This is a genomic window from Chitinophaga sp. CF118 (assembly GCF_900112615.1).
Taxonomy (GTDB): domain Bacteria; phylum Bacteroidota; class Bacteroidia; order Chitinophagales; family Chitinophagaceae; genus Chitinophaga.
The window spans coordinates 115,344-173,014 of the sequence record NZ_FOMK01000005.1 but is presented as its reverse complement, the minus strand read 5'-3'; the positions used below and the strand labels follow the sequence as shown (position 1 = coordinate 173,014).

The following is a 57,671-nucleotide window of genomic DNA, read 5'->3' as shown; positions in this document are numbered from 1 at the left end:
TCGTAGCTTACATTACCGGTAATGTTCTGCTTTTCCAAACCACCAATACGGTGTTCCAGTCCTGGGGTACCAGGTACAGCCCACGGACGGACCAGGTTCTCATCACGGTGATATGGCAGGAACTGTTCTTCTCCTTCTTCGAGCCCTTTCTTGAACTTCACGGCGATTTCAGGAAGATCAGCGCTCTGTGGGAAACGCCATGGTTCTGAACCATTGGCAATATACCCGTCACTCAGGAAAATTACCGGGGTCATGTGCTGTACTGAAATGCGGAACGCTTCAAATACAGCATCGAAACAATCTGAAGGAGTGGAAGCAGATACGATCGGCATGGGACATTCCCCGTTACGGCCGTAGTAAGCCTGCAGCAAATCAGACTGCTCAGTTTTGGTAGGCAGACCGGTAGAAGGTCCACCGCGCTGAATATTTATGATCAGCAAAGGTATTTCCAGCATTACTGCCAGTCCCATTGCTTCACCTTTTAATGCCATTCCCGGACCGGAAGTAGTGGTAATACCCATATGTCCGCCATAGGAAGCCCCGATGGCTGAGGTAATACCGGCTATTTCATCTTCTGCCTGGAAAGTGCGGATATTAAAGTTTTTGTAACGGCTCAGTTCATGCAGGATATCGGAAGCCGGTGTAATTGGGTAAGTACCCAGGAAAAGCGGCAACTTTGATTTCTGACCGGCAGCCACCAATCCGTACGACAGGGCAACATTCCCAGTAATACTACGGTAAGTACCTGGCTCCATGCGGGCTTTTTCCACATGATAGCGGGTTGTGAATGCTTCAACGGTATCTCCGAAGTTATATCCGGCTTGCAATACTTTCAGGTTACTATCCAGGATATCCTGTTTTTTGCCAAATTTTTCATTGAGGAAGGCTTCTGTGCTTTCCAGTGTACGATCGTACATCCAGTACAGGAAACCCAATACGAACATATTCTTCGCACGGTCCTTCTCCTTCATCCCCATAGGGCTATCTTTCAGCGCCTCACGTGTCAGTTTTGTCACGTCGATAGTGTGCAGCTGGTAGTTGGCCAGGGAGCCATCTTCCAGGGGATTAACACCTTCAGGGTAGTTAGCCAGTCGAAGGTTTTTGGCATCAAAACCATCTGTATTGGCTATGATGATCCCACCTTTTTTAAGCGCTTTCAGGTTTGCCTTCAGGGCAGCAGCATTCATAGCCACCAGCACATCACAGGCATCGCCGGGAGTAAATATACGATTAGACGAAAAGTGCAACTGAAAACCGCTCACACCAGGTAGTGTACCTATCGGGGCACGTATTTCTGCCGGGAAGTCAGGAAATGTACTCAGGTCATTCCCTATCAGGGCAGTATTATTGGAGAACTGGGTACCCGTCAACTGCATCCCATCACCACTATCCCCAGCAAACTTTATGACTACATCCTCTATTTTTTGAATCGAACTATTTGACATTTATTATCTTATTTAACTGACCGTTATTTTTCAGGCTGTAAATTTAACAATTCGGAAGGTAGTATCCATCGTATAATTAAATGCTTTTCAAAGCGGTCATTATTACAAAAGTACACAAAGTGAATAGACTTTCTCCTAAGGTGGTGTCATAGTTTAAAGTTATGCTACATAACTTTAAGTAATCAGTAACAGAAGAACTGTATCTGTTATCGATTCATAATCGTAATTTTACCATATAAATTTTTAATACCATGGCATTATTTGAATCAAATAACCCTGTCCTAAAGGAAAAAACTTTCCGGGAAGCTGCTGCTGACCACTCTAATGGTGTAATGACTATTAATGGTACAGTTACTAAAATGGGATTTCTGCTGTTGATGGTGATGGCTGCTGCTGTTTACGCCTGGGGAGCACCCGCCAGAGGACAAAATATTATGCCATTCCTGTTAGTAGGAGGCATAGGTGGTTTTATACTTGCGATCATTATTGTTATTAAAAAAGAGTGGGCTCCATACCTGGCTCCGGCTTATGCGCTGGCAGAAGGGTTATTTCTGGGCGTTATTTCCGTAATGTATTCCGGTCTTTATGATGGAATAGTATTACAGGCTGTAGGTCTTACTTTTGGGACTTTCCTTGGGATGCTGATTCTTTACAGAGCTCGCATTATCCGCGCAACTGAAAGATTCAGGGCTATTATATTTACGGCAACTGCCGGGATTGCTATTTTTTACCTGCTGGCCCTGGTACTCCGGATGTTTAATATCAATATACCTTTCCTGCATGAAGGAAGCACTATTGGTATTATTTTCTCACTGGTGGTGGTAGCCGTTGCTGCGTTGAACCTGATCCTGGATTTTGATATGATTGAGACTGGTGCGGCACAGGGAGCTCCCAAATATTTTGAATGGTATGCTTCTTTCGGATTGCTGGTAACATTAGTATGGTTATACCTGGAAATTCTCCGCTTACTATCTAAACTGAACAAAAGATAATCTCAACTATAAGCTATAAAAAGCCCTCTTCCGCTACTGGCAGAAGAGGGCTTTTTGTTGCCCAAATGGGTCAGATTGTGGCAGTGCTCCCCACTTGAAAATACATGAAATGTAAACCATTGTTAAAACCTAAACCCTTTACTGTTAAAGGTTTCGTAAAGTATTGTTAAATACTGTATTAAAAACATATTACTCTGCTGTGGCATGGTAATTGGAAATATATTTATATGAAAAAGATATCAGTTAGCATATTATTACTTGCAACGATAGCAGTCGGAACCTTTGCATTTAAAAATGCAGGTAGTGGTTCAATCTCTGGTAAAGTAACGCCAGCAGATGCTGCATCGCAGGTATGGGCTTTCCAGGGAACAGATACCCTGAAAGCACCTGTTACTGATGGAGTTTTCAATGTACAGGGTGCCACAGCTGGTACATACACCGTAATAGTGGGAGCTAAACATCCTTTTAAAGATGTTACGTTCACCAATGTGAAAGTGGAAGATGACAAAACAACAGATCTCGGAGAGATCAAACTACAGGAATAAAACGCATAGCAATAGTTGGTTTTCATAGGGGTTAATCAAAAAGCCGGTTCCATACTTCAGTATGGCCGGCTCCATTTTTTATAGCATTTCCGCGCTTCTTCTAGGGGTATTACATCTTCTCCCCGTTATAACTGTATAGCATAAATCCCGAACATTATGTATACAGTAAAAAAACAGACCATAATAGTATATAGCAGCCTTGGTATAGGCTGGTTGCTGCTGATGCTCTTCATCTTCAGCTTTATATTATCAGGCTGTTCCAAAGAGGTCCTTGCCGGATCAGGGATGGTGATCACTGAACAACGCCCAACAGGCAATTTTACAGATGTGACAGTGGATGGTCCTTTCTATGTACACCTTCAACAGGCTGCCGATACACGCGTAGAAATCATTGCAGAAAATAACCTGATGCGTGTAATAGAGACAGAGGTACGTGATTCCATCCTCCACATACGATTAAAAAAAGGAGTAAGGTTGAATTTCTTTAAAGATATTCACATAAACCTGAAAAATACAACTTACCATTCCGTTGACTTTTCCGGCTCCGGCAATATTGATAATACAGATACATTACATACAGCTCATTTTGCTTATGCCATTAATGGTAGTGGAAATGCCCGTTTTACGTTAGAGACTATAAAACTGGAAACAACCATAAATGGTAGTGGCAGTGTTAATCTGTGCGGTAGTACCAGTTCTTACAACAGCGATATTAATGGCAGCGGAGATATAAACGGGTTAGATCTGCTATGTTCCGACGCCAGCATCAGCGTAAAAGGCTCCGGCGGACATACACTCAGTGTTTCACACGCACTTGATGTAAGTATCCATGGTAGCGGAAATGTTAAGTATAAAGGAAGTCCAACCGTCAATTCAGATATACAGGGATCTGGGAGAGTTATAAAATTATAATGTACGAAAGCGTCACACACATGCAAGCTATGCCTACAGTAGCATTTTCCTGTCAGGTCGATAACAATAACAACAGGAATAAGGACAAAAGTTATTTTTGCACCATGCCGGAAAATGCCCGATTACAAAAGTTACTACAGGAAGACGAACAGCTGTTCATGGAAACGCTGTTTAAAGCCTGGTTCTCATTTGTATCTAAAACTATATACCGTATTGTACAGGATACTGCTACTGCAGAAGATCTGGCACAGGATGTATTTATAAAGATCTGGAACCGGCGGGCTTCCCTGAAAGATGTATATTTTAAAGCATATCTGCACAGAGCAGCTATTAATATGGCATTGGATCACCTGGATAAGAACAAACGCCGTGGCACCCATCTTCCTTTGGAGGATCATCTGGAACCAATGGCTGCACCCGTGAGTGTAGGTTTACAGCAAACAACCACGCATATTCAGCAGGCTATAAACCGCCTGCCGGAGAAATGCCGTGAGATCTTTATACTTAGCCGTTATGAAGAACTATCATACCGGGAAATTGCCACCACACTGAATATTTCCATCAAAACAGTGGAAAATCAGATGATGACAGCATTGAAAAAATTACGGGTATCTCTGCAGGACTACCTGCAAGTGATCATCCTCTTTATAGCAGGAGCCTCTTTATATCCTTTACTTTTACAATTTTAATGGTATGCCTAACACCTTTGAAGATATAGAAACGTTGATTGCCCGTGAGCTGGAGAATACTCTCAGCGCAGAGGAACAGGCTACTCTCCAGGCATGGCTGGAAGCAGATGTAACCAACCGGCGTTATTATGACGAGCTCCGGAAAACCTGGGAACTGACGGCTACCACCAATATGGATTACATACCGGATACAAACCGTAACTGGGAAAAGTTCCGTCAACAGATCCAGAGCCAGCCTGATATAACAGAAATGCCTGTCAGGACTATCTCCCCTTACCGTAATGTATTACGCATAGCTGCCACACTTTTATTGCTTGCAGGTGCTGCTACCATGTATTTTATCCTTCGTGAGCCGCAGGAAATTATCATCACCACTGCTGCGCTGGAGAAAAAAGAGGTTAAGCTACCTGATGGCAGTAAAGTATTTATGAACCAGCATAGCCGCCTGCGCTATACCAGCAACCTTACAGGCACTGAGCGTGCGGTCTATCTTGAAGGAGAGGCATTCTTTGATGTAGCACATGAACAGGCACGCCCGTTTGTGGTATATACTAATAGCACACAAACACAGGTATTGGGTACTTCTTTCGATATTAAGGCATATGATGCACAACCTGTTGAAGTTGCTGTGTTAAGTGGAAAAGTAGCGGTGTCCCGTAAAACGGAAGATAAGTCTGCCACCAGACTGGTACTGACCAAAGGAAGAAAGGCCATCTTCAAAACAGATAAGCAAATGGAGGAGATAGCCATTGCTGATCCCAACTTCATGGCCTGGAAAGAAAATGTGCTCCGGTTCAGCAATGTTCCGCTGAGAGATGTGATCAGTACGCTTTCATCATACTATAATGTGCAGATAATTATTGAAGATAGTGCAGTAGCCAACTATGATTATAAAGGTGATTTCTTTGATGCACCAAAACTGGAAGACGTATTGGATGTGATTGCCACTGCCGCTGATCTTTCCTGGGTTAAAGAACAGGGACAATATAAGTTAAGGAGAAAAATACAATAGAATCAATATTGCTAAGGTTGATAAAGAAAGGAGCCGGGGAAACCCGGCTTTTCCTATTTAAAAAGGTAATAGAAACATTACTTACGATTTCCTGAAAAGTAATTAATATATTACCTTTAACGATAGAATATCAAACTAACCTCAAAATGAAATGCTCTGAAATGAAGAGAAAACTATTACGGGCCGGATGGGTAATACTCAGACAAGGAAAGGGAAGTCATATGATTATGACTCACCCTGACAAACCAGAGCAGGAAATCATTTTTCCCGATCACGGCAATGCCGAACTGGGCAAGGGGTTAGAGTTGAAAATTCTAAAACAAGCGGGGCTAAGATAAGCCTATGTGTTTATTAACTCAATTAATCAGTATGAAAAAGTATTTATTTAAAGTAGAGAAAACCGGTACTGGTTTTTCTGCCTATGCAGAGGATGATAAGATTCCTGTAGGCACGACAGGTAAAGACATGGCAGAATTGAAGCAAAATATTCTTGATGCCATGAACTTATACCGGGATTACAAAGGATTAAAAAACCTGTCTGAAACGGACATTTCAATTCGCCTGGATGTAAAACAATTCTTTGAATATTACAATGTAATTAATGCTAAAGCCCTGGGAGATCGCATTGGGATGAGTCAATCGTTGCTTTCCCAGTATGCAAACGGCATTAAGGTTCCATCAGAGAAACAAACACAGAAAATATTACTTGGTATTAAGGATCTGGGAAAGGAATTGACTCAACTGGAATTCAAATAGGATTATTTCTAACCTTAGGAGTATCCTCCCTCGCAAATCTTTAGTGCATCAGGGTGTTAATGGTAGCTGTGTATGATTTCTAAGTTGTTCCGCAAAAAATTTGATCATCCCCTAAAAAATAAGAGGGAGCCTGTATAACAGACTCCCTCTTTATTTTTCTTGTGATCCTTTTATCAGGCTCCACCCAGTTTGCATTTCTGCAACACTTCCCAGGATTTACCATTATGACGAAGGAAATACAGGTTATTAACTTTAAAGGTAGCCTTGTACTCTTTGTTTTCGTAATCAGGCCATGCTTTATCGAACTGAGCATCTTCAAGATCTTTGAAAGCTACTGTTACGTGCGGTGTAAAACCGGTACGTGCCAGCATGGTACTGAAGCCAAACTCCTTGCGAAGGAAGTTGATCAGCTGCCTGTGAAGGGCGCCCATTGTTTCACTTTTCTCAACATTGATAAACAGTACGCGGTTCTGCTTGTTCGGGAAAGTACCAAAACCGTTCAGGGAAACCTCGAAAGGTGCCTGTGTTTTAGCAAATTCGGCCAGTTCATCGCAGAAGGATTTTTCCAATGCAGGGTCTGCAGTGAAAGGAACCTGGAGGGTGATATGCGGCAGAACTTTCAGCGCGTATACCGGACCAAAGTTTTCAGCGAAGTCCTGTTTTATTTTGATGATCTCCTTACCTACTTCGGCAGTAGGGAGTAAGGCGATAAAGTAGATCTTGTTATCAGGTTTAGGCGTGAAAGGACGTCTGTTGCCGCCGAAGCTCGGACGACTACCTCCTCCACCGCCGCGATTGTAGCCGCCACCACCGCCACCGCGGTTGTAACCACCACCGCCGCCGCCACGATCATAACCGCCGCCACCGCCGCGATTATAACCACCGCCGCCACCGCCACGGTCATAGCCGCCGCCACCACCGCCTTCACGGTTGTAGCCGCCGCCACCGCCACGGTTGTAGCCACCGCCACCACCGCCGCGATCATAACCACCGCCGCCGCCGCCATAGCCGCCGCCGCCTTCACGTGGACGATATCCACCGCCGCCGCCACCATCACGGTCGCCGCCACGGTTATATCCACCACCGCCGCCGTCACGGTCGCCACCACGGTTGTAGCCGCCACCACCGCCATCGCGATTGTAACCACCGCCACCACCATAGCCGCCGTTGTCGCGAGGACGATATCCACCGCCGCCACCGCCATCACGGTCGCCGCCACGATTATATCCACCACCGCCTTCACCACGGTCTCTGTTGTAATTTGGTCTGTCATTATTGTCCCGGTTGTAACCACCGGGTCTGCCCTCCCTTTCATTATTAAAATCGGGTTTGTAGTAACCGCCTGGTCTCTCCTTATTGGGATCTTGGTCTTTATCTGCACCAGGAGGAGAGTAGGGCCTGCGGGGGCGTTCGTTTCTCTCAAAAGTCATCTTACCTTAATTAAGCGTTTGAATCAATATTTGCTATTATTTCATAAAAATGAAATACATCTCCAAAAGAGTTATACAAGGGCGCCGGTGATATCCGTATTACTCCGGGTTCGCGCCAGTCGACAATTATACCAGCATCCGTCATTTTTTGTTGGATATCTTTACCTCTGTTATGGAACAACAAAGATAACTGAGCGCCACGTTCCTTACAATTTTTAGGCGTAATTATTTCAAAGTTTATGTTTTCTATCTGTTTTAACAGGAATTCAAGATAATTGGTGAGTTTAATGCTCTTATCTCTTAAAGCGGCCATACCAGCGGACTCAAACAGTTCCAATGAGGCTTTTAATGCTACCATGTTAAATACTTGTGCCGTGCTCAATTGCCATCCTTCTGCACGGCCTTTGGGTTCAAAGCCCTTTTCCATTTTAAAACGGGTGGCTTCTTCGTTGCCCCACCAGCCGCCTAATCTTGGCTGGTTCCGGTTTCGGGCATGTTTTTCATGTACAAATGCTCCACCTACAGCTCCGGGGCCTCCATTTAAATACTTATATGAGCACCACACGGCAAAATCTACTTTCCAATCGTGTAACTTCACAGGTACGTTTCCTACTACGTGCGCCAGGTCGAACCCGACTAAGGCTCCTGCTTTATGAGCCATGTCCGTAATGGACTCCATATTAAATAATTGGCCGGTATAATAGTTTATTCCCCCCAATAATATAAGTGCTAAGCTACTACTTTCTTCATCAATTATCCTAAAAATATCTTCTTCCCGGATCAAATGTTCTCCTATTCGCGGTGATACCTCGATGATTGCCTCATTAGGATCAAAGCCATGCAATTTAACCTGTGTTTCAACAGCATATTGGTCACTTGGAAAAGCACCCGCCTCCATCAGCACCTTAAAACGCTGTTTAGTAGGCCTGTAGAAGCTCATCATCATTAAATGCAGGTTAACTGTAAGTGTATTCATCACTGACAACTCCCCCTGATCTGCTCCTAAAATCCCCGTAAGTGGCCGGCTGCAGTATTGCTGATAGTATAACCAGGGATTCTTTGCCCCCCAGTAGCCTTCTACTGCACATTGTTGCCAATCGTATAATTCCTGATCTATAGCTGCCTTGACATTCTTAGGCTGTAAACCCAATGAGTTACCGCAAAAATATACTGCATTCTTACCATTTCGCTGAGGGAAATAAAACTGTTCCCTAAAAGGTCTTATTATATCTTTCGAATCCTGTTCCTCAGCAAATTTCTTTGATACCTCAAACATAAATTCAGCTTCCATGTTCTCTATTCTGGTTCTTCAAACCCCGGTTTTCTCTTCCAATCACATACGGGTTAAACAACTAATGGCCGGTTTGTTCATCAAAAATAAGAAATTGGGACAGCAGTTAATTGTTAAAGTTTGTTAAGGGCAAAAAAAAACCGTTCCGAAGAATCGGAACGGTATCTGTTAAACCTACAACTGTTACACTGTATGTGTATCGACTAAAACTCTTGTTATAACATTTAATGTTTCTTTTGATATTCTTTTACCTCACCATGTCCATTATAAGACTTTTCATCAACCACTATTACGTCTTCTTCATGATTCTCAAAAAATCTATATGCCCGGTCAGAGGCATAAGCAGGATCATGCAGTTTCCTCACATCTTCTCTCCTCATACACCACTTCAGAATCAATACCAGGAATGGTACATATTTCAACTTGCGGGATAAGTTATAATGATCCAGCACATCTATGGAACGCTTATTCATGGCGTACATCACCGGCACCAGGATCAATGTAAGGAAGGTGGCAAAAAGCAATCCGTATACCATTGTCCATGCCAGCGGTCCCCAGAAGGCAACGCTATCTCCACCAAAGAAAATATGCGGTTCAAATGAAGAAAATAATCCCGCAAAGTCAATATTAAAGCCCACTGCCAGCGGTATTAAACCAAGGATCGCAGCGATTGCAGTCAATAATACCGGTGTCATACGTGTTCTTCCGCCTTCCACAACAGCCTCATATACAGGTGTTCCCTGCATCACCAACAGGTCTATAAATTCTACAAGCACAATACCATTACGCACCACAATACCCGCCAGTGCCATGATTCCTACCCCGGTCATTACGATTGAGATATCCATTTTGAAAATGGAGAAACCAAGGAATACACCGATGATACTGAACAGGATTTCCATGAAAATGATCAATGGTCTACCTATAGAGTTGAATTGTATAACCATGATCATCAGGATTAACCCGAAAGCTCCAAGTGCCGCCATCAGCAAGAAGTTCATTGTTTCTTGCTGGTCTTCCTGCTCACCTGTCATCTTGATAGTAGTGCCAGGCGGTTTTGGAAAATCTTTCAACGCTGTCTGGATCTGCTGCACTATTTCATTGGTGTTATATCCTGTAAGTACATTGGAATAAAGCGTAATAACGCGTTTCTGATCTATACGCTTGATACTTGCATAAGTATTGGAGTACTTAATATCTGCTACAGCAGATAATGGTACCTGACGGATAGCTCCTCCCATATTCATATCACGGTACACAATATTCATATTCATCAGCGTGTTAATATTATTACGCTGAGTTTCTTTGAAACGTACCATTATTTTATAATCATCTTCCGGATCACGGAACTTAGAGGCCTCATCTCCATACAATGCCGTACGCAATGCCATACCGATAGTAGCGGTAGAGATTCCTTCCCGGTTAGCCCGTTCCCTGTCTATATTCACCAGGATTTCCGGTTTGTTACTCTGGAAATCTGTTTTCAATTCTTCCACACCATCAATCTGTAAAGAGTCCAGGTAACGTTTTAATTTTTCTCCACCAGCCGTAAGCTCTTCAAACTTATCGCCAGAGATTTCTATATTAATAGGCTTACCTGTTGGCGGGCCACCCTGTTCCTGTTCAACTGTAATATCTGCACCGGGAATACCTTTTGCAGCTTCTCTTATCTTTCCAAGGTACTGCTTGGTAGATACACCATTGCGTTTCCCAAATTCCACGAAAGCTACTGTTACCTTTCCCTTATGTGGCTGTGTACTCAGATCCTGCTGTGAAGGATCTCCGGCACCTACCGCCACATTGGAGATAATAGATTCCACAATGGGATTATTAGTACCCATTACTTTCGTGATCCTGTCTTCTATTATATGTGTAATAGAATCCGTGTATTTCTGATCTGCACCCATAGGCAACTCTATGTAAGCATAGATGAAGTTAGGATCTGCCGTTGGGAAGAATACTACTTTAGGATTACGTATACCCGTTAAAACAATACTGAAGATGAGCAAAAAGAAAGTACTTAACAGGATCCATACAGGACGCCAGCCAATAAGACACCATTGCAACATACGCTTGTAACGGTTCTGTACTCTTGGCCATAGGTTACTCTGGAAGCGGCGGGCAACACCACCCAGCCAGAAACGCTCCATCACAATCATTGCATAAACGAATAATACAAAGTTGCCTACTCCCCTGCTACCTGCGAAGTAAGCAATCAGGGCAATAACAACAAATACAACCGTGAGGATGGTAAACTTCCTGTCGAATTTCGGTGTAGGATGCGCTTCTCCTTCATGACGATCCATGAAGTCTACTGCAAACACCGGATTAATAATGTATGCTACTATCAGGGATGCTCCCAGTGTAGTGATCAACGTTACCGGCAGGAAGAACATGAAACTACCAATAATACCCGGCCAGAAAAGCAGTGGTACAAATGGCGCCAGCACCGTTAGTGTACCGGAGAATACCGGCAGGAATACTTCACCTGCGGCTATCTTAGCTGCTTTAACAATACCAAGATCCTTCCTGCTATAAAAAATACGGTGTACGTTTTCTATCACCACAATTGCATCATCTACTACAATTCCCAATGCCAGCAGGAAAGAGAACAGTACCATCATATTCAGCGTAAAGCCATATGCAGGCATCAGCAGGAATGCAATGAACATAGAGATAGGTACGGACAAAGCCACGAATATGGCGTTTACAGCACCCATGAAGAACATCAGGATCAGCGTTACCAACATGAAACCGATAATAATCGTATTGATCAGGTCATGCAATGTTACACGGGTAGAATCCGACTGATCTGCAGTGATTTTCACTTCCAGTCCTGCGGGCAGATAATCTGCCTGCATTTCTTTAATGATAGCACGGATTTTATCAGAAGCATCAATCAGATTTTTTCCGCTCTGTTTGATTACGTTCAGCGTGATTACATTTTTACCATTCAAACGCGCATAACTCTCCTGCTCTTTGAAGCCATCCACTACCTCTGCAATATCGCGGAGATATACGGTTGCGCCTGACTGTCCGCGTATAATCAGATTACGTAGTTTGGATGCATCTTTATATTCACCTTTTACACTAAGAGTACGTTTCTGACCATCCATAGATACAAGACCACCGGAGATTGTCACGTTCTCTGACTTAATAGCCGTTGAAACATCACCAAAGCTGATCTGTGCAGCATCCATTTTATACTTATCAACATTGATCTGTATTTCACGGTCCAGTGCCCCCACAATATCTACACGGGTGATTTCACTAAGCGCTTCAATACGATCCTGCATTTCGTCTGCATACTTTTTTAATGTTTGCAGATCAAAATCACCAGCCAGGTTCACGTTCATAATAGGAATCTGCGATACATCCACCTTAATGATCTGAGGTTCCTGGGTTAGATCAGTTGGCAGATCTTTCTTTGCATCATCTACTTTCTGCCTCACCTCCTGCCGTGCAGCATCCATATTTTCACTCGCATCAAATTCTATGATGATGGCAGAGTAATCCTGCATGGACGTACTTTTGATGGATTTCACACCGGAAATACCGCCCAGTTGTTTTTCAATGGGTTTTGTAACCAGCGTTTCCATGTCTTCCGGAGCAGTACCACTATAAATGGTGCTGATATAAAACTGAGGGAATACTACTTCAGGAAACTGTTCCTTTGGCAAACTCTGATATGACATGATACCCGCCAAAGCGAGGATAATAGTGGCGACATAAATGCTCACCTTATTATCGATCGACCAGCTGGTAGGTTTAAATTCTTTATTGAGATTATCTTGCATAAACCTTGTTTTAATTATTATTGCTGGATCAGGTCATTATCATTCAATCCCTGGTAACCGATAATTACAATATTCTCACCAGGCTGCAGTCCGCTTTTAATTTCTGCCTTGTCATTATAAGTATGTCCCATCTCTATTTCTCTTCTTTTTGCAACACCATTCTGGACAAGGATCACATACGGTTTACCTAATGAATACTGAATCACATTTACAGGGATCACAACTGCTTTTGGAGTTCTGTAATCTATGATCTTGATCTGGGCCATCATATTTGGACGCAGCGCAGGATCTGCCTGTAAGGGAACTTCTACTTTAATTGTACGGCTAAGCGGATCAATTACTCTTGCAGCAAAACTGATTTTAGTACGTACCTGTTTATCAATGTCCGGGAAGTTGAGAACAACAACATCACCTGTTTTTACTTTGCCGGCATATGCTTCTGCCACATTTGCCAATACTCTCAGGTTACTGTTATTCACTACACGGAAAGCCGGAGCTCCGGGTGTTGCATTATCTCCCAGCTTTGCTATTACAGCATCTACTGTACCACTAATAGGTGAAATAATTTTTGCCTGTCCCATCTGATCCTGCAGCGTAGCTATCTTTCTTTCAAGACCTTCTTTCTGGTTTTTAGCGTTCAGGTATTGCAGTTCAGAACCTATTTTCTGGTTCCACAGGTTTTGCTGTTTCTGGAATACGGTATTGGCAAGCTCCAATTGTGTATGCAGTTCCGACATGTTGGCCCGCAGAATCTGATCATCTACCTGTGCCAGTGTCTGGCCTTTGCTTACAGACTGTCCTTCTTTTACAAAGATATTTGTGATTACCCCGGGTATTCTGGAAGAAACATTTACATTTTCACGTGCATCCACGCTTCCCTGTATATCTATATAGTGTTCAAATACTGTATCCTGAACAGCAGTTATTACCACTGTTTTCTTTTTCTTCAGTGTATCACTTTTGCTGGTTTCCTTTTCGAGTTTAGTGATTTTCAGTTCCAGTTCTGCTTTTTTCTGTTTCAGTTCTTTCAGCTGATCTTCTTTGCTTGTACTACAAGCCGCGACGAATGCAGTAATCAGCAGAGCAGGGAAATATCTTTTAAACATATAGTTGTAGTTAAGGATGATCGATAATGTTTTACAATTTGCCGTATGCTTTCAGGTAATCTACTTTGGCAACTACCGCATTATATAAGGCTGAGAAATAATTGTTCTGTGCAGTCAGCAGATCATTTTCTGCTGTACTCATTTCAAGGCTGGAACCTACTCCTTCCCTGTACTTCGTCTGCGTCATATTGTATACTTCCTGCGCCAGCTGCATATTGCTTTCCTGAGCATCCAGTGTGAGAATGTTGTTTCGCAGATTAGAAGAAGACTGGGAACGTTCCAGATCTATGCCTAGTTTGGCATTATCCAGTTGCACTTCTGCTTTTTTCACTTCCAGGAAAGCCTGATCCACTTTACGTCTGCGTTGAGAACCTGCATAAATAGGTAATGTCAGGCTTGCACCATAACCTACATATCCATACCAGGTTTCTGTTTTAAAGTAATTGAATACATCGCTGGCTCTGCTTGCTCCACCTGTACCAAAGAGAGCCAATGTAGGCAGTGCATTTAACTTATACCGTTTCACATCATATTCGTATGCCCGTTTCTGTGTTTCCAGTAACTGGTATTCGATGCGCTGTGTATAGTCGCTATTATCCGCAGCTATCTGGGATTTTATTTCTGTGGTAGAAAGTGTATCCGTTAATGTGATCTCCTGTTGTAAAGACATTCCCATCTGGTATTTCAGGGCAGCAATGCCTACTTCGCTGAGATTACGGAGTTTGGTTTCTTCTGTACGCAGGTTGGTGAGTTGTACCATCAGCCTGTCTACATCCAGTTTTTCCACCAATCCGTTCTTATAGGTTTCTTTTGTATCACTCAGTATTTTTTCTACTGATGCAATGTTGCCGGTAAGGAACTGTAATGCCTTATGAGCAGAGAGTACATTATAATAAGATTTGTACACATTTACCTTTACATCTATTTCTGTTTTCTGGACATTGCGGGTAGAGAGTTCTTCCAGTGTTTTGCGTGCCTGCAGGGCTACCAGTATACTGGGATCAAATAATACCTGGGTTACTTTCACTTCTCCGATCACATTAAATTTGAGTCCGAAGGAGAAAGGAACCAAAGTTCCTTTAGGCACAGTGTCGCTAAAATTAGAAGCATCGATCAATTGTTTCTGTACAATTGGATTATGCTGGAAGGTACCATTGCCTGTTACGTTTGGCAGGGCCAGTCCACTTACTTCTTTATTCTTGGCAAGTTGGATCAGTTGATCCAGTTTTGCCGTACGGATAGTTGCCTGGTTGGCCAGAGCATAGTCTACAGCCTGTTTAGCAGATAGTGGCAGCACCTCCTGCTGAGCGGGTTTGGCTGGCTGTTGGGCCATCCCCATTAAAACAGTTAGTAGGAGAAAAACACAGGTTAAGCCAACGTGCTTAATTTTTAGTCGCATAAAGGTTTATTTTGCAAGAGTTATTTCCTTGTATTGTCCTATACGTTTGTATCCTTCTTCAGATACAAGGCCATATAGGTAATGTTCCAGCAGGATCCGCTGCACTTTACTCATTTCGTATTTAGCCACCGGGAATGCATCCGGCTGAAAGCATAACATGGTAGTGGCCAGCCGGTATTGCGTCATGATATCAAGATCGAGTTCCGGACGATAAAGACCTTCCTTTACGCCGCGCTCCAGGTTCTGACGGATGATGAGCTGTAATCCGCCATTTTTATAATCCTGGAATACCTGAAATGCCTGAGGATGGAAACGTTGCAGATCAAACAGCACTATAGGATTCATATAACGGAAGCATTCATCCAGCATCTGCATTACAAGAAAGAGTTCCTCAATCGCATCTCCGGCTTTCTGCTGATTTTCCACAGATTCCCTCTCCATTTCCTTGAGATAACGGGAAATAGCGTTCATTACCAGTTCATCTTTATCAGCAAAATGTGCATACAGCGTTTTTTTAGATACACCCATTTTCTGGGCTATATCATCCATCGTAATAGACCTTGTTCCAAATTGCCGGAACAAGCCAAATGAAGTATCGAGGATCCGTTCCTGTATTTCCATTTTGAAGTGTATGAAGTTTTTTTTCTTATTGCGGGCTCATTTCCAGTCAATTGGATCATTATTGGTTTTTCCAGTCGGTGGTTTTAACAGATTTGTCTTGCTACAGCAGCAAAACTATGGAAACTTTTTAAACTACAAAAGTTTCCAGGACAAATTTATTTAATGTGCTTATCTTGATAGAGAGCAGGAGACAGACAAGAAAAAGGGGGATAAAATAAACTATGTAACTTCGTGCAGTCACAGCCCGGATTGAACCCGGGGCACACTTATACACAAATAATATATGTCTCCAAAAATCCGATTGAAACTCCTGGCAGCCCGCATGTTGCGGTATTTTTTCCAGGGATTGATCATTCTTGCCCCAGTTGGGATTACAGCACTGACACTTTACTGGGCATTTATGACAATTGATAATATCATACCCAGAGAACTGATTCCCATAGATACTCCGCTGAAATATCTCCGCTATAAAGGGGTAGGTTTTATACTTGTTATAGCACTGGTAGTGGGAGTAGGCTATCTGAGTTCTTCATTTATATTAAGCAGGATCTTCTCTTTATTTGATCAACTACTGGAAAGAACCCCTTTTATTAAGTATATCTATACTTCCGTAAAGGATGTATTTGATGCTTTTGTAGGAGAAAAGAAAAAGTTTGATCACCCGGTACTGGTACAGATCTATGGTGTGGATGTATGGGAAATGGGCTTTATTACCCAGACAGATGTTAGCAGCCTGGGATTAGATAATCACATGGCAGTGTATGTTCCCCATGCCTATGCCATCACCGGGAAAGTTTTTATGGTCCCCAATGAACGGGTAAAACATCTGACCAATATTTCAGCAGGTGAAGCGATGAAATTTGCAGTGAGTGGAGGGGTGACCAGCCTCGATGGCCATCATCATAAATAATCAGTAAATTTATTAACGTCAAAAACAAATTATCTCAAAAAAGAGGTAATTTAAAGTACATGATAAGTGCATGAACAGTATATAACAAATACATAACTATGCTCTGGCCAGGTTCATCCTACGTTCATCCTACGTCTTTAAACGTAAGATGAACGTAGGATGAACCTGGCCAGAGTATAGCTGAGGTATAGTTGAGGTATAGTCATGCTATCTTCCAAGAGTTAAATTATTACGTTTGTTAACCAGTTTCCCAATGTTTCTCCGGCTATTTGTGATCATGCTGATCATATTCTTTCCAATTTCAACAAAAGGATGGGGCTTTTTTGCCCATCAGCGTATTAATCGGCTGGCGGTATTTTTATTACCACCGGAAATGATCGCATTATATAAACCACAACTGGAATACCTGACTAATCACGCCACAGATGCTGATAAGCGGCGATATATAGTAGCTGCAGAAGGTCCCCGGCATTATATTGATATTGATCATTACAGAGAAGAATACCTCCCTGTAGTATGGCGGGATGCAGTTACGAAGTTCAGTGAGGATACATTGAATACCTACGGGATCCTTCCCTGGCATATCTCTCATATGATGGCCCGCCTTACAAAAGCATTCCAGGAAAAGAATAGCGCTCAGATTATGAAACTTAGTGCTGATCTCGGGCATTATATAGCAGATGCCCATGTTCCCCTGCATGCCTGTTCCAATCATAATGGCCAGTTTACTGGTCAGCAAGGCATTCATGGACTATGGGAATCGCGGATTCCAGAGTTGCTGGCCGACCAGGCTTTTAACTATTGGGCTGGTAAAGCAGTATATATCCGGGATATCCAGGCCACCACATGGCAGATCGTTAGGGAAAGTGCAATGGCGGCAGATACGGTATTAAAGAAAGAACGGACGTTGAGCATTCACTTCCCAACAGATCAGCGTTATGCCTATGAAAACAGAAGTGGTAAACTGGTAAGAACCTATTCAACAGCCTATACCAGGGCCTATCAACAGGTGCTGGGGAACATGGTAGAACGACGGATGTGTGGCGCCATATTCATGATTTCAAGTTTTTGGTATACCGCTTGGGTAAATGCCGGTATGCCGCATTTAGGCGAGCTTGACGCCAAAATTTTCTTGAAGGAGAAGGTACTCCCTGTAAAAGACAAAATGATAGGCAGACAAGAAGAATAATGGGGTATTTTCAATTAATTTCGATTTTAAAAAATAATAATTTATCTTTGTTAATACTATCTTTTTAGCCTTATCCTACACGCTATTAGCATCATTTTGAAATACCATACATTTTTTAATCCATTCCTCTGAACAAACCAAGAACAACGTGGAAAAAGCTAACAATGTATTTAACTTAGATCGACCTATGAAGGTGCATAATTTTAACGCAGGGCCTTCTGTACTGCCAAATGAGGTGCTATACAAGGCCAGCAAAGCTTTGATTGACTTTGAGGGTTCAGGAATGTCTATTTTGGAAATTGGACATAGAACCCCGCTGTTTCAGGCGGTTTTGGATGAGGCACGCAATCTCGTAAAGGAACTGATGCAATTGGAAGATGATTTCGAAGTACTCTACCTGCATGGTGGGGCTACTACCCAATTTCTTCAGGTACCTATGAATTTGCTGGAAAATGATGGGACGGCGTCCTACATCGATACTGGTGTATGGAGTAACAAGGCTATTAAAGAAGCAAAACAATTTGGATTCGTAGATGTAGCTGCCAGCTCTAAGGAGAGTAACTACACCTATATTCCGAAACAGTTTACTATTCAGCCAAAGTCAGCTTACCTTCATATAACTACCAACAACACCATCTATGGTACTCAATGGCAGAAGATGCCGGAGACTGAAGTGCCATTGGTGGCTGATATGAGCAGTGATATACTGAGCCGTCAACTTGACTTTAACAAGTTCACCCTCATATATGCCGGCGTACAGAAAAACATGGGAGCTGCAGGTACCACTATGGTTGCTGTTCGCAAGAGTGCGCTGGGAAAAGTAACCCGTAAAATACCATCCATACTGGATTACCGTAATCATGTTGAAAACGGTTCCATGTTAAATACCCCTCCCGTATTTGCTATCTATATTTCAATGCTGACACTGCGCTGGCTGAGAGATCAGGGCGGAGCAGCTGGTATAGAAAAGATTAATGAGAAGAAAGCTGCACTCTTATATAATGAGATCGATCAAAATCCACTGTTCCGTGGTACTGTGGCCAAAGAAGACCGCAGCCGTATGAACGTATCCTTTATCATGGATAAACCGGAACTGGAAGAAGAATTCCTTAAATTCTGCAAGAAAGAGGATATCGTTGGTATCAAAGGTCATCGCATGGTAGGCGGTTTCCGCGCCTCTCTCTACAACGCCCTCCCGTACGACAGTGTAGAGGTGCTTGTAGAAGCAATGAAATATTTCAGTCTGAAGAAAGCATAAAAGATTTCTTTACAACATAACACAAAGGGCTCCTGAACAGGAGCCCTTTGTGTTATGTATTGGTGCATTAATTAATTACTTTTGCGGCTTAACAATTATAAATCATGGCAATCATCAAACCCTTCAAAGGATTAAGACCTACTCCGGCACTGGCAGACAAAGTAGCGGCACGCCCCTATGATGTGCTGAGCGCAGCAGAAGCAAAGGTAGAAGCAACAGGTAACCCATATGCTTTTTACCATGTTTCCAAATCGGAAATAGACCTGCCGGAAGGTACAGATGTATATAGTCAGGCGGTATACGATAAAGCAGCAGAGAACCTGCAACGCTTCATTAAAGAAGGGACACTTTTCCAGGATAATACCCCTTGCTATTATATTTATAAACTGGTAATGAACGGTCGTACCCAGACTGGACTCGTTTGTGCATCCTCCGTATCAGATTATAATAATGGAATCATTAAGAAACATGAATTTACCCGGCCTGATAAAGAACAGGACCGTATCAACAATATCAAAACCACCCGTGCCCAGACAGGGAACGTATTCCTGACCTATAACGATGTGCCAGAGGTGAACTTCCTGGTGGATCACTGGATGGCGGCCCACACTCCGGCTTACGATTTTACAGCTTCAGATGGTATTCAGCATACCGTTTGGGTAGTAGATGAACCTACTGCTGTAAATGAAATCAGCACCCTTTTTGAGAAAAAAGTACCCTTCACCTATATCGCAGACGGACATCATCGTGCCGCCTCTGCCTCTTTGGTGCAGAAAGAATTGGCAGAACAGAAGATCATCACTGCAGATGATCCGGCTAATTTTTTCCTGACCACTATTTTCCCGGCCAGCCAACTGGTGATCCTGGATTATAACCGCGTAGTAAAAGATCTGAACGGCCTGAGCAAAGAAGCCCTGCTGTCCAGGCTGGAATATGATTTCAATGTAGAGCCCATTGGCCATATGCCCCAGCAGCCATCCATGCTGCATGAATTCAGCATGTATCTGGATGGTACCTGGTACCGTCTGGTGGCAGAAGAAGGCACCTATACCACTGATCCAATTGGCATCCTGGATGTAACTATCCTTTCCAATAATGTGCTGGACAAAATCCTGGGTATTAAAGATCAGCGTACGGACAAGCGTATTGATTTTGTTGGCGGCATCCGCGGGCTGAATGAACTGGTAAAGAGAGTAGACAGTGGTGAAATGAAAGTGGCATTTGCACTCTATCCCGTTACTATTCAGCAGTTATTTGATATCGCAGATAGTGGTAATGTAATGCCTCCAAAAAGCACCTGGTTTGAACCTAAACTCAGAGATGGACTGATCAGCCACCTGATCTGATAACATAATTAGCTGATATATCCGGCCCGGGCAAAATAATTGCCCGGGCTTTTTAATTGGACTTAAAAGCGGATGGCACACTTTTTTCTTTATTTTTACAACAAACGTTCAGACAGGCATGAATATGAGGGATTCTTTATTGAAAACAATGTTATTTGTTGGACTATTGTTTTCATCTGCAATTGCATCGGCACAGGATTCAAAGGAATTATACAATACAGCTACCAGTTTTATTCGTGATGGAGATTACGCCAATGCCATACTGGTACTGAATCAGGCATTACAAATGGAACCTGATAATGTAGAATTCCGTAAGCAACTGGGATTTGCCTATTACCTGCAGGGTGATATGAGTAAATCAAAAAATATCATAGAATCCCTGCTGAATAAAAAAGAAGCAGATGCGCAGCTTTACCAGATTGCAGGAAATATTTACCAGGCACGTCAGGAATGGAAAACAGCGCAGAAACTATACGAGAAAGGACTGAAGAAATTTCCTGAAAGCGGAGAGTTATATAATGATAACGGACAACTGCTGATGTTCCTGAAAATTTACGAAGGAGGCATGGGTAGCTGGCTGAAAGGAATCGAGAAAGATCCCAACTTCCCCAGTAATTATTATAATGCTGCACGGGCCTATGCTTATACAAAGGATGTGCTGTGGATTATTATTTATGGGGAGATCTTTGTAAACCTGGAAAGTTATACTGACCGTACAGCTGAAGTCAGGAACATGCTGATAGATGCCTATAAAAAATTATACAACGATCCATCCATCCTGAGTAAAGCTGTTGAAGAGCAACAACAGCAGGCTACTAAAAAAAGCAAACGTCCGTCTGCAGCGGAGTTCGAGAACAATTACCTGGCAGCTATGGGCAAACAGGTAGGTGTGGTGATGACAGGTATAGACCCTGAAAGCCTCACCATGTTACGTACGCGCTTCCTGCTGGACTGGTATAATTTTTCTGGTCTCAGATTTCCGTATGCATTGTTCGACTTCCAACGTACCTTACTTAGAGAGGGAATGTTCGAAGCTTATAATCAATGGATATTCGGACCAGTGGCTAACCAGGCGGCCTTTAAAGCCTGGACCAGCCTTCATAAATCCGATTATGATGGTTTTCTGCAATTCCAGCGAAGTCACACTTTGAAGATGAGACCGGATGAACACTATAACGACAATCATTTCTCACTCCCAAGGTGAGAAATGAACAGACTGGCTGATTGAGCGAAAGATCGAATAAATCCACAAATTCCACATATGCTCACGATCAAACACCAAAACACGATTGATAAAGCCGTGAAGGCTAATCATGACCGCGCGTTTTATTCTCAGTACCCCGAACATCCAAAAGCCTACGGCGAAAATGCAATTGAACAGGGATCTGACAATTATCTTCAGCTGCTGAAAAAACCTTTCAAGCAACTGTTACAGTCAGGAGAAAGTACCTGGGCGGGAGAAGAAGTATCTCCTTATACCCAGGAACCACTGGGCATCACCTATCCCGTTTTTACTGCAAATGACCTGGTAGAAAAAGCAACAGCCGCCGCTCCCCAATGGCGTAATACCATTGTATCCGTACGTGCAGATATCCTGGTAGAAGCATTGGAAGGGATCAAAGAACGTTTCTTTGATATTGCTTATGCCACACAGCATACCACCGGTCAAAGCTTTATGATGAGTTTTCAGGCATCCGGCCCACACGCTAATGACCGTGCACTGGAAGCCATTGCTATGGGATATCATGAAGGCACCCGTTACCCGGCAACACTCTTGTGGGAAAAGCCAATGGGTAAATCATCGCTGGTACTGAAAAAAGAATTCAGAGCTATCCCTAAAGGGATTGGTCTGGTAATAGGCTGTTCCACATTTCCGGTATGGAACTCTTTACCCGGGATCTTTGCAGATCTCGTAACCGGGAATCCCGTAATCGTAAAACCGCATCCCAAAGCCATATTACCCATTGCCATTGCTGTAAGCGCCATACAACAGGTATTACAGGAAAAAGGATTCAGTCCTAATCTGTGCCAGCTGGCCACAGATACAACTGCTGCTCCTATTTCAAAAACGCTGTGCGAACATCCGGGTATTCAACTGATCGACTATACCGGCGGCAGCCAATTTGGCAATTATGTAGAGTCACTGACAGGAAAAACTGTCTTTACAGAAAAAGCTGGTGTTAATTCTGTGATCATCGACAGCGTGACTGACATAGATGCGGTATTACAGAATCTGGCCTTTTCTGTTTCCCTGTATTCAGGTCAGATGTGTACGGCTCCACAGAATTTCTTCATTTCACAACAAGGTATATCTACGGCCAGTGGCCATTTGAGCTTTGATGAAGTGGTGCAGAAATTCAAAGATGCAGTACAGGCACTGGTGAATAATCCTAAAATGGGAGCAGGTACACTGGGTGCCCTGCAAAATGATACCACATTACAGCGTGCACACAATGCTAACAAGCTGGGTGCCAAAGTAATACTGGAAGGACAGCCAATAACAAGTGAGGAATTCACTCACCTGCGGGGCTTCACTCCTACCCTGCTGGAGGTAAACAGTACAGATAAGAATATTTTTGAACAGGAATTATTTGGCCCGGTTTTGTTATTGATAAAAACAAAAGATACCAACGAGTCAATTCAACTGGCGCAACAGATGGCACAGCAGCATGGAGCAATAACCTGCGCAGCTTATGCTACGAGCCCGGAGATCAAAGAAAAGATCACTGAGGCCATGAACAGTGTTTTCACACCTGTATCTTTTAACTTTACCGGGTTTATATGGGTAAACCAACACGCTGCTTTTTCAGATTTTCATGTAACGGGAGGCAATCCGGCGGGGAATGCAAGTTTTACCAATCCTGAATTTATTCTGAGAAGATTTGTATGGGTAGGGAACCGGGAAGTTACCGGCAGCTGATAGAATAATATGTTTATGAAATATATACTACCTCTTATTTTTCTTGCTTTGATAGCCGCCTGTGAACAGGCACCTAAAGCAGACAAGGCAACGACAACCAAAGCTCAATCCGTAAAGGAAGGAGAAGGCAGCGCTTACCTGGTGGATACTACCACCAGTGAATTACAATGGATTGGCACCAAACCTACAGGCAAACATACAGGTCGGTTCCAGATACAACAGGGGAAGTTATATGTGAAAGATAAAGACATTACCGGTGGTACCTTTACTATTAACATGAGCTCCCTGCAAGACCTGGACTTATTACAAACCGACACCGCCCTTCAACATAAACTTGAAAGAGAACTGAAAGGGCCACTGTTTTTTGATGTGGAGAAATTTCCGATTGCTACGTTTGAAATTACGGGCTCCAGCGATTTTCACCCTTCCGTAGGTAATGATGTGATGATGAAGGATGCTAATTATATGATTCAGGGTAATCTTACCATTAAGAACATTACCATGAACATCTCATTTCCTTCCTCCATCAAAATCAATAATGGTGTGCTAACGGCAGAAGCTGTTTTTAATATAGATCGTACGCTTTGGGGAATGACCTACAGGGCGGATAAATCTATGCAGGACAAGTTGATCAATTCACAGGTAAATATACAGCTGAAGATAAGAGGTGTAAAACATTAAGCCCTCCGGCTATAATTGTTTTAATATGACTCCGTCGCTGATTGCCAATACAGGTAATCAATGACGGAGTTCGTATTTTAAGTATTACCTATGCTGTTAATGCGGTTACAGTCTTGTCTTCATAAATGATACTTGAAAACTCGCACAACTGTTCCAGAAGCCGGCACAACTCTACCCCATTATCTGTTAATGAATAAGTTACTTTGGGAGGCATACCCGGAAACTGCAGCCTGCTGATAAGACCACTCTTTTCCAGCACTTTAAGACGATCTGACAGGATATGATCCGTTATATAGGTAAGTTCTTCCCTGATCGCAGAGAACCTGTTCTTACCCTCCTCTATGCAAAATAAGATATCTGTAGTCCACCTGCGACTCATGGAGTACAACAGCTCATTCAGCGGACACTTGTTCTCAAGAAACGATTGATTCTGATAGTTTGACGAATTTGTCTTTCTTTCTGCCATATAATCTCTCTTTATTGGTCAAATAATATGCAAATGTACAGACGGTTTTCCAATGGATCTGCTCTCAACAATTATTGAAAAGATAAGGCTATTGTTCAGAAAAACCAACTCATATATTAATTATAAAATATTCGAATACATTGGCGATTAACTATTACTCATATGGAAGACTTTCAGGTCTTTTTGCAGCTGTTACTTTAAAACCGGGGAAATTAAGAATATCCTTAATAAATGCATCATCATAGGAAAGTGCATATTTCCTGTCAGCTCAAACTGTCAATATGATTAATATCTTTACAGATGAGGAATATGCCTACTCATTTAGTAAGCCCTTACCTGTTTTGCAAAATCGCTTTATGATCCGTTTAACATTCACTATACTTTTCTTACTGATTTCCCTGTTGGCGATTTTTAAAGCGCCTACCTATCATCTCTGGTTACTGGCTATTGGCGTAGCCGAGTACGCATGGGTGTTTGCAACAATTACTGTGGTATTATTATTCACTGGCTTTTTTCCCGGAAAGCAACAACTGGCAGGTACCCTGTTAGGTATCATAACACTGATTCTTTACCTCACACCTGTTATCCGGGCTTATTCCCAGGGGCAACACCTTGCTGCTGCTATTGATAATACATTAGGAAATGATCCTGCTATCCAATCGTCCCAGCCCTTTAGCCTGACGACCATGATAACAGGTAATCATCAGAAAACTATTCTTCCCCAGACTTTTACTTATTGTACAGATACGGCCTGTCCTTTACACCTGGATTTTTATCCGTCACAGGCTGCCGGATTGCGGCCCTGTGTAATAGTGATCCATGGCGGCTCATGGAGCAGCGGCGATAGCAAACAATTGCCTGAACTTAACAGCTATCTTGCTAATACAGGCTATCATGTTGCTTCCATAAATTACAGGCTGGCACCCGTTTATCAGTCGCCGCTTCCGGTGGAAGATGTTTATGCTGCCATGAATTACCTGCGTACGCATTCAGCGGAGCTACAGATAGATACTGCCAACTTTATATTGCTGGGACGCTCCGCAGGTGCACAGATAGCTCTGCTGGCGGCATACCGTCAACCCGTTCCCGGATTAAAAGGTGTTATAGATTTTTATGGTCCTGCGGATATGGTATGGGGATATTCAAAACCTGCGAATCCCTGGGTAATGGATTCCCGCAAGGTGATGGAAAACTATCTGGGTGGTACTTATACTGCCGTACCTGAAAATTATGCGGCAAGTTCCCCGATTGAATTTGTAAACAAATCTTCTGTACCTACCCTTATTATTCACGGAGAACATGACGTGCTGGTAGCATACGAACATAGTACCCGGCTGAACAAAAAACTGACAGAGAACGGGATCAAGCATTTTTTCCTTTCACTCCCCTGGGCAAACCACGGTTTTGATTATAATCTGAATGGTCCCGGCGGGCAACTATCAACTTATACGGTAGAAAGGTTTCTGCATAATGTAACGCATTAAGATGCCCTAAATAAGGCATCTGGTTTTGCCCTATTCCTGCTTCCCTTTACTATACATTTTAAACATTTCTTTTAAGAAATTCATAATAATCATCACATTGATTATCAATTAAGTTATATATTATCCAATGAACATCTAAATATTTAATAAGTATAAGTAAATCAATAGCTTACACTGATTTTCCCATTGAAGGAATATTATCCTTCAAAAATCAATATTAAATTATTATCATTGTGCACATGAGTATTGCAAATTGAAGCATTAACCCATGACCTATATCATACTGAAACACTTATAAATCAAAATAAATGATCTCTGCTTAAGAAGATCATTATATCAACCGTGCGAAGAACTCTTTAGAATGAAGCAATTTGACTATTTAATTGTAGGGGCTGGCCTATTTGGAGCCGTTTTTGCGTGCGAGGCCAAAAAACGTGGTAAAAAATGCCTCGTTATTGACAGAAGAGGACATCTGGGAGGCAATGTTTATTGTGAAAATAATGATGGAATAAATGTTCATAAGTATGGTGCTCATATTTTCCATACAAACGATAAGAAAATCTGGGATTATGTTAATCAGTTTGTTGAATTTAACAGATACACCAACTCTCCTTTAGCAAGATTCAAAGACGAACTTTACAACCTTCCATTTAACATGAACACGTTTTACCAGTTATGGAAGGTAAAAACACCAGCAGAGGCACAAGCTAAAATCCATGAACAGGTAGCTCAACTTGGAATAGATACTCCCAGAAATCTTGAGGAGCGGGCATTGCTATTAGTAGGTACCGACATTTACGAAAAACTGATCAAAGGATATACAGAGAAGCAGTGGGGCAGGAAAGCCGTAGACCTGCCTGAGTTTATTATTAAAAGATTGCCCGTGAGATTTACTTACGACAATAATTATTTCAATGATAAATACCAGGGAATACCGGTTGGGGGATATAACAAATTAGTTGCAGGGTTACTGGACGGAATTGAAACCCGCGTGAACGTTGACTATTTCAAAAATAAGACCGAATTAAACGATCTCGCGGAGAACATTGTATTTACCGGACAGCTGGATGAATTTTACGACTTCCGCTTTGGTTATCTTGAATACCGTAGCCTGCGATTTGAACATGAAAGACTGGAAATTCCCAATTTTCAGGGAAATGCTGTTGTTAATTATACGGAAAGAGAAATCCCATACACCCGGATCATTGAACATAAACATTTTGAATTTGGCTCACAGGCGCACACAATAATCAGCCGGGAATATCCTAAAGAATGGCAATTTGGACAGGAACCTTATTATCCAATCAATGATACCCATAATGAATCAATTATTAAGCAGTATAAGCAATTAGCTGCGCTGGAAAAAAATATAATTTTTGGAGGAAGACTCGCTGAATACCGGTATTACGATATGCACCAGGTAATTGGTGCTGCCTTAACTCACTTTAAATAGCTTTAATATTATCAGATGCTTCAAATAACCGAAAGAACCAAAATCTATATTAATTCTCCTGCTCACGCTACCTCTGGTGGGCCAGAATTACTCCATCAGCTCGTGCATGCTTTGAATGAAGAAAACAGGGATGCGTACATAGTGTATTATGACGATACTACTGCTCCTACACCAGTTGAATACAGAAAATACAATCTCAAAATAGCTGATCATATCGAAGACAAAGCAGAGAATATCGTTATTCTGGGAGAATTAATGGTGCATCAGGCCCAACAGTTCAGTAATTGCCAGGTAGTAATATGGTGGTTAAGTGTAGATTTTTTCTTTGGTCCCGCCAAAATTCATTTGTCTGTTAGAGATCATTTTAAAAGAGGTCTTTCTTGCGGAATGGAAAATTTTTTCTATAAGTTAACGCATAATTTCTTTAGCAATAAAAACTATTTCCTTAATAGTACATCTTACGACAAACTAAATAAAAGCCGTTTGTTACATTGTTATCAATCAGTGTATGCACAAGGGTTTTTATTAAAAAATGGGTTTACAGAGATCCTGCCATTAAGCGATTATATTAATACCGATTTTGTAAATCAAGGGAGTACTAAACCCAAGGAAAATAAAATATTATTTAATCCAAAAAAAGGATTCAAGTTTACAAAAAAACTCATGAAAAGTGCGCCTCATCTAAATTGGGTGCCACTACAAAATATGAACCGGGAGCAATTGTTGCATGAGTTTGAAACAAGTAAATTATATATAGACTTTGGCCATCACCCTGGCAAAGACAGAATGCCAAGAGAAGCCGCGATAAATGGTTGTTGCGTGATTACAAATATTAAAGGTGCTGCCCGTTTCTATGAAGATGTTCCTATCGACAGGAAATATAAACTGGATGAGAGTACCCATAGTATTACCGATATCATAGAAAAGATTGAAGATATACTGAATAATTATGAAGAGCGTATTCAGGATTTCGAATTCTATAAGAAAAGAATACTGACAGAAAAAGAGATTTTCCTATCACAGGTAAAGCAAATTTTTATCGGGAATCTAAATTAAACGTTGGGCTGACTAAAAGGAATACCGGATTCTTAACGCCTTCGTTTTACTTTTTAGTCAGCCTCAATATTTTCAGGTGGCTTATACGTTTGGTACAAAATTGTACGTAGTATCGTTATTAAATACAACATACATTCTTCTCCAGGGCTGATCATCTATCAGTTTCCATTTATGCCCTGAACCTGTAGTATCCAATGCTATTAATACATCTCCAGGTTCCAGGGTAAATGTTTCTCCCAGATAAGTTTCGAAAAGCAAGGTGCCGGATAACGTTATTACATATTGAGTGGTAGGTGCCGGATGCCAGTCGTACGATGAATGTGGTGCAGTTTCATTAAACATAACTGATACTGCATCTTTAACTTCTCTGTTGGCAACAGTCCCTTCTATAACATGTGAGTGGCCGTCTTCTCCGGTATACAATTTATACGCCCTGATCATAGTCTATTTAAACATTTTCCTGAATGTTTCCACCAATCTAACGGGGAAAGATTTTGTGCGAATATAAGCCTTTTCAGCCAGCCGGCATTCCTCTCTGATCTCATCCGCAATCTGTTTATCCAGTTGAATAAAACGGCTGAGACGTTTGATCAACCTTACTCTTTTTCTCCTGATATGTACCAGCTCCACTAATTCACTTTCTTCTACAGTATTATTCATCTCTTTACGCACCAGATCTGGAACGGGATCAATGCCCTCCATAATCCTGTTGATTTTCTGAATGTATAGCCATCCTACCTGCTGCTTCCGATGTAGTCTGTACTGGATCAGCGGTTCATCTATATAACCCAGTGCAAAATGATTTGCGGCAACAATGGCAATCCATGCATCATGCCATAACTTATGCATCAAACGGAAAGGCAGTATTTTATCAACAAAATCTTTCCTGATTGCCACAGTAGCCCCGGTAACAATTTTGTTGTATTTAAGCATGAAACGCAGGAGGTTCTTCTTATCGGCAGTGAATTCGCGCATCTCTTTTGTGAACATATTTACATCCCACAATAATGATGGAATAACCTGATCATTCTCGTCGATAAAAGAAGCATTTGTAAAGACAACTTTATCTTCTGGATGCGCTTCAAAATGTGCTATTACTTTCTGTACTTTAAACCCACTCCAACTATCATCATGATCACTCAGGAAAATGATATCTCCTTTGCACAGGGAAAGCGCTTTTTCAAAGTTCTTCCTTGCCCCTGTATTTTTTTTATTCTTTATAATATTGAAAATACCTGGATATTTTGCAGCATAGTCATCCAGGATACTGATTGTATTGTCAGTAGAAACATCATCCACAACAACTATCTCATTTACGGGAACAGTCTGATGTAAAATACTATCTAACTGCCGTTGCAGAAATTGCCCTCCGTTATACGTGCATAATGCAACGGATATTATATCACACTTCAACTTCATTTCCCTTTATTTTCTCCTGCAACTCTTTTACCGTCATGTTATACAATACACTATGCCTGTTATTAACACGTTGTACGAGGTGCACATGCGCAATGAAATTCTGTACGATAGCTATCTTATCGCTCGGTGTAACCACCAGCAATTGCAGATGTAACTGCTTACACAACTCCATCAGATAGGTTGCTTTCTCCTCATCCTGGTTACTGAAACTTTCATCGACTGCAATGAAACGAAGGCTTTTGCTATTCTTTCCCTCGCGCGTTATTCCAAACTGGTAAGCAATGGCGCTACATAATATGGTATACGTTAATTGCGCTTTTTCACCACCGGAAAGTTGTCCCATCTGCCGGTATGTCTTCTTGGTTTCATTAGTATTTCTGAAGCGTTCATCTGCCCAGAATTCAAACCAGTTACGTGCATCCATCACACGGTTACGGTATGCCTCACTTTCGTCCAATGCAGTTATCAGCGGTTGTACCTTCTCCCTGAAATGCGATGCCTTATCCTCAAAGCTACTCTGTTGCCAGTTGGCATCCTGTGGCAAGGCATCCAGTAAGCGGGTTCTGAATTCCTTTACTTCTGTACCTGCAGCCAATGGTTTCCGTCCCAACTGAATATAAGTATCCGGCAAACGGTTGAAGTTGATTCCGCTTAACGACTGGTTCAGCTTCTGAATGGTATTACTGATATCTCTCTCCCACTTCTCCATCTCTTCATTCAATCCACCTATTTTATATGTGATGGTAATATTGATAAAGCTCTCAAAGTCCTTCTTGTATTTAGGCAAATTATCCTCAGAAAGTTTCGCCATCCATTCAATATACTCGTTCGCATATTTAGCATCGTCCGACAGTGAATGAACATCTGCTATCCAGTCGGGGAACTTCTGTAATAATTCAGGCGATGGATTCTTCAGCCTGTTAATACTTCTGCTCAATTGTACTTCTTCCTTATGACTGGCATCATCGGCACGCTTCAGATTCGCTTCTTTGGATTCACGTAATGATCTGTAAATACTGCTGATATTTTCCAGTGTTACATTGCCTAATTCATTGCTGTGATGTTGCTGAAACTGTAACAGTTCATCCTTATCACTTGTAGTGATATGTTGCAGTAAATGCTGCAGCGCCTCCTGCTCCTTTTCCATTTCGGAAATACCATTCTGCTCCAATGCTTCCTCCCGGATCAATGTAGTTTGCTGATCCTGATTAGTCACCTTTTGCAGTTCAATATCCAGCAGTTGTACTTTCAATGCATCCAGTTCCTTATTCTCATCTCTGAGTGAAAGGATCTGTTCTTCCGCTTTACGGATTGTTTTATTGATCTTAGCGGTATTGATTTCATCGAAGCCTTTGTGTTCTTTAATCCTCCCTGCGGCATAAAACTGCTTCTGTAAACGGGTAGATCTATTACGACTGGTTTGCAGGATATCATTGGAAGCAACGATCTGTTCGTTCAGTTTATTTCTCCGTGTAATCAGGGCATCCTTTTTCTTTTCATTATTCCAGCCCATCACATATCGTGAAGCATCGTTACTACCGGAACGGTCATCTTTCTCATGCCTTTCCCTGTTCTTTGTCAGCCCATCGATAGTAATTGCCATATCATACCGCTGTAAAGATTTTTCGTCATTTACACATGTATAACTGTACTGCTGAATAATTTGTTGTTGTACCCACTTACTCAGCTTATGCTCCGGATGAAACTCCAGTTTGTGATATACAGTATTGTCTTCCGGATATAATTCAAGTGCTGCATCTCTGATCTGGTAATATACCAGTCGTGTACGCAGATTATTGTTGTTCACATAAGAAGTTACCTTTTTGTAATGTTTTTCAGGCACCAGTAACCTCAATGAGAATGAATGCAACAGTTTCTCCAATGCAGGCTGCCACTCCAGGCTATCTGTTCTCACCTGCGCCAGTTCTCCAGCAAACAGGATCTCATTCACATCAATCTTCAGATTGTTACAAATTTCCTTTCGCAGATTAACAAGGTGACCGGGGATATTATTCTTAGACTGATGTAATCCTTCTATTTCTCTTTCCAGTCCCTCTTTCTCTCCTTCCGATTGTTCTTTGATTCTTTTAGCACTGTATTCATCCTCTTCATTCAGGCGCTGTTCAGTTTCCAGTTTTAAGATGGTTCTGTTCACTTCTTTCAGGAGCCGCTGATAGGTAGCCTCATCCTGAATTTCTTCTTCCTTCAGATTTAAAGCAGTGCACCATTCATTGAACTGGTTCAGGCTTTCTTCTGTTAAGGTCTTCTTCTTTTTTAATTCCTGGATGTCTGCTTCCAGTTGTTGCAAACGTTGTCCTGCTTTATTCTGTTCCAGCAGGTTTCTGGTGATGCGTTCCTTTTCCAGCAACTCATTCTGAAACGCTTTTGCTTCTTCTATTTTCTTTAATAATACGGTAGTATGCTGCCGACGATCCTGCAGGGTTTGTGTCAGCAATTGATTTTTAGTAAAGCTGTTCCATATAGCAGATATTTCAAGCTCCTGTTTTAGCTGTATAATTTCGGACTGTAGCTGATGGAAGTTTTTATGATGCTCACCCACTGGCTCTAACAGACGGATTTGTTCCTCTGCCTTTTCAATATTCCGTTGAGCATCCATTAGGGTAGTCAAATGTTTCTTCAGATCCTGAAACTGATCTTCCATATTACGCGGCTCCAGCATGTGCATCCGGATAAAATCATCCAGGTTGCCCAATACCTTTATACCAACGGTTTGGTTAAACAACTGCAAAGCCTGAATGCTTTGCATACCCAGTGCATCTACGAGGCGCAATGCATATTTACTGGCAGCATCGAACCACTCTACCTGCTTACGGTTCCCTTTGTTATAGTTCTGATCTATGCGGCGTTTCCAGCCTCCGCTAAGATCGAATGGTTTAAAGTCATCCTCAATGTGCAGGGATTTATGTGCAATCCCGAACACCTTTTTCATATCTCCGTTTGAGAAGTATCTTACCTGGAAAAGTGTAACAGCCTGTTCTGCCTCATTTGCGAAATTCGCCAGTAAAATGCTGTATGCTTCTTCTTTATTCTCTCTAAGGTATAAGGTCTTTGTAGCGCCGGTAGCATCACTGTTGATCATACCATAACCTCCCATTACGTAGGAGTCTTCTGTACGGTCACCTTTCTTCTCACTACCACTACTCTGATTATAAAAACGATATCTCTTCTCAGGTACTATCAGCGTAAGCAATGCATCTATGAAAGTAGTTTTACCACTACCATTAGCACCTGTAAGCAGGCTGGTTTCCCCGCCCGGTTTTATTGTATGGATATGCTCATCAAAAGTTCCCCAGTTAAATATTTCGATATATTGAAGGCGAAAACCACTCTTTTGATTATCAGTATTAAAAACGTTTAATTGCATCTGTAGGCCTGATATTTTAATGTGCTATCAATTGCTGATGGAAGTTTTCCAATACCTCACTATCAACCTTGGCTTTTATAATTTTCCTGATCCTGAACTTCTGTTCATCCAGCACTTCATGATTTTCTATTCGTTGCAGGAATCCATTTTCTTCCACTTTATCGATCAGTCTGTCTATTTCTTTTAAGAACTTAATACGACTTGCACCTTCTTTAAAAAAGAGTTCAGCATATTCTTTTATCTCCCGTCTTTTTTTAATTAATTCACGGGAAGAAGACTCACTAATTTCAAATTCTGCCATCATTTCCCGGAGCAGTACCAGCATAATACTTTCCTCATAAGTATACGAACGCCGCTGCACCCAGCTTACATAAGCCTCTTCATCTTCAGACAGGGAATGTTTTACAAATGCAAAACCATCCTGTTCATCCAGTACCAGCATTAATCCTAATTGCTGGAGAAACCCTGTCAGTTCAACTTTGAATTGCAGGAGTTTTTCCCAGATACCTTTATCTACATATTCTACGGGCCCTTTCAGCAATTTAACAACAACCGCAGCATAAGGCAATATTTTATTGGGAGTGCTCATGTTATTATTATTTAGTGAACAATAAATAAGGTACTTCTACAAATTTTGTCTGTTCCGGATTCAAAGGAATCAGCTCTGTGGTATTTTTCATTATTAATACCCGGCCTCCTTTTTCACGCAGAAAGTCATAGTACCCGATAATTTCTGCAAGTCCCTGTTCAAGCGGTGTACATTCCAGCACTTCTTTCAATGTAGCAGTATCCCGTTCTTTTAATACATCTTCCACCTTCTGCCATAATTGTTTCTTGTTAATATAATTGGAAGCCAGTAAGCGGCTGAACCGCGTAATGTCTTCAATCTTCTCGGTAGTTGTAACAGGTTGTTTCACTTCGGCAACACCTTTCTTCTGTTCCAGCATCATCTTCCTGTCCATGACCATTTTTATGTCGGCACTATCTTCCAGTGTGATACCGGAATTCACTTTATCATTATCTATCAGGTCGAACACTAATTCCTTGATACCATTAATCTGTTTACGTAAACGTCTGTGTCTGGCTATTTCTTTTTCAGAGATAATACGGCTGAGTTTTTCTGCCATCTTATCATTTGCATCATATACTGTTCTACCTTGTTCTAACAGTAATGATTTAATGTTTTGTAAGAAGTATTCGTCATTCTCAATCTTTCTATCTGCCAGCACCTGCGACAACTGAATGGTGAGTTCTTTCCAGTCTTCATTACCTTCTCTTGATATGAGGAAGTCCCAGAAAGCATAGAAGCTTTTTCCCTGGTTACTGTTTCTTAAGGAATCGTATGCTTCGAATGCAAATCCTATAATAGCGCCTTTATTCTGTTCAGCTTTAGTATGCTGTTCCACAATAGAACGGTGGATCTGTTTGAAATTGTCTTCCACTTCACGGAAGTCGCTGATCAGTTCATAACAGAGTCTTGTGAACAGTTCCAGACGTTCTTCTACCTGGGCATTATTATAGCGTTCAGGAATAACCCCCAGCTCAATTGCTTTGATTTCTTTTTCAATCTCGGCTTTCCTGTTCTTTAATATTTCAAGTCTTTTACTTCTGTCATCTTCTGTATTTTCAACGATATCCCTCAGTGAGTTAAAGAGAAGTTTAAAGCGGCTTTCTGTACCCACATGCTGGCGCAGCTGTAAATTCTGCATCCATTGTAAAACCTTTTCCGTGTGTGCACTTAGCTGGTACTGTGTATTTCCTTCTGTATCCGGCAGATCCTGTAAGATTCTCTTCTGGACCCAGTTAAGGATATATTTCCGGCTACGGGCCTCCTCATCTTCTCCAAAACCAATCTTTGCTTCCTCCAGATCTTCCGTACCATCTTCATGCGAGCCAAGCTCTTCTGCCAGAAGCTGTATCAGTTTTGGCTCCGGAATAGAAAACCTATTCTCTTCTTTGAAAATATTATATAAGAACGGTAATATCCATTGCGTATTACGCAGGCGCAACATTTGTATTGCCGGCGATGAGGATATTAGCCAATAAAGGTCTTTTTTATTCATACATTCTATAAGAGAGTGTAATTTGGAGAAAAAACAGGAGAATAAGTCCTACCTGTGGATAAGTGCAGCATATATGTTAGCACGTCCGTAAACGGAAGGTCTTTCCTGCAATTTGTTTATGTGGGTATATCCCTGGCTCTCAAACAATTGTTGCAGTGTTTTATAACTTGTTGGGTATGGCACCCAGGCAGGAACCGGTTGATCCGTATCATACTCTACCACCAGTAAAATGCCCTCCGGCTTCATACAATCCTTTATCTTCTTAATAAAGCTCTCCTTATTCCTTACATAATGCAGTGCATTGGCAATAATAATCCCGTCTAACTGCTTAAAAGTGAACGGATCATTTATGAAGTCGGATCTTTGTATGGTTACCGGCACCCCTGTTTTCACTCCTTTGACAGTAACAGGCGGCTTTTGATCTACTGCATAGATCTGGCTTCCCGGCGGCAGAAAATGTGATAGAGCGGCTGTAAATAGTCCCTGGCCGCACCCTAAATCGGCCCAGTTGGATATTTGTGTTTGAGAAAGCTGATCACATTGGATCAATTGTATAGCGTCGTTTAATTCCATCTATAGTTGCTGTTAAATACTGTTTGTATTCAACATAGATTTAAGGATATTGGCTTGTACGTCGAAGTTGCTGATATTCTGCAGAAAGTTCACATCATCAATCTTATCGTAGTAATCTTTGATCAGATTTTTAATTTCATCTGGTATGGTGGTCTTTGTAATATTTGCAGCGCTTTGTAACTGGTCGTTCTTATCCATCAATTCCTGTTTCAGTCTTGCTTTTTTAGACATGGTGTTAGACCAGTCAATCCCATTTATTTTAGACAGGTCGCAAAACAGGAATACATTTCTTGATGGCAGGAACAGGAAATGTTTATCTTCCTCAAGCAGTTTATATATTTCAAGTACTAAATGACTTGAAGCCAATCCGCAAATGAATTCGCTTTTAAAATCAGTTTTACACAGAACGCCCATCAGCTTTCGCTGAATAGTAGCATGTGAGTTCCTGTATACTTCTTTGGGATTGTATGTAGTGAGTTCCTCGAATAATGCCCAGGGAATATCATAATAGAAATCCGCAGAAAAGCGGGCACTGAAAGCATTTATATTTTTAGAAAATGGATCTTCGTCCGTATTATCGGAGAGAATCTGGTATAGTTTCCTTAGTGATAAATTGACTTTTAGTGCCTGCCGTTGTTTATCCAGGTTGAAATTCTTTTCAGTGAATACAGAATCTTCTATATTATCTATCAGTTCTTTGTTCAGATGAATTTCATCTAACAGAATGCTGATATTTCTTTCATTGGATGCTTTAATTTTCTTAAGCAGTTCAACTATTGTAGAAGTGTATTGAAGATGGAATAACTCCAGTTTATTAATATCCAGGTCCGGGTTATTCTCAAATAATTTATGAATTACCTGTGTCCGGAGATAGATTTTATAAATCACGTCCTCTTCAAAGAAAACAGACAGCAACTGTAGTTTGCTGATTATTTTATTTGAATCCCTTAGTAATATAGCCACATTGTCATCCATCTTCTACTCCTGCTTAAACATTAGTTACGTTCTTCTTCAATTCGGTTTCCAGGCTTTGTAATTCTGTATCCAGCAATCTTCTGTTCTCGGTACCCTGTTCGTGAATTTTCTTCACTTCATTCAGTGTTTCGATCAGTGATTGCGTAGTACGTTTCAAAGTATCAATGGAAACAACTGTCTTTTCATTTTCTCTCGCTACGTCAATACTATTCTGTCTGAGCATTTCTGCATTCTTCTGTAAGATAGTATTGGTAGTATCGGAGATCTTTTTCTGCATTTCCACATTAGCCTTTTGTCTTTGCAGAGCAACGGCAATAGTGAGCTGATTTTTCCATACAGGAATAGTAGTAGAAACAATAGACTGTGCTTTTTCAGCAATAGAGGTATTATTATTCTGTACTACTCTTATCTGAGCGAGTGATTGCATCATGATGAACCTTACAATCTTCATATCAGCCAGGCGCTTGTCCAGCCGGATAGTATAATCGCGCAGATCGGCAATTTCATAATCGTTATAGTTGGCAGAATTTGCTTCCATTTCGGCCAGCTTCTCACTCAGTTCTTTATATTTGATATGACCGGAGATGATCAGGTCTTCCATTTGTTTAATGTAATTTACATTACTGTCAAACATTGTTTGGAGGGAGCTGTTATCCTTTATAGAATTAATTCTACCGGCTTTAATCTTGTTAGTAATTTTATCGATGTTACTAACAACTGTATCATATTTCTGGAAGAGTTTCTTTGCATCAAATACCATCTTTTTCAGGAATGGTATTTTAGACAGTAGTTGTTTGAAACCACCCTGTTCCAGTTCATCAACATCAATATAATTCAGTTCACCCAGCAAATCGTTAATCAGTCCACCTACTTCACCGGAGTTAAATGTGCGTACAGATGTGAGAAACTCATTACTGTACTTCTCCATTGAGTTTTGTACTTCCGTGCCATAGTTCAGGATTGAGTTCACATCACCTGGCACCAGGTTTTTGCTTATCTCACCGTATTTTTTGGCATCATCCGGCGTTACTACAGTAAGATCAACATTTCCCTCTTTATCCAACCTGGGATGGGAAACAACGAGCTCTGTGTTATTGGGATTATTTTCCATAAGGTATTTTTAGTACGGTTATAAATAGTTCTGTGTAACTGTGTCAACAGTTTCCTGTAACTTTTTATCTTTAGTTGCTTCGCCTATTGCATTGAATTTCCATTCCCCGTTCTTTTTATAAAACACGCCCATGATCATGGAAACATGTCCTGCAAAAGCGGCATCATGTGCAATATCGTATTTCGCAAATACTTCGGTAACTCTGGTAGGAGTACCTTCGTAAATGCGGATAGAAGCAAATGGAATAGATCCGAAATCGTGCCCTCTGAAGCTATTCAGTACGAAAGCTACATAACTCACTGCAGGATTCAGGCGGGAAAAATCAAGTGTAATTACTTCATTATCCAAACCATCATCACCATTTACATCACCGGTAAGATCATCACCACTGTGTATTACTGAATTATCTTTTGATCTCAGGTTACCAAAGTATACAACTTCCAGTGGTTGTTTCTGCTCGTTAAATAATGCGCAACTGGCATCCAGATCTACGGCTTCTTTTGTTTTGGAAAGACCAAACATGGCTTTCTTTTCAATTGCGCCCCAATTGATTCCTACACAAACATACTGCAGTTTTGTACCATTGCTTTTTTCAAGCGATATTCTCTGACCTTTCTGAAGATTGATAGCCATGCTAATATTTTTTTAGGGTTAGTTATATTTATTTAAATAATCCTGCAATCCACCTTTCATACCTACACCTACTGCTTCAAATTTCCATTCATTATTGCGTTTATAAATCCTGCCGAATTCTACTGCTGTTTCAATTGAGAAATCTTCTTCCAGTTCGTATTTCAGGAGTACTTCATTTGAAGCTGAATCAAAGATGCGAACGAATGAATTTCTTACCTGGCCAAAGTTCTGCCTTCTGCTTTCCGCTTCATGAATAGTTACTACTACGCATATTTCAGTAGCCTGTGCATCGATTTTGGAAAGGTCTACAATGATTTGTTCGTCATCGCCAGCACCTTCACCTGTGAGGTTATCACCGGTATGTTCTACGGCACCTCCGGGAGATTTAGCGTTGTTATAAAAAATAAAGTGTTGATCAGAAAGTATCTTTTTATTTTCACCGAGAATGAAAACTGATGCATCAAGGTCGAAGCTGGTACCCGTGGAAGAATTGTTTGTATCCCAACCCAGACCAATTGTAAATTTTGGAGAATTGATTGATTCTCTTTGTCCCTTTTGTAAGTTAATTGCCATATAATCTTTGCTTTAAAAATTTTAGTTAAACAAACTTAAAATACTTTTATTATTTGAATTTATTAAGAGTGTGCTGATACCGGCAATGCTACCGCCTTCAATATCCGCTTTAATATTATCCCCAATATGAATGATCTCGTTTAATTGAATGCTCTCTTCGTTTCTGTGCGAAGTTACTGTTCTTATCATAAGCTGGAATAGTTCCTGATTGGGTTTAGACATTCCAACTTCATCTGAATATAACTGAAAGTCAAATAAGTGATGAATTTCCAGCCTTTTTAATACTTCCCTTAGTGTTCGTCCCTTAATAAACGCAGTATTGCTCAGAAGGCTGAGCGTATTATTTCCGGATTGTTTTAACCGGCTCAATGCGCTGGAGGTATTATCACAGTAGATAACAGGTAAATATTTAAAGACCAGCTGTTCCATTTCATCGTATAGTGCAGACAAGTCTATATCGTGAAAAGACTTTTCATGATCGTTCATTTCACTAATTACCATCAGGTACATTTCTTCTGCCTCCAGATTATTACCCGTTTTCTCATTAATCGCATTACACATCAAATCTACCTGCCGGAAAATCCGGGTTACTTCTTCCAGTGATTTATTCTTTTGATTAAAATTATCATAGAAGAACCTGTTCCGTTCCTGTTTAAAAGAAGGATGAGATTTAATTAAAGTTAGCCATAAGTCGAATGAAAAGTGTTTATAACTGTTCATTAAATGATCGGGTTTAGTTGTAAAGCAGGTCTGTGAAAGACGGCTGTTGCCTATTAAAAGTAATAGTTTTTAGGGTTAGATCAAAAATCGTGCAGATAAGAAGGGTTGCCTTACAACAAAATAACGTTTTTATAACATATATATAGGATATAACTAACTATTTAACAGCAACTTAAGATTTATCCAGGCTTGGAGGGGTATAAAGAAATCCCCTGTCCCGGTAATGGGACAGGGAGAGATATTTTCATGTTTATTCATGTTCTGCAAAGGTCAGTACATATCCATTGCAATCTTTAATAACGAATTCCGTGGCTCCGTAAAACGTGGTTTCCAATCCGCTGAGTACAGTGACTTTTCCCTTTATTGATTCAAAAAGGCCCCGGATATCTTTTACATTTAAATATAGTAAGAAGGAGCCTCCCATTTGCCTGCTGATCTCAGGTAAGCGACCTTCAATGCTTTTGAAAGCCTCAAACATCAGAGAGACATTACCATTCTTCATCATTGCCCAGATGGGTTGTTCATCATTTTCGGGCACAGTCATAACAGGCTTAAATCCTAAGATCTGATAGAATTCCATGGTGCTTTTCACGTCATGCACATACATGTTAGGCGATAATGATTCCATAATTTCTGATTTTTATCCCGCAAAGCTAAAATCCTGCCAGCCCGGGAACTTGGAAAAATCCGGCAATTTTATAATTGAGCAGGTGTAAGACCAGTATAAGCCTTCACCTCATTACATAGATGTGCCTGGTCGTAGTAGCCAGCTGCATAAGCAATCTGCGTAAGATTAGCACCGGCTGAATTATTTCTGATTGCATCAAGTGCATTCGTAAATCTCACCAGCCGGATCATTCCTTTTACGCTCACACCGGTATGTTGTTTAAAAAGCCGTTCAAGCTTCCGTTCGCTCATAGCGTGTCTGCTTATCAGATCCGCCACACGGAGTTGCCCCTTGAATTTTGTAATATCCCCTATCACTGCAGACAAAGGAAGATGTTGTGTATTAAGTTTATTCAGGAAATAACGATCAAGGTTTTTCCTAAGATCTATGTTCCGATGTATAATTTCAGCAAGTTCTTTATCCTGATAAGGAATTCTCTGGTCAGTAAATTCATTCAGATCTAAGCGGTAAAAGGCAGCAATGCCTCCTGGTTTAAAACGGATACCGATTGTAGAGGAACCGGCTGTCTGGAAGGTATCTTTGAAAGTAGTCATTGTACCCACCAGGAAGCTTTCATCTGTATTGTAAATTATATCGGCGCAACAATCAGGTAGTACACGGTGTGAATAGGGTGTTCCTTTCCAATCAATGCGAACAGTCCAGTAAGCATCAATATAGCTTTGTAAAGCGGGATGAGGAAGGTATTCGGTGTAACTCATTATATGGTCAAGTTACACATTTAAATTAGTCAGACAAATATCAAAACCAGGCCGGCTCTGGTGTATGAGATATCCTTATCTGGTTTGATAATTTCATGTAGGTGAGGTAATCAAAGTTTAATATATTGCGACCTTTTAGATTATTTTATTTGATCCTAAGTATATTACGGGATAAACAATTAAAAAACTGTTAAATTTCTTATATGATAACAGACTATGCCCGACGAATGATCCGGAGAGCCAAAAAAATTCTTTTTGGTCCAACCCTGCCGATTTTTTCTAATAATAAAAATCTATTTGAGAATAAAAAAGGGTTAGAGGTAGGTGGACCAAGTGTAATTTTTCAAGAGGGCAGATTTTTACCAGTTTATAAATATGCCTCAATAATTGATGGTGTAAATTTCTCAGCAGAGACTGTATGGGAAGGCAAGATCCAACAGGGGAATAATTATAAATATGCAGATGATAAAATAGGTTATCAGTATATATGTGAGGGTACTAATTTACAGGAAATTAAGGATGCATCTTACGACTTCGTTTTATCCTGTCACAATCTGGAACATTTTGCAAATCCATTGAAAGCTGTTCAGGAATGGTCGAGAGTATTAAAACAGGATGGTACTCTTTTATTAGTATTACCCCATCCGAAGTATACTTTTGATCATAAACGTCCAATCACAACCATAGAACATCTTATTAAAGATTTTGAAAATGATACCCGGGAAGATGACATGACTCACCTGGAAGAAATTCTAAGATTGCATGACTTATCAAGAAACAAACAATCTGGTGATCTGGCTTCTTTTAAAGAGCTCTGTTTAAAGAATGTAGAGAACAGATGTATACATCATCATGTGTTTTCAAGCGAGCTTCTCGCACAAATTTTCTCGTATTTTAATTATGAACTTTTAGGTGTAGGTTTTGCAGATCCATTTCATCTCATTGCTATTGGGAAAAAATTGAAGTCCGCTTAAATAACCTGATTGAAAAAGGCTACCATATTAGTAGCCTTTTCAGCCAGAACAGAACAATTATCTAACCAAGTAATTGATTTTAGCAAATTGCCTGATTGGCTGTTTTATCCCCCATAATAATTCGGATTTGCTCCTGCATCTCTGTGAATTAAAGACCGCAGAGACGCACAGAGAACTATATTATCCTCTTCGTCTCCACGGCTGTGGGTTAAGGTTAACTTTTGGCTTAATTCAAGGGACATTTGTTGATGGATTAAGAAAAAGAAATCATGAACTTCATTTTCATTGCATGCTTTAATGGTAAACATTGGGATGACCCCAATCTATAAACTTTACCCAGCAGGGAACAGGCTCCGAATGAGGAAGATTGAAAATCATATTTTCCTGGTGCCATGTTCCTGCCAGAGCAAATAAACAACTGGTTGTTAAAAAGTGAACCAGTATGTACAGTACAGGTGCCCTTTTCATAGGGATAGGTGTAGATATAGGATTTTCATAGGTATATGCATAGGTACAGGTATAGGTATATAGATACTTACATTTTATAAAAGTAAATTGGTTTTAAATGTGCGACAGTAGCTCATATTGAGTTGGTTTATCCTCTTCTCTTTTTCATGACAATACTTCATCTGCCTCTCCAAAACATTTGCAACAAGGTTCTATTGCAGTTGAAAATTAGAAAGAATTAATGAAACATCACTACCCCCTGAAGAGGGGGTTTAAAGGCACTTGTCGAATTTAAATATCGGGTTTCGAATCTACAAAGCAAATGCAGAAAGGCTTTGAAGGATTTTCTTCAGATGAATAAAACAGGCGGTTAGGGTAGTTTTATTTGATATATATCAAAAACTTTTAATTGTAATAGTGACATTTATTTGCCAAATACCGGTTATTTCAATTTTTTTCGTGTGGAAGTTTTGGCCCTTACCCGACTTAATGTTTCGATGGTTATGCCCAAAAAGGAGGCTACATAGGTAAGCTGTACCCTGTTGGCAAGGTGGGAATAGAACTCCAGAAAATACGCGTATTTTTTTTCTGCATCGTGTAGCCGGGTAATATATGCCCTGTTTTCGGCCTGTATATAATGATATTCCGTTATTTTCCGGCCAACAATATTAAATGAAGGATACTTCTGGTACATTTTATTCAAATCGGAAAAATCAATAGTCAGCAACTCACAATCTTCAATCGCCTGGATATTTTCCGTGGTAGCCGCCTGCAATAAAAAGCTGCGGATACCGGCTGCCATTTCATTTTCTGTGGCAAGCCATGTGGTGATTTCTTTATTTTCTTCTTTGATAAAACCCCTTAATACTCCTTTTTGGATAAAATAGAGGCTATGGGATATTTCACCGTCTCGCAACAAATACTTGCCCTTTAGAATATTGCAGCAATAAACATTTTTCAACAAGTACTGTTCAATTCCCTTACCTACAGGATGAAACATGTTTAACATTTGCAGCAATGACATTAATTCCTCTTTTGTAGGATGTTTTTTTGCACTCATTTGATCTAATATAACACATTTCATGTATACTTTAATAAGGCAAATTATCTATTTTATTATTTCACGTGGGCAGATGAGTTATTGGACCCGAAAGCTAAATAGAGCATAATACCAGTTTCGCTGAGAGATACCCTGTGTATGCTGTCTAAAAACTTAAATCACCCGGCTATAGTTTATTATGTTACCTTTTGGTTAATTGTATCCTCCTATTAGACTCCCCAAATTTCTTAAACTTCAAAAATTCCTCAATGAAAAAGTTTCTCCTTTTTGTTATGCTTATTCCTTTGATGGGAATGGCACAAAAAAATGTTCTCAATGCAACGAGAGTTTTCCCAAAAATGGACCGGGTTTTAGAGTTCGAAAAAGCATTAATGACTCATGCGAAGAAATATCACAAAGGCGATTGGTCATGGCGGGTATATGATATTCAGTCGGGCCCCGATGCCGGAGGGTACCACATTACAGAGGGGCCTGCCAGTTGGGAATCTCTTGACGCGCGGGGGAACCTTGGCACTGAACATAATACGGATTGGAATAAATCGGTAGCCATTTACCTGACTGACAGAGGCTCATCTTCCTATTTTGATTATAATGACTCGCTCAGTACTGTAAAACTTTCCGATTGGGCCGATAAGATTCTGATTAATCATATGTATCCCAAACCAGGTATGATTGGGAATGTAATGGAGCTTGCAAGTAAATTAAAGAAAGTGTGGGTAGAAGGAAATGAAAGTGTTGCCGTTTACCAGGCAAATAATTCTGGTGCACCGCAGATTATAACTGCAACCAGGCTAAAGAATGGGTTAAAAGAATTAGCCGCCGGGTACAGGAAACCGCTTCCTGAAAGGTATAGTGCGGTAAATGGAGACGGCTCATGGGATCGCTTTCTACAGGATTATGCAAAATGTGTTGAAAGCAGGTGGAGTGAAATTCTTGCCTATCGGGCTGATCTGAGTTCAAAATAAAAAACAATATAAACCAGGATATAGATGATATGCAGTGATCTCACTATCTTTATTGCCATCAAAAAAGAGTATATCTATGTCCGTTAAAAAGGCTTTTATTCTGTTCCTTCTTACCTGTCAGGTACTTACAGCCTGTAATCTGGTAAGCCCTGAAATGAATTTTGATATTGCTGTTTTAAACTGTAATATGATCACTGGTATTTCGGGTGATGGCCTGATGAATGAGTTGGAATCTCCGTCTGCAAAGCTGGCGGAAGGCAGCAAAACTCAGGTAGTTGCCATGACCAGGAAAGAAACTATTGATTTGAAAATTCATTTCATAGAAGAAAATCTTAAAAAGCTTAACAAGCTGATAAAAACAGAGGATACAAAAGAGATGATTCAAACTTCGACTTCTTTAAATGAATATGTGCTGGCCATCTATAAAAACGAATACAGTGAGCTTGCAAAGATGTATGATGAAGGCGCGCCCAGGGAACAGATACAGTTAAAGGGACAGTCCATTCATGATAAATACAATACTAAATTTGAAGAATTATTTGAAAAGCTAACCACTCTTGGCAAAGCTTATGCAAAAAAACATAATATCGCTGTTAAATGGGGCATCAACTCTTCCCCTGCTAATTAAAACTTGTGATCATTAAATAGAAAAAGCCAATTCTGATTAAATCAGAATTGGCTTTTTCTATTTGTAGCCTCGACAAGAATCGAACTTGTATCAGGAGCTTCGGAAACTCTTATACTATCCATTGTACTACGAGGCCAATTTCCGGTTATAATACCGGTAGAGGAAGGCAAAACTAACGTTTTTGGTGATTAATAGCAAAAGCGTGGTTCACTTATTTTCCTCCTATTTAGAAGTTAAGATTACTTTTAAAGATTTTGACTGCAATAGCCAGCAGGATAACTCCAAAGAATTTACGTACCACCATCAGTCCGGCTTTACCCAGAATTCGTTCTATCCAGCTTAGAGAGCGTAATACTACATATATGATCACCAGATTGAGCAGGATCCCCGCGAAAATATTGTAAGCACTGTAGTTCGCTTTGAGCGACATGATAGTGGTAAGTGTACCTGAACCGGCTATCAGCGGGAAGGCTATGGGAATCAGGCTACCTGTTTTACTATCTTTTTCGCTTTTAAAGAACTCTACACCAAGGATCATTTCCAGGCTTATCACGAATATTACAATAGAACCTGCTACGGCAAAAGAATGTACGTCCACACTCAACACTTTCAGGAATGGTTCCCCCACCAGCAGGAAGAGTACCATCAGAAATCCGGAGGCTGCTGTAGCCTTGCCGGAATCAATATGTCCAAGTTTCTCTTTAAGAGATATCAGTACAGGTATAGAACCTACAACATCAATCACTGCGAAGAGTGTAAAGGTAACTGCCAGTATCTCGTTAAAGCTGAAGTTGAACATGAGGGGGATGTATTTTTACAAAAATAAAGGTTAATTATTTATTATACATCACTTCCTTTCTATCATTATCAACCAGGCATTCTGGAAATGTATTTATCCATCTCTTTTATCTGGCTTACTATCTGAGCAGTAGTTGGCTTTTGTGCTTTTGCCCTGCGGAAGTAGTCTTTAGCGGATTTAAAATCCCGGCGGCTCATAGCAATGGAAGCAAGGGTTAGTAATGCTGCAGCGGTGTTCTCTTTATCAGGAAGCCCCATTTTTACAGCCTTTCTAAGGTTCTGATCGGCCGTTTTGAGATCATTTTTCTGGTAGGAGATTGTTCCCAGCTGGAAGTACTGCATACCCTCATATTCTTTCATGGGACTGCCGGAAGCAATACTCTGACGAATGGTAGCTTCTGCCTTGTCCAGATCTTTATTATACATGGCCAGGTTGCTCTGCATAAAATAATATACAGAACGGATTGGCTTATACAGCAACTTCGGGAAAGCAACTTTGTTCATTAAGTTCATTGCTACGTCGATATTGCCAGCCTCTACAGCCTCCTGAACAATTCGCATAGGGCCGAACATAAAATGCGTAACCAGGCATACTACAGCCAGCAGCAATGGAATAGTGGCTTCCCACCAGCCAACTGTAAAACCCAGCGCAACACCGCCCAACAACAAAACAATACCAAGTGGTAAGCGATATAGAATAAATAAATTAAATGCTTTCATCTGTAAATCATGTTTAAAATTCCGGTGGAACACACTTATAAAGGGCTTCATCCAATATAAGAGGCGCAAAGATAAATAAAAAAAGGTGTGAGGATGTGGAGAGATTAATTACCTTTGTAATCATCTGATGATATGATGAATATGCAATCAACACCTATTAAAAGAAACAGCCTTGCCGATGAGGTAGCACATAGGCTGCAGGAGCAGATATCGCGTGGTACCTATAAGCCGGCGGAGAAACTGCCAACGGAACCAGCCCTGATGCAGGAGTTTGGCGTAGGGCGTTCTACCATCCGGGAAGCCGTTCGTATTCTGGCAAACGGAGGGGTGGTGCGGGTACAACAGGGCCTGGGAACCTTTGTTGAAGAAAATCCTGGAATTGAAGAACCCCTTCCGCAACGGCTGAAACGGGCACAGTTTGCAGATCTGGATGAAGTCCGTCAGTTACTGGAATTGAAAATTGCACAGAAAGCTGCCCATAACCGCAGTGCCGCAGATCTTGAAAAGATGGAACATCATCTTAAAAGACGGAAGGATGCCGGTATTGCCAACCTGGTAGAAGAATGTATCCAGGCGGATATTGATTTTCATGTGAGCATTGCGGAGGCTTCGGGAAACAGTATCCTGTCTGATCTGTATAAAACGGTGGCCAGTCATCTTAAAAAGCGTTTCGTTGAATTGTTCAATACCACTGATACATTTAAGGCTACTCAGCAACTGCACAAAAATCTGCTGAACAGCATCATTGCCCAGGACGGACAAAAGGCCTGGCAATGGGCGCAACGTATTACCCAACACATAGACGAAGAATCAACAAAGAAATAATATCCACAACTATGGAAAAGATAATCCCGGACGAAACGAAAAAAAGTGAAGCACAGAAAGTAGCAGAAAAAACAGTGTTCTCTGTATTGCTGGCACTTAGTTTTTCTCACCTCATCAACGATACTATTCAATCTCTGATACCAGCTATTTATCCTCTGATAAAGGATTCATTACATCTTACTTTCAGCCAGATCGGACTAATAACGCTTACCTATCAATTGACCGCTTCCTTATTACAACCACTGGTAGGTTTATATACTGATAAGAATCCCAAGCCATATTCACTGGCAATAGGGATGGGCTTTACCTTACTGGGGCTCATAAGCCTGTCGCAGGCGCATCACTTTTATCTTGTATTGATGTCAGTCGCGCTGGTAGGAGTTGGGTCTTCAGTATTTCATCCGGAGGCATCCCGGCTGGCTTATATGGCATCAGGCGGGCGACATGGTATGGCCCAATCGCTTTTCCAGTTGGGTGGCAATGCCGGTAGTTCTCTGGGACCGCTATTTGCAGCTATGATCATCGTTCCTAAAGGACAATCCAGCATTAGCTGGTTTTCACTGGGGGCTATCCTTGCTATTGTGGTGATGCTGAATATTGGTGGATGGTATAAGAAAAATACGTATCGTATCAGGGGTAAATCTAAGAGTGGAAGTGGCGTAACACATGTACAACTCCCTAAAAGCAAGGTTGCTTTTGCATTGGGAATCCTGCTGATCCTGGTATTCTCCAAATATTTTTACATGGCGAGTATGACCAGCTATTATACTTTTTATCTCATTGATAAATTTCATCTTTCTATACAGAGTGCCCAGGTATATTTGTTTATATTTTTATTTTCCATTGCAGCAGGAACCTTTATCGGTGGACCGGTAGGTGATCGTATAGGCCGTAAATATGTGATCTGGATTTCCATTCTTGGCGTAGCACCTTTCTCATTGTTGCTCCCACATGCCAATCTCCTGTGGACATCTGTACTCAGTGTATTCATTGGTGTGATCCTTTCTTCAGCATTTTCTGCCATACTTGTATATGCACAGGAACTGGTGCCGGGTAATGTAGGTATGATTGCCGGACTTTTCTTTGGATTGGCATTTGGAATGGGAGGAGTAGGATCTGCTGTACTTGGCCAACTGGCGGATCATACAAGCATTGGATATGTTTTCCAGGTATGTGCTTACCTGCCATTAATTGGATTGTTAACGGGATTATTACCCAACGTGGGGAAATCACGCAGATAATAATAAAAGAACCAGCTCACCAGTCCCTTTTGATAAAGATTAATTATCACCAGGGACAGGTGAGTGCATTATTAAACAAAATGCCCTGGGTTTCATCAATTAAATAACCATTAAGACACAATTTTTCGCACTATAGGTGCAGTCATAACTTTTCTCAATAAGGTTCTTGTGTAATTCGTGGAAATCCTGGAATGCTGTATTAGTATTAAGGCTGTTTGTCTGTTTGGGTCTGATTCAAAATTAGCCTGTTTTGCTGAAATGGCGCAGCAGTTGTGGATATGCCTTCATTTTCCTGTAATTAACCCTGTTAAAAGATGATCCTGATATATTCAGGGAAAAATCTCTATATTTAGTTATATCTACGTTTAAAAACTAATGCATATGGAAACAACTTCTCAACGGGATGAACGTCTCTGGCAAATAGCTAAGTCCAGATCCAGATTCAGAACCCATTTGATGATCTATCTTGTTATAAATGCATTCCTCTGGGCCATCTGGTTCCTTACATCACACAACTTCTCAGTTACTCCCTGGCCTGTATGGCCTGCACTGGGTTGGGGATTAGGTCTTGCTTTTCAATATTTTCACGCATGGCATCGTGATCCTTTTGGTGATACGGTGAGGGAATATGATAAGTTGCAGGAAGAGAAACATCGTAGAGGACTCTGAATCCAGCATTATTTTTATTAAAGAAACAACATGGAGCAGCCACTAAGATTATTTGATGTAATCGACTATCAGCTTAAGCACTATCCTAAATCAGATATGCTGGTAGGAAAGGAAAACAACGTTTGGAAAAAGTATTCGACACAGGAAGTAGCAGATCTTACGCTGCGGTTCAGTGCTGGGTTATTACAAATGGGAATTGGTAAAGGAGATACTACTCCCGAGGGCACAGACAAAATAGCGATTGTGTCTCCCAACCGCCCAGAGTGGATTTTAACAGATCTTGCCTGTCAGCAGGCAGGTGCTGTACTCACTCCTATTTACCCAACACTCAGTGAACATGAGCTTGAATTTGTATTGAATGATGCTGGAGCACGCATTCTGTTTGTAAGTGATAAGGAGATGTTTGATAAAATCACTCCTTTCCGTCATAAACTTCCCCTGTTAAAAGAGATTTTTTCATTCAGTAAGATAGAAGGGGTAAGGCATTGGTCAGAAATCCCTGCCATGGCAAAAGAAGAAGATTTTTCCAGGATAGAGGAGATCAAGAAGAACATTGATCCTGAACAGCTGGTAACGATCATATATACATCCGGTACTACCGGCACTCCCAAAGGAGTAATGCTGAGCCATCGCAATATCATGAGCAATGTTACAGCTTGTGCCCCTTACCTGCCTGTTAGTCAGGATGCCCGTGCATTGAGTTTCCTGCCATTGAATCATATTTTTGAACGTATGGTTTCCTATGTTTACCTGACAGGTGGAGTGCCTATTTATTATGCAGAAAGTATGGATACCATCGGAGATAATCTGCGTGAGGTAAAGCCTACTATCTTTACTACGGTACCCCGCCTGCTGGAAAAAGTATATGAAAGGATCATGGCCAAAGGGCTTGAATTAAAGGGAATCAAACGTGCTTTGTTCTTCTGGGCGGTAGAACTGGGTAAGAAATACGAGATCAACAAACCGATGGGAGGATGGTATAACCTGCAGTTATCTATCGCCAATAAACTGATTTTTAATAAATGGAGGGAAGCGCTCGGTGGAAATATAGATGCTGTTGTACTTGGTTCTGCAGCATGCCAGGTACGTTTACTGAAAATTTTCACTGCAGCCCGCATTCCTGTGCTGGAAGGCTATGGATTAACTGAAACATCGCCGGTGATAAGTGTGAACAGGACAGACGTAAAGGACCGGATGTTTGGTACTGTTGGTCCTCTGATCAACAATGTTGAGGTAAAGCTGGCAGAAGATGGAGAAATTCTGTGCAAAGGCCCGAATGTTACAATGGGCTACTACAAGCGTCCGGATCTGACGGCAGAGTCTATTATAGATGGTTGGTTCCATACAGGAGACATCGGGGTGCTTGTTAACAACAAGTTTCTGAAAATCACAGACCGCAAAAAGGAACTCTTCAAAACCTCTGGTGGTAAATTTGTTGCCCCACAGCCTATTGAAAATAAATTCAAGGAATCTGCCTTCATAGAACAGATTATGGTAGTAGGTGAAGGACGGAAGTTTACCGGTGCACTGATAGTACCCTCTTTTGCCCAACTGGAACGCTGGGCGGCTAAAAAGGGCATAACGGCTGATTCGCGCGGGGAATTACTGAAAAGCCAGGATGTACTTGGATTTTATCAGCATATATTAGATAAATACAACCAGTATTTCAGTCATATAGAACAGATCAAGAAATTTGAACTGCTTCCAAATGAATGGACTGTGAGCGGAGGGGAAATGTCTCCTACACTGAAGGTGAAACGTAAAGTGATTATGGAGAAGTACATGAATCTGGTAGAGAAAATATATAGCTGATAGTCAAAATTTCAGGAGTGTGCACGTAATTTGCAAAAAACGTTTACTTTTGCACTCCACTTTAGGATTTAAAAGATCCGGAAGGGCCCGGTAGTTCAATGGATAGAATAGAAGTTTCCTAAACTTTAGATACAAGTTCGATTCTTGTCCGGGCTACAAATTTTTCTCGAAGGCGCAGGTTTTACCGGCGTCTTCGGTGTTTTTACCCTACTGGTTGTCACATTGGTCTACCCTATTGATTTATAGTTGCTAAATTTCACTTTTACGGCGAATATGTAAAACTCAGTCATCTTAGTGAACCACCATGCAGAACCAACATATCACGATTGATCTTTATTACCTGAAAGCCATATTTTGATAGGGCTTCTTATTGCAAAACATTGTTTCTTTTAAATTAGTCAAAGTATATTCCAGTAAAATAAGTGTGTTGTTCAATCAACATAATAACCAGTAGCTGCGGCAAGATATAGAATACCCTATCTTCTAAGTTTATTGATACTGCTCACCTATTCCTATATGAGGAAAATAAACATGCAATTTACAAACTAACGAATGCATGAAAAATGACAAACCCGGTTACAATTAGCTGGGGTTATCATTTAATGGAATGCTGTATTTTCTTATGAGGGAAGTATAGTAAACAGGTACTAAGCAGCAGGTAAACGGGAGGTAAACAGGTGTTAGTTCAGGTAACACCTGTTTACCTCCCGTTTATCTACTGCTTACCTGTTGTTTAGTACCTGTTTATTATAACTAAACCAGACAAGAAATAGTCTCCGATATTCACTAAATTGCCAGTGTTAGCCTGGTAACTATCATTACTCCCTGGAAATAGTATCAGTCTATAATAACCCATGCTTTAACCCTTCAATACAGATTACAATGGCACGTTTAAAAAATGGCATTTTAGGAGGCATATCTGGCGTATTAGGTCCTCTAAATGGTTATATGCTCAGGGGCCAATATGTTCTCCGTTCGCGCCGTCAAAAGAGCAATAAACCGCTTTCAGAAAAACAGCTTACTCCACTGCGAAAGATGAAGGCAGTAACTGATTTTTTACATCCGTATTTTACAGATTTGATAAACGTTGGCTTTCAATATTCATCTACAGGAACATCAAAAACCCCTAATAATTTAGCTTCCTCTTATCAATTTAAAAATGCGGTTATAGGACAATATCCCGATTACCAGATAGATTATCCAAACGTAAGATTTACCGAGGGACCAATGAGTACAGAAGGGATCAACGCATCTGTGATGGTAGAAGGAGATCAATTAAGATTTTCATGGACACCCGATCAGAGTTATAAGCATTACAATGATCGTGTAATATTGATAGCTTATGCACCTTCCTTAAAGGAAGCAGTGTATAATTTATATGGTGCTGAAAGAAAAACAGGAACGGATGTATTAAAATTCCCCCACGATTTGTGGAAGGGAATAGTGATAGAAACGTACCTCTCATTTAAAGCCGGGAATAGCATATTATGCACAAACAGCTTATATCTGGGACAGATAAAATAATAAAAGGCTGCTTCGAAGAAGCATTATTCGCATTAAATGAGTACTTCTATTTAGCCCCATTCTTCTATCGCATCCCTGCCGGGTGAACAAAGGGCGAAACTAAAGGAGTATTGTCAGATGTCTGACCCGCTACCTAAAGGGCTGTTCGTCTTTAGTTGCGGTAATCTTAAATTTTTGTGCAATGTTATCTTCAGTTTTTTATTGACAAATAGTACGCTTTACAAAATATTCAAGAACTAAATCGCCGGGTTTTTGTTAAACTTCAGGATACTGCTTTGCCGGGTCTATAACTTCATATGATGGAAATATAAGTATATGCCTGGGAAGCATATCATCAAAATTATTAATTCCTCCTTAAAAAATTAATTATGGTCATTGTACATGATATCTTTATTTGTAAACCCGGTAATGCTTCAAAACTGGCAAAATTGTTTAAAGAAGTAATGACCGGTAACGAAGAACTGGTTAACATAATGACTGATATGACTGGTCAATATAACAGAGTTATAATGGTAAGCCAATATGAAAGTCTTACCGCTTACGAAAATAGCTGGGAGAAATACAAACAGGACACTGAAGCAATGAAGAAAATGACAGAAGCCATGGCCGGATATCAGGATATGTACCTCACCGGATCACGGGAGATATACCAGACCTGGTAACACCGGGGGCTGTTGGTACAACATTGAATAATCTCAAAATACCATAAATGAAAAAAGCGATATTCATTTTCATACTGGCAATTGTTTTTTTAATTCCGGCATTTGCGCAGGAAGATACAGAGGGTTGTAAAGACAGTCCAATGTTCAACAGGATGCCCAATACAGTTATTGCAGGATGCTCCAAAAATTATGATGAATTCGCAATACCAACAGCGCAGGATAAATCAGAAACGAAAGAAGGCACAAAAACATTTATTCAATATGCTTACAACAATGAAAGCGGAGTTCCTGCTCCCTCCTATTTTCAGATTGTAAAAAATTTCGAGAATGCCGTACTAAAGATAGGAGGGAAAAAAATATATTATAATAAGGATGCTGGCCTGGCAACGTTTTTCACTAAATCATCTGGTAAAGACATCTGGATTGTAGTTATGGACATGGCTGGACAGAATCTTGGCAATTTCGAACTTACTATACTCGAAATTGAAGGTATGCAGCAGGATATAAATGCCAGTGACCTATTGGATACAATAAATAAAAATGGATCCATTACGCTTTATATCAACTTTGAAACCGGCAAATCGGATATTAAGTCTGAATCTCAAAAAACCATTGACCAGGTTGCAGAAATGCTTAGATCGGATCACTCTCTTAAAATAAGCGTTGAAGGACATACCGACAATGCAGGAACACCTATAGCAAATAAAACGCTTTCAGAGAATAGAGCCAAATCAGTGATGGATGCTCTTATTATAGAAGGAATAGATAAAACCCGACTCTCCTACAAAGGATGGGGAGAAACCAAGCCTCTTTCAGATAATAATACAGAGAATGGCAAAGCTAAAAATCGCAGGGTAGAGATCGTAAAATTATAAATTGTTGCAAGCTTACTCTTTCGCTTGACCCCCTTACAAACACAATATTCTTCATTTCGTAATCAATTTCCTAAGCTTTGCACAGATACCTGCAGCCAACCAATTTTGGCTATAGGTATCCCATACAGATAATGGTCCCAAACCAGGTGATTTGAATTGCAAAATCAGATCTAATCAAACTCTTCTGTTTCTTTACTCCAGTGAATTTGGAAGAAGACTGCCCTATATCGTTCAAAAAGTGTCTAATTCAGTCAACACCAATGCAATATGGCATTGAGACGTATTGCCACTATCTCTCATAAATACATAGAATTTCTCATTGGGAAACTTCCTCGTTCAGCGTAACTGATTGAGTATAAACTCATGGGCCTGAAAATCCACATCTTCCAGAGAAACTTCCTCCTTCAGCAGGCCATTATATGCCAAACTATGAAATATAAGATATTGATTACAGATAGGTTTATATATATTTGATCTTAAATTGAAATGAGAAAATGAACTCTGGTTTAAAGTTCTTGGTCATGCCTCAATGGTCATAAAACATGCAAATAAATCACTTTTGATTGATCCTTGGTTGTTAGGGTCCTGTTATTGGAGATCCTGGTGGAATTTCCCTAAAGTGAAACCTGGAATGTTATCGATTATATAACCCATCCACGAGGATCATTGGCATGGACCTACTTTATTTTAATAATTAAAACCTTGTATGGGAATATTAAGACTTCTATTGGCTTTAGCCGTCCTCGCTGCCCACGGAGCAAGTATTGGTAAATTGCATTTGGTAGGTGGACAAGTTGCAGTGCAGTCATTTTATATTATATCTGGATTCTACATGTCCCTAATAATAAATGAAAAATATGTTGGCCAAAATAATTCATATAAACTCTTTATAACTAATAGATTTCTAAGGTTGTATCCTATTTATTGGGCTGTATTATTAGGAACTTTATTTACGAGTATTGCGATAGTAATATTAACGAAAGGGCACGTATTACTGACTTTTGAAAGTTATTTATCTGTAAAGACCAATATTTTTTCTTTCTTCTATTTAGTGTTAACTAACATCATTATTTTTGGACAAGATATAGTCATGTTTTTAGGTATTAATCCCGAAAATGGCAACTTATTCTTTACTCAAGATTTTCGAAATGCCAACCCTCCACTCTATTCTTTTTTATTTATTACACAGGCCTGGACACTTGGTCTTGAGCTTACATTTTATTTAATAGCCCCTTTTATTTTGAGAAAAGGATTCAAGGTAGTAATTCCACTAATTTTAATGTCATTATTGCTAAGACTTTTCCTTTATAATCAGCTTCATCTTAAAAATGATCCATGGACGTATCGTTTTTTCCCAACAGAAATTATGTTCTTTTTATTTGGTTATCTAGGATATCGGGGATATTTAAGAATAAAAAGTATATCGCTGAATAAATATATTAACATATTTACTTTTGCTTTTATAATTGCTTTTACAACTTCATTTTCTTATCTACCCGCATCTAAAGCGGATTATTTACCATTTTCATATAGAGAACTCGGTTACTTTTTATCTATTACCTTATCTATTCCTTTATTGTTTAATTTTCTAAAAAAGAATAAACTCGACAATCAAATCGGTGAATTATCCTATCCTGTATATATCTCTCATATATTGGTTTTTCTCTTTTGCGGAGGACTTCCATTTACACTTTTAAAAATTGGTTGGGTCAAGGTTTTGCTTACAATTATTTTCGCTTATTTACTAAATAAGGTAGTCGCTATGCCTTTGGAAAAATATAGACAGTCAAGGTTGAATTGATAGAGATTTTGGGTCAAATACTTTGTAGTTTCGTTCTTGCTAAAGCTGCCCGGTGTCAGAATTTTTAAAGGCTACTTTATATCCAGCCTGCCTTACAAATAATTCAGTGAGCAGTATCATTGGGTACAACTATTTATTTTATGACTCTTGAATTAAGCTTTCCGGAAGGAAATGTCTCATATCAAATTCGATTAATATTCAAGAAGCGTGGCTCCCATTGAAAGTCCTACACCAAAACCACATAGAAGAACTTTATTCCCCTTACTGATCACATTATTTTCCAGTGCATGATTTAATGCGATAGGAATTGTAGAAGAAACGGTGTTACCGGTATCCTTGATAAAGATGTAAAATTTCTCAGCAGGAATCTTACACATTCGCCGTACCCTATCAAGCATAAATTCATTGGCCTGATGAAATATATACAGATCTATATCTTCCAGAGTAACTTCATTTTTCTGCAGACAATTATTTACCAGTCCTGGAACATTGAACACTGTAAAATCAAAAATCTGTTTTCCATCCATAAACAGGTAATCGTCATTCGAGTAAAACTCATCCGCGACATACACATCAGCAGCATTTCCCTTTTGCATATTTCTTAATGCACCGTTTTTAACTATCAGGTGTTTAGCTCCGGAACCGTCTGTTCCATAAGAGAAGTGCAGGATTTTACCCACCGGCTTTCCCAATACCGGTTCTGAGGATATTAATGTTGCTGTGGCAGCGTCACCAAAAATGGTTTTATTCTTTTTATCGTTGGGGTTAATAAACCTGGAATATGTTTCTGCTGTAATCAGTAATACATTCTTTGCCTGACCGCTGCTAACCAATCCTTTGGCTATTCCCAGTCCATACACAAATCCCGAACATCCGAGGTTAAAGTCAAATGCACCAATACCTTTACTGAGTCCCAGCCGATCCTGAAGAATGCAGGCAGTGGTAGGCAAAAAATAATCCGGACTCTGGGTACATAAAATGAGAAAATCAACCTTACTCTTTTCAATAATCCCCTTCTCAAAAAATTGCTCTGCGGCGATATATGCCAGATCACCACTGGTCTGATCCTCCTTT

53 protein-coding genes and 2 tRNA genes (2 of these 55 cut by a window edge) are annotated in these 57,671 nt (G+C 40.6%); 29 read left to right on the top strand and 26 right to left on the bottom strand.

Annotation, left to right across the window (positions count from 1 at the left end):
* A protein-coding gene (locus BM176_RS20980) for a 2-oxoacid:acceptor oxidoreductase subunit alpha (protein ID WP_090106292.1) crosses the window boundary here: on the bottom strand, window positions 1-1,445 show its 5' portion. Its footprint begins 406 nt before the window's first position; only the first 1,445 of its 1,851 coding nucleotides appear in the window; the start codon lies at window positions 1,443-1,445; its stop codon lies off the left edge, out of view.
* 251 nt (window positions 1,446-1,696) lie between these two features.
* Here BM176_RS20980 and BM176_RS20975 point away from each other — a divergent pair, with 251 nt between their 5' ends.
* The 7 genes from BM176_RS20975 (at window position 1,697) to BM176_RS20945 (ending at window position 6,351) form a co-directional block, all read left to right on the top strand.
* Window positions 1,697-2,437 (top strand): Bax inhibitor-1/YccA family protein, encoded by a 741-nt coding sequence (locus BM176_RS20975; protein ID WP_090106291.1) that lies wholly within the window; start codon window positions 1,697-1,699, stop codon window positions 2,435-2,437.
* Between the two features lie 227 nt (window positions 2,438-2,664).
* On the top strand, window positions 2,665-2,982 hold the full coding sequence (locus BM176_RS20970) for a carboxypeptidase regulatory-like domain-containing protein (protein ID WP_090106290.1): 318 nt from the start codon (window positions 2,665-2,667) through the stop codon (window positions 2,980-2,982).
* Window positions 2,983-3,138: 156 nt separating this feature from the next.
* Window positions 3,139-3,894, top strand: coding sequence for a head GIN domain-containing protein (locus BM176_RS20965; protein ID WP_090106289.1), 756 nt, complete (start codon window positions 3,139-3,141; stop codon window positions 3,892-3,894).
* A 29-nt stretch (window positions 3,895-3,923) separates the two neighbouring features.
* The gene (locus BM176_RS20960) at window positions 3,924-4,583 is read left to right on the top strand and encodes an RNA polymerase sigma factor (RefSeq protein WP_177230475.1); all 660 of its coding nucleotides are present in this window, start codon (window positions 3,924-3,926) and stop codon (window positions 4,581-4,583) included.
* A 4-nt stretch (window positions 4,584-4,587) separates the two neighbouring features.
* Window positions 4,588-5,595, top strand: a complete 1,008-nt coding sequence (locus tag BM176_RS20955; RefSeq protein WP_090106287.1) for a FecR family protein — start codon at window positions 4,588-4,590, stop codon at window positions 5,593-5,595.
* Between the two features lie 161 nt (window positions 5,596-5,756).
* Window positions 5,757-5,933 (top strand): type II toxin-antitoxin system HicA family toxin, encoded by a 177-nt coding sequence (locus tag BM176_RS20950; RefSeq protein WP_218162255.1) that lies wholly within the window; start codon window positions 5,757-5,759, stop codon window positions 5,931-5,933.
* A 31-nt stretch (window positions 5,934-5,964) separates the two neighbouring features.
* Window positions 5,965-6,351, top strand: a complete 387-nt coding sequence (locus tag BM176_RS20945) for a helix-turn-helix domain-containing protein (protein WP_090106285.1) — start codon at window positions 5,965-5,967, stop codon at window positions 6,349-6,351.
* Window positions 6,352-6,524: 173 nt separating this feature from the next.
* Here BM176_RS20945 and BM176_RS32965 read toward each other — a convergent pair whose 3' ends face one another.
* The 6 genes from BM176_RS32965 to BM176_RS20910 form a co-directional block, all read right to left on the bottom strand.
* Window positions 6,525-7,781 (bottom strand): 2'-5' RNA ligase family protein, encoded by a 1,257-nt coding sequence (locus tag BM176_RS32965; protein WP_255373558.1) that lies wholly within the window; start codon window positions 7,779-7,781, stop codon window positions 6,525-6,527.
* Between the two features lie 10 nt (window positions 7,782-7,791).
* Entirely contained in the window at window positions 7,792-9,072 is a 1,281-nt protein-coding gene (kynU, locus tag BM176_RS20930; RefSeq protein ID WP_255373557.1) for a kynureninase, read from the bottom strand.
* Between the two features lie 224 nt (window positions 9,073-9,296).
* The gene (locus tag BM176_RS20925) at window positions 9,297-12,869 is read right to left on the bottom strand and encodes an efflux RND transporter permease subunit (RefSeq protein ID WP_090106284.1); all 3,573 of its coding nucleotides are present in this window, start codon (window positions 12,867-12,869) and stop codon (window positions 9,297-9,299) included.
* A 17-nt stretch (window positions 12,870-12,886) separates the two neighbouring features.
* Entirely contained in the window at window positions 12,887-13,975 is a 1,089-nt protein-coding gene (locus BM176_RS20920) for an efflux RND transporter periplasmic adaptor subunit (protein ID WP_090106283.1), read from the bottom strand.
* A gap of 31 nt (window positions 13,976-14,006) precedes the next feature.
* Window positions 14,007-15,308: a TolC family protein gene (locus tag BM176_RS20915; protein WP_218162254.1), complete on the bottom strand. Its 1,302-nt coding sequence runs from the start codon at window positions 15,306-15,308 to the stop codon at window positions 14,007-14,009.
* A gap of 72 nt (window positions 15,309-15,380) precedes the next feature.
* Window positions 15,381-15,995, bottom strand: coding sequence for a TetR/AcrR family transcriptional regulator (locus BM176_RS20910; RefSeq protein ID WP_090106281.1), 615 nt, complete (start codon window positions 15,993-15,995; stop codon window positions 15,381-15,383).
* Between the two features lie 283 nt (window positions 15,996-16,278).
* On the opposite strand from BM176_RS20910, the gene BM176_RS20905 reads away from it, so the two are divergent.
* The 7 genes from BM176_RS20905 to BM176_RS20875 all read left to right on the top strand — a co-directional run bounded on the left by BM176_RS20905 (window position 16,279) and on the right by BM176_RS20875 (window position 24,299).
* Complete coding sequence (locus BM176_RS20905; protein WP_090106280.1) at window positions 16,279-16,905, top strand: DUF502 domain-containing protein; 627 nt, start codon at window positions 16,279-16,281, stop codon at window positions 16,903-16,905.
* Window positions 16,906-17,158: 253 nt separating this feature from the next.
* On the top strand, window positions 17,159-18,094 hold the full coding sequence (locus tag BM176_RS20900) for a zinc dependent phospholipase C family protein (protein WP_255373556.1): 936 nt from the start codon (window positions 17,159-17,161) through the stop codon (window positions 18,092-18,094).
* A 187-nt stretch (window positions 18,095-18,281) separates the two neighbouring features.
* On the top strand, window positions 18,282-19,352 hold the full coding sequence (serC, locus tag BM176_RS20895) for a 3-phosphoserine/phosphohydroxythreonine transaminase (protein ID WP_090106278.1): 1,071 nt from the start codon (window positions 18,282-18,284) through the stop codon (window positions 19,350-19,352).
* Between the two features lie 104 nt (window positions 19,353-19,456).
* Window positions 19,457-20,698: a DUF1015 domain-containing protein gene (locus tag BM176_RS20890; protein WP_090106277.1), complete on the top strand. Its 1,242-nt coding sequence runs from the start codon at window positions 19,457-19,459 to the stop codon at window positions 20,696-20,698.
* Between the two features lie 118 nt (window positions 20,699-20,816).
* Window positions 20,817-21,902 carry a tetratricopeptide repeat protein gene (locus BM176_RS20885; RefSeq protein ID WP_090106276.1) on the top strand — a complete coding sequence of 362 codons (1,086 nt, stop codon included), beginning with the start codon at window positions 20,817-20,819 and terminating at the stop codon, window positions 21,900-21,902.
* A 57-nt stretch (window positions 21,903-21,959) separates the two neighbouring features.
* Window positions 21,960-23,618 carry a phenylacetic acid degradation protein PaaN gene (paaN, locus tag BM176_RS20880; protein WP_090106275.1) on the top strand — a complete coding sequence of 553 codons (1,659 nt, stop codon included), beginning with the start codon at window positions 21,960-21,962 and terminating at the stop codon, window positions 23,616-23,618.
* Window positions 23,619-23,633: 15 nt separating this feature from the next.
* Window positions 23,634-24,299 carry a YceI family protein gene (locus tag BM176_RS20875; RefSeq protein WP_177230474.1) on the top strand — a complete coding sequence of 222 codons (666 nt, stop codon included), beginning with the start codon at window positions 23,634-23,636 and terminating at the stop codon, window positions 24,297-24,299.
* An 88-nt stretch (window positions 24,300-24,387) separates the two neighbouring features.
* Here the strand turns inward: BM176_RS20875 and BM176_RS20870 are convergent, their stop codons facing one another.
* Window positions 24,388-24,765 carry a winged helix-turn-helix transcriptional regulator gene (locus BM176_RS20870; protein WP_090106273.1) on the bottom strand — a complete coding sequence of 126 codons (378 nt, stop codon included), beginning with the start codon at window positions 24,763-24,765 and terminating at the stop codon, window positions 24,388-24,390.
* Window positions 24,766-25,046: 281 nt separating this feature from the next.
* On the opposite strand from BM176_RS20870, the gene BM176_RS20865 reads away from it, so the two are divergent.
* The 3 genes from BM176_RS20865 (at window position 25,047) to BM176_RS20855 (ending at window position 28,758) form a co-directional block, all read left to right on the top strand.
* Window positions 25,047-26,249 carry an alpha/beta hydrolase gene (locus BM176_RS20865; protein ID WP_255373555.1) on the top strand — a complete coding sequence of 401 codons (1,203 nt, stop codon included), beginning with the start codon at window positions 25,047-25,049 and terminating at the stop codon, window positions 26,247-26,249.
* A gap of 361 nt (window positions 26,250-26,610) precedes the next feature.
* Entirely contained in the window at window positions 26,611-27,702 is a 1,092-nt protein-coding gene (glf, locus tag BM176_RS20860; RefSeq protein WP_090106272.1) for a UDP-galactopyranose mutase, read from the top strand.
* 15 nt (window positions 27,703-27,717) lie between these two features.
* Window positions 27,718-28,758, top strand: a complete 1,041-nt coding sequence (locus BM176_RS20855) for a hypothetical protein (RefSeq protein ID WP_090106271.1) — start codon at window positions 27,718-27,720, stop codon at window positions 28,756-28,758.
* Between the two features lie 81 nt (window positions 28,759-28,839).
* Here the strand turns inward: BM176_RS20855 and BM176_RS20850 are convergent, their stop codons facing one another.
* From BM176_RS20850 to BM176_RS20790, 13 genes are all read right to left on the bottom strand, one after another.
* Window positions 28,840-29,199, bottom strand: coding sequence for a cupin domain-containing protein (locus tag BM176_RS20850; protein ID WP_090106270.1), 360 nt, complete (start codon window positions 29,197-29,199; stop codon window positions 28,840-28,842).
* A gap of 3 nt (window positions 29,200-29,202) precedes the next feature.
* The gene (locus tag BM176_RS20845; RefSeq protein WP_090106269.1) at window positions 29,203-30,177 is read right to left on the bottom strand and encodes a glycosyltransferase; all 975 of its coding nucleotides are present in this window, start codon (window positions 30,175-30,177) and stop codon (window positions 29,203-29,205) included.
* A complete protein-coding gene (locus BM176_RS20840; RefSeq protein WP_090106268.1) occupies window positions 30,161-33,562 on the bottom strand; it encodes an ATP-binding protein in 3,402 nt (1,133 codons plus the stop codon). The genes BM176_RS20845 and BM176_RS20840 overlap by 17 nt, the downstream gene beginning before the upstream one ends.
* Window positions 33,563-33,578: 16 nt before the next feature.
* Window positions 33,579-34,151: a DUF4194 domain-containing protein gene (locus tag BM176_RS20835; RefSeq protein ID WP_090106267.1), complete on the bottom strand. Its 573-nt coding sequence runs from the start codon at window positions 34,149-34,151 to the stop codon at window positions 33,579-33,581.
* Window positions 34,152-34,158: 7 nt separating this feature from the next.
* Window positions 34,159-35,625: a DUF3375 domain-containing protein gene (locus tag BM176_RS20830; protein ID WP_090106266.1), complete on the bottom strand. Its 1,467-nt coding sequence runs from the start codon at window positions 35,623-35,625 to the stop codon at window positions 34,159-34,161.
* A gap of 48 nt (window positions 35,626-35,673) precedes the next feature.
* On the bottom strand, window positions 35,674-36,198 hold the full coding sequence (locus BM176_RS20825; protein WP_090106265.1) for a class I SAM-dependent methyltransferase: 525 nt from the start codon (window positions 36,196-36,198) through the stop codon (window positions 35,674-35,676).
* A gap of 12 nt (window positions 36,199-36,210) precedes the next feature.
* Window positions 36,211-37,173 carry a hypothetical protein gene (locus BM176_RS20820; protein ID WP_090106264.1) on the bottom strand — a complete coding sequence of 321 codons (963 nt, stop codon included), beginning with the start codon at window positions 37,171-37,173 and terminating at the stop codon, window positions 36,211-36,213.
* A 13-nt stretch (window positions 37,174-37,186) separates the two neighbouring features.
* Entirely contained in the window at window positions 37,187-38,284 is a 1,098-nt protein-coding gene (locus tag BM176_RS20815; RefSeq protein WP_090106263.1) for a toxic anion resistance protein, read from the bottom strand.
* Between the two features lie 18 nt (window positions 38,285-38,302).
* A complete protein-coding gene (locus BM176_RS20810; RefSeq protein ID WP_090106262.1) occupies window positions 38,303-38,917 on the bottom strand; it encodes a TerD family protein in 615 nt (204 codons plus the stop codon).
* Window positions 38,918-38,935: 18 nt separating this feature from the next.
* Window positions 38,936-39,490: a TerD family protein gene (locus BM176_RS20805; protein WP_090106261.1), complete on the bottom strand. Its 555-nt coding sequence runs from the start codon at window positions 39,488-39,490 to the stop codon at window positions 38,936-38,938.
* A 21-nt stretch (window positions 39,491-39,511) separates the two neighbouring features.
* A complete protein-coding gene (locus tag BM176_RS20800; RefSeq protein ID WP_090106260.1) occupies window positions 39,512-40,210 on the bottom strand; it encodes an HAD family hydrolase in 699 nt (232 codons plus the stop codon).
* Between the two features lie 250 nt (window positions 40,211-40,460).
* Window positions 40,461-40,838, bottom strand: a complete 378-nt coding sequence (locus BM176_RS20795) for a VOC family protein (protein WP_090106259.1) — start codon at window positions 40,836-40,838, stop codon at window positions 40,461-40,463.
* Between the two features lie 68 nt (window positions 40,839-40,906).
* Complete coding sequence (locus BM176_RS20790) at window positions 40,907-41,596, bottom strand: helix-turn-helix domain-containing protein (protein ID WP_090106258.1); 690 nt, start codon at window positions 41,594-41,596, stop codon at window positions 40,907-40,909.
* 203 nt (window positions 41,597-41,799) lie between these two features.
* Here BM176_RS20790 and BM176_RS20785 point away from each other — a divergent pair, with 203 nt between their 5' ends.
* Window positions 41,800-42,570: a class I SAM-dependent methyltransferase gene (locus BM176_RS20785; RefSeq protein WP_090106257.1), complete on the top strand. Its 771-nt coding sequence runs from the start codon at window positions 41,800-41,802 to the stop codon at window positions 42,568-42,570.
* 889 nt (window positions 42,571-43,459) lie between these two features.
* Here BM176_RS20785 and BM176_RS20780 read toward each other — a convergent pair.
* Complete coding sequence (locus tag BM176_RS20780; protein WP_177230473.1) at window positions 43,460-44,077, bottom strand: Crp/Fnr family transcriptional regulator; 618 nt, start codon at window positions 44,075-44,077, stop codon at window positions 43,460-43,462.
* Window positions 44,078-44,325: 248 nt separating this feature from the next.
* On the opposite strand from BM176_RS20780, the gene BM176_RS20775 reads away from it, so the two are divergent.
* Both BM176_RS20775 and BM176_RS20770 read left to right on the top strand, forming a co-directional pair.
* The gene (locus BM176_RS20775; RefSeq protein WP_090106255.1) at window positions 44,326-45,042 is read left to right on the top strand and encodes a hypothetical protein; all 717 of its coding nucleotides are present in this window, start codon (window positions 44,326-44,328) and stop codon (window positions 45,040-45,042) included.
* Between the two features lie 76 nt (window positions 45,043-45,118).
* Complete coding sequence (locus tag BM176_RS20770) at window positions 45,119-45,670, top strand: hypothetical protein (protein WP_090106254.1); 552 nt, start codon at window positions 45,119-45,121, stop codon at window positions 45,668-45,670.
* A gap of 64 nt (window positions 45,671-45,734) precedes the next feature.
* On the opposite strand, the gene BM176_RS20765 is transcribed toward BM176_RS20770, so the two are convergent.
* The 3 genes from BM176_RS20765 to BM176_RS20755 form a co-directional block, all read right to left on the bottom strand.
* Window positions 45,735-45,806 (bottom strand) — tRNA-Arg (locus BM176_RS20765).
* A 90-nt stretch (window positions 45,807-45,896) separates the two neighbouring features.
* A complete protein-coding gene (locus BM176_RS20760; protein ID WP_090106253.1) occupies window positions 45,897-46,469 on the bottom strand; it encodes a MarC family protein in 573 nt (190 codons plus the stop codon).
* A gap of 68 nt (window positions 46,470-46,537) precedes the next feature.
* Window positions 46,538-47,188: a tetratricopeptide repeat protein gene (locus BM176_RS20755; protein WP_090106519.1), complete on the bottom strand. Its 651-nt coding sequence runs from the start codon at window positions 47,186-47,188 to the stop codon at window positions 46,538-46,540.
* Window positions 47,189-47,320: 132 nt separating this feature from the next.
* On the opposite strand from BM176_RS20755, the gene BM176_RS20750 reads away from it, so the two are divergent.
* The 9 genes from BM176_RS20750 (at window position 47,321) to BM176_RS20710 (ending at window position 56,597) form a co-directional block, all read left to right on the top strand.
* Window positions 47,321-48,013 (top strand): FadR/GntR family transcriptional regulator, encoded by a 693-nt coding sequence (locus BM176_RS20750; protein WP_255373554.1) that lies wholly within the window; start codon window positions 47,321-47,323, stop codon window positions 48,011-48,013.
* A gap of 11 nt (window positions 48,014-48,024) precedes the next feature.
* Entirely contained in the window at window positions 48,025-49,254 is a 1,230-nt protein-coding gene (locus BM176_RS20745; protein WP_090106252.1) for an MFS transporter, read from the top strand.
* A 381-nt stretch (window positions 49,255-49,635) separates the two neighbouring features.
* Window positions 49,636-49,923 carry a 2TM domain-containing protein gene (locus BM176_RS20740; protein WP_090106517.1) on the top strand — a complete coding sequence of 96 codons (288 nt, stop codon included), beginning with the start codon at window positions 49,636-49,638 and terminating at the stop codon, window positions 49,921-49,923.
* A gap of 30 nt (window positions 49,924-49,953) precedes the next feature.
* Window positions 49,954-51,735, top strand: coding sequence for an AMP-dependent synthetase/ligase (locus tag BM176_RS20735; RefSeq protein ID WP_090106251.1), 1,782 nt, complete (start codon window positions 49,954-49,956; stop codon window positions 51,733-51,735).
* 84 nt (window positions 51,736-51,819) lie between these two features.
* Window positions 51,820-51,891, top strand: a tRNA-Arg gene (locus tag BM176_RS20730).
* Between the two features lie 726 nt (window positions 51,892-52,617).
* Window positions 52,618-53,259: a DUF6266 family protein gene (locus tag BM176_RS20725; RefSeq protein ID WP_090106250.1), complete on the top strand. Its 642-nt coding sequence runs from the start codon at window positions 52,618-52,620 to the stop codon at window positions 53,257-53,259.
* 368 nt (window positions 53,260-53,627) lie between these two features.
* The gene (locus BM176_RS20720; protein ID WP_090106249.1) at window positions 53,628-53,921 is read left to right on the top strand and encodes an NIPSNAP family protein; all 294 of its coding nucleotides are present in this window, start codon (window positions 53,628-53,630) and stop codon (window positions 53,919-53,921) included.
* 47 nt (window positions 53,922-53,968) lie between these two features.
* Window positions 53,969-54,796 (top strand): OmpA family protein, encoded by an 828-nt coding sequence (locus tag BM176_RS20715; RefSeq protein WP_090106248.1) that lies wholly within the window; start codon window positions 53,969-53,971, stop codon window positions 54,794-54,796.
* Between the two features lie 706 nt (window positions 54,797-55,502).
* Window positions 55,503-56,597, top strand: coding sequence for an acyltransferase family protein (locus BM176_RS20710; RefSeq protein ID WP_090106247.1), 1,095 nt, complete (start codon window positions 55,503-55,505; stop codon window positions 56,595-56,597).
* A 191-nt stretch (window positions 56,598-56,788) separates the two neighbouring features.
* Here BM176_RS20710 and BM176_RS20705 read toward each other — a convergent pair whose 3' ends face one another.
* A protein-coding gene (locus BM176_RS20705; RefSeq protein WP_090106246.1) for a 3-oxoacyl-ACP synthase III family protein crosses the window boundary here: on the bottom strand, window positions 56,789-57,671 show its 3' portion. 140 nt of this gene lie beyond the right edge of the window; the window shows 883 of its 1,023 coding nt (coding positions 141-1,023); its start codon lies beyond the right edge, outside the window — the gene reads right to left on this strand; the stop codon is at window positions 56,789-56,791.

Excerpts from the sequence above, each read along its gene's own strand:
- BM176_RS20755 (WP_090106519.1), bottom strand. The coding sequence starts at position 47,188 with ATGAAAGCATTTAATTTATTTATTCTATATCGCTTACCACTTGGTATT.
- BM176_RS20915 (WP_218162254.1), bottom strand. The coding sequence starts at position 15,308 with ATGGCCCAACAGCCAGCCAAACCCGCTCAGCAGGAGGTGCTGCCACTA.
- BM176_RS20710 (WP_090106247.1), top strand. The coding sequence starts at position 55,503 with ATGGGAATATTAAGACTTCTATTGGCTTTAGCCGTCCTCGCTGCCCAC.
- kynU (WP_255373557.1), bottom strand. The coding sequence starts at position 9,072 with ATGGAAGCTGAATTTATGTTTGAGGTATCAAAGAAATTTGCTGAGGAA.
- BM176_RS20800 (WP_090106260.1), bottom strand. The coding sequence starts at position 40,210 with ATGAACAGTTATAAACACTTTTCATTCGACTTATGGCTAACTTTAATT.
- BM176_RS20885 (WP_090106276.1), top strand. The coding sequence starts at position 20,817 with ATGAATATGAGGGATTCTTTATTGAAAACAATGTTATTTGTTGGACTA.
- BM176_RS20780 (WP_177230473.1), bottom strand. The coding sequence starts at position 44,077 with ATGAGTGCAAAAAAACATCCTACAAAAGAGGAATTAATGTCATTGCTG.
- BM176_RS20850 (WP_090106270.1), bottom strand. The coding sequence starts at position 29,199 with ATGATCAGGGCGTATAAATTGTATACCGGAGAAGACGGCCACTCACAT.
- BM176_RS20950 (WP_218162255.1), top strand. The coding sequence starts at position 5,757 with ATGAAGAGAAAACTATTACGGGCCGGATGGGTAATACTCAGACAAGGA.
- BM176_RS20970 (WP_090106290.1), top strand. The coding sequence starts at position 2,665 with ATGAAAAAGATATCAGTTAGCATATTATTACTTGCAACGATAGCAGTC.
- BM176_RS20900 (WP_255373556.1), top strand. The coding sequence starts at position 17,159 with ATGTTTCTCCGGCTATTTGTGATCATGCTGATCATATTCTTTCCAATT.
- BM176_RS20910 (WP_090106281.1), bottom strand. The coding sequence starts at position 15,995 with ATGGAAATACAGGAACGGATCCTCGATACTTCATTTGGCTTGTTCCGG.
- BM176_RS20865 (WP_255373555.1), top strand. The coding sequence starts at position 25,047 with ATGATTAATATCTTTACAGATGAGGAATATGCCTACTCATTTAGTAAG.
- BM176_RS20840 (WP_090106268.1), bottom strand. The coding sequence starts at position 33,562 with ATGCAATTAAACGTTTTTAATACTGATAATCAAAAGAGTGGTTTTCGC.
- BM176_RS20770 (WP_090106254.1), top strand. The coding sequence starts at position 45,119 with ATGTCCGTTAAAAAGGCTTTTATTCTGTTCCTTCTTACCTGTCAGGTA.
- BM176_RS20775 (WP_090106255.1), top strand. The coding sequence starts at position 44,326 with ATGAAAAAGTTTCTCCTTTTTGTTATGCTTATTCCTTTGATGGGAATG.
- BM176_RS20890 (WP_090106277.1), top strand. The coding sequence starts at position 19,457 with ATGGCAATCATCAAACCCTTCAAAGGATTAAGACCTACTCCGGCACTG.
- BM176_RS20945 (WP_090106285.1), top strand. The coding sequence starts at position 5,965 with ATGAAAAAGTATTTATTTAAAGTAGAGAAAACCGGTACTGGTTTTTCT.
- paaN (WP_090106275.1), top strand. The coding sequence starts at position 21,960 with ATGCTCACGATCAAACACCAAAACACGATTGATAAAGCCGTGAAGGCT.
- BM176_RS20735 (WP_090106251.1), top strand. The coding sequence starts at position 49,954 with ATGGAGCAGCCACTAAGATTATTTGATGTAATCGACTATCAGCTTAAG.
- BM176_RS20725 (WP_090106250.1), top strand. The coding sequence starts at position 52,618 with ATGGCACGTTTAAAAAATGGCATTTTAGGAGGCATATCTGGCGTATTA.
- BM176_RS20975 (WP_090106291.1), top strand. The coding sequence starts at position 1,697 with ATGGCATTATTTGAATCAAATAACCCTGTCCTAAAGGAAAAAACTTTC.
- BM176_RS20835 (WP_090106267.1), bottom strand. The coding sequence starts at position 34,151 with ATGAGCACTCCCAATAAAATATTGCCTTATGCTGCGGTTGTTGTTAAA.
- BM176_RS20960 (WP_177230475.1), top strand. The coding sequence starts at position 3,924 with ATGCCTACAGTAGCATTTTCCTGTCAGGTCGATAACAATAACAACAGG.
- serC (WP_090106278.1), top strand. The coding sequence starts at position 18,282 with ATGAAGGTGCATAATTTTAACGCAGGGCCTTCTGTACTGCCAAATGAG.
- BM176_RS20810 (WP_090106262.1), bottom strand. The coding sequence starts at position 38,917 with ATGGCTATCAATCTTCAGAAAGGTCAGAGAATATCGCTTGAAAAAAGC.
- BM176_RS32965 (WP_255373558.1), bottom strand. The coding sequence starts at position 7,781 with ATGACTTTTGAGAGAAACGAACGCCCCCGCAGGCCCTACTCTCCTCCT.
- BM176_RS20905 (WP_090106280.1), top strand. The coding sequence starts at position 16,279 with ATGTCTCCAAAAATCCGATTGAAACTCCTGGCAGCCCGCATGTTGCGG.
- BM176_RS20830 (WP_090106266.1), bottom strand. The coding sequence starts at position 35,625 with ATGAATAAAAAAGACCTTTATTGGCTAATATCCTCATCGCCGGCAATA.
- BM176_RS20965 (WP_090106289.1), top strand. The coding sequence starts at position 3,139 with ATGTATACAGTAAAAAAACAGACCATAATAGTATATAGCAGCCTTGGT.
- BM176_RS20715 (WP_090106248.1), top strand. The coding sequence starts at position 53,969 with ATGAAAAAAGCGATATTCATTTTCATACTGGCAATTGTTTTTTTAATT.
- glf (WP_090106272.1), top strand. The coding sequence starts at position 26,611 with ATGAAGCAATTTGACTATTTAATTGTAGGGGCTGGCCTATTTGGAGCC.
- BM176_RS20925 (WP_090106284.1), bottom strand. The coding sequence starts at position 12,869 with ATGCAAGATAATCTCAATAAAGAATTTAAACCTACCAGCTGGTCGATC.
- BM176_RS20805 (WP_090106261.1), bottom strand. The coding sequence starts at position 39,490 with ATGGCAATTAACTTACAAAAGGGACAAAGAGAATCAATCAATTCTCCA.
- BM176_RS20815 (WP_090106263.1), bottom strand. The coding sequence starts at position 38,284 with ATGGAAAATAATCCCAATAACACAGAGCTCGTTGTTTCCCATCCCAGG.
- BM176_RS20790 (WP_090106258.1), bottom strand. The coding sequence starts at position 41,596 with ATGAGTTACACCGAATACCTTCCTCATCCCGCTTTACAAAGCTATATT.
- BM176_RS20750 (WP_255373554.1), top strand. The coding sequence starts at position 47,321 with ATGATGAATATGCAATCAACACCTATTAAAAGAAACAGCCTTGCCGAT.
- BM176_RS20820 (WP_090106264.1), bottom strand. The coding sequence starts at position 37,173 with ATGGATGACAATGTGGCTATATTACTAAGGGATTCAAATAAAATAATC.
- BM176_RS20870 (WP_090106273.1), bottom strand. The coding sequence starts at position 24,765 with ATGGCAGAAAGAAAGACAAATTCGTCAAACTATCAGAATCAATCGTTT.
- BM176_RS20920 (WP_090106283.1), bottom strand. The coding sequence starts at position 13,975 with ATGTTTAAAAGATATTTCCCTGCTCTGCTGATTACTGCATTCGTCGCG.
- BM176_RS20955 (WP_090106287.1), top strand. The coding sequence starts at position 4,588 with ATGCCTAACACCTTTGAAGATATAGAAACGTTGATTGCCCGTGAGCTG.
- BM176_RS20845 (WP_090106269.1), bottom strand. The coding sequence starts at position 30,177 with ATGAAGTTGAAGTGTGATATAATATCCGTTGCATTATGCACGTATAAC.
- BM176_RS20740 (WP_090106517.1), top strand. The coding sequence starts at position 49,636 with ATGGAAACAACTTCTCAACGGGATGAACGTCTCTGGCAAATAGCTAAG.
- BM176_RS20875 (WP_177230474.1), top strand. The coding sequence starts at position 23,634 with ATGAAATATATACTACCTCTTATTTTTCTTGCTTTGATAGCCGCCTGT.
- BM176_RS20825 (WP_090106265.1), bottom strand. The coding sequence starts at position 36,198 with ATGGAATTAAACGACGCTATACAATTGATCCAATGTGATCAGCTTTCT.
- BM176_RS20795 (WP_090106259.1), bottom strand. The coding sequence starts at position 40,838 with ATGGAATCATTATCGCCTAACATGTATGTGCATGACGTGAAAAGCACC.
- BM176_RS20785 (WP_090106257.1), top strand. The coding sequence starts at position 41,800 with ATGATAACAGACTATGCCCGACGAATGATCCGGAGAGCCAAAAAAATT.
- BM176_RS20745 (WP_090106252.1), top strand. The coding sequence starts at position 48,025 with ATGGAAAAGATAATCCCGGACGAAACGAAAAAAAGTGAAGCACAGAAA.
- BM176_RS20720 (WP_090106249.1), top strand. The coding sequence starts at position 53,628 with ATGGTCATTGTACATGATATCTTTATTTGTAAACCCGGTAATGCTTCA.
- BM176_RS20855 (WP_090106271.1), top strand. The coding sequence starts at position 27,718 with ATGCTTCAAATAACCGAAAGAACCAAAATCTATATTAATTCTCCTGCT.
- BM176_RS20760 (WP_090106253.1), bottom strand. The coding sequence starts at position 46,469 with ATGTTCAACTTCAGCTTTAACGAGATACTGGCAGTTACCTTTACACTC.